Origin of the sequence: Paenibacillus sp. FSL L8-0638 (assembly GCF_038593075.1) — a bacterium.
Classification (GTDB): Bacteria; Bacillota; Bacilli; order Paenibacillales; family Paenibacillaceae; genus Paenibacillus; species Paenibacillus polymyxa_D.
Map to the genome: position 1 here is coordinate 3,058,701 of NZ_CP151960.1, position 57,671 is coordinate 3,116,371.

General features: G+C 44.0%; 57 protein-coding genes, 2 pseudogenes and 1 riboswitch (2 of these 60 cut by a window edge). Of the genes and pseudogenes, 12 read left to right on the forward strand and 47 right to left on the reverse strand.

From position 1 onward, the window contains the following. From MKY35_RS13235 to MKY35_RS13245, 3 genes are all read right to left on the reverse strand, one after another. Positions 1–85 carry the 5' portion of an aldose 1-epimerase gene (locus MKY35_RS13235; protein WP_165146551.1) on the reverse strand. Its footprint begins 935 nt before the window's first position, so the window shows 85 of its 1,020 coding nt (coding positions 1–85); its start codon is at positions 83–85; the stop codon falls past the left edge of the window. A gap of 137 nt (positions 86–222) precedes the next feature. Then, the gene (locus tag MKY35_RS13240; protein WP_039273163.1) at positions 223–1,026 is read right to left on the reverse strand and encodes an MBL fold metallo-hydrolase; all 804 of its coding nucleotides are present in this window, start codon (positions 1,024–1,026) and stop codon (positions 223–225) included. A 126-nt stretch (positions 1,027–1,152) separates the two neighbouring features. Next, positions 1,153–1,449: a hypothetical protein gene (locus MKY35_RS13245; RefSeq protein ID WP_023988878.1), complete on the reverse strand. Its 297-nt coding sequence runs from the start codon at positions 1,447–1,449 to the stop codon at positions 1,153–1,155. Between the two features lie 162 nt (positions 1,450–1,611). Here MKY35_RS13245 and MKY35_RS13250 point away from each other — a divergent pair, with 162 nt between their 5' ends. Further along, a complete protein-coding gene (locus MKY35_RS13250; RefSeq protein WP_039273168.1) occupies positions 1,612–2,844 on the forward strand; it encodes an aminopeptidase in 1,233 nt (410 codons plus the stop codon). Positions 2,845–2,918: 74 nt separating this feature from the next. Here the strand turns inward: MKY35_RS13250 and MKY35_RS13255 are convergent, their stop codons facing one another. The 11 genes from MKY35_RS13255 to MKY35_RS13305 form a co-directional block, all read right to left on the reverse strand. Further along, positions 2,919–3,410, reverse strand: a complete 492-nt coding sequence (locus MKY35_RS13255; RefSeq protein ID WP_342443954.1) for a hypothetical protein — start codon at positions 3,408–3,410, stop codon at positions 2,919–2,921. A 154-nt stretch (positions 3,411–3,564) separates the two neighbouring features. Beyond that, entirely contained in the window at positions 3,565–4,683 is a 1,119-nt protein-coding gene (locus tag MKY35_RS13260; protein ID WP_342443955.1) for a glycerol dehydrogenase, read from the reverse strand. Between the two features lie 36 nt (positions 4,684–4,719). Next, positions 4,720–5,727 carry a biotin synthase BioB gene (bioB, locus tag MKY35_RS13265; RefSeq protein ID WP_342443956.1) on the reverse strand — a complete coding sequence of 336 codons (1,008 nt, stop codon included), beginning with the start codon at positions 5,725–5,727 and terminating at the stop codon, positions 4,720–4,722. 199 nt (positions 5,728–5,926) lie between these two features. Then, entirely contained in the window at positions 5,927–7,228 is a 1,302-nt protein-coding gene (locus MKY35_RS13270; RefSeq protein ID WP_196245373.1) for a hemolysin family protein, read from the reverse strand. 388 nt (positions 7,229–7,616) lie between these two features. Further along, a complete protein-coding gene (gene gerQ, locus MKY35_RS13275) occupies positions 7,617–8,072 on the reverse strand; it encodes a spore coat protein GerQ (protein WP_039273179.1) in 456 nt (151 codons plus the stop codon). Positions 8,073–8,124: 52 nt separating this feature from the next. Further along, positions 8,125–8,547 (reverse strand): cell wall hydrolase, encoded by a 423-nt coding sequence (locus MKY35_RS13280; RefSeq protein ID WP_342443957.1) that lies wholly within the window; start codon positions 8,545–8,547, stop codon positions 8,125–8,127. A 121-nt stretch (positions 8,548–8,668) separates the two neighbouring features. Continuing rightward, on the reverse strand, positions 8,669–9,418 hold the full coding sequence (locus MKY35_RS13285; RefSeq protein ID WP_342443958.1) for a glucose 1-dehydrogenase: 750 nt from the start codon (positions 9,416–9,418) through the stop codon (positions 8,669–8,671). 135 nt (positions 9,419–9,553) lie between these two features. Further along, positions 9,554–9,949 (reverse strand): DUF2500 domain-containing protein, encoded by a 396-nt coding sequence (locus MKY35_RS13290; RefSeq protein WP_013371386.1) that lies wholly within the window; start codon positions 9,947–9,949, stop codon positions 9,554–9,556. A 188-nt stretch (positions 9,950–10,137) separates the two neighbouring features. Continuing rightward, positions 10,138–10,320: a hypothetical protein gene (locus MKY35_RS13295; RefSeq protein WP_029517499.1), complete on the reverse strand. Its 183-nt coding sequence runs from the start codon at positions 10,318–10,320 to the stop codon at positions 10,138–10,140. 153 nt (positions 10,321–10,473) lie between these two features. After that, a complete protein-coding gene (locus tag MKY35_RS13300; protein WP_342443959.1) occupies positions 10,474–11,724 on the reverse strand; it encodes a YCF48-related protein in 1,251 nt (416 codons plus the stop codon). 162 nt (positions 11,725–11,886) lie between these two features. Further along, positions 11,887–13,278, reverse strand: coding sequence for an amino acid permease (locus MKY35_RS13305; protein WP_254347405.1), 1,392 nt, complete (start codon positions 13,276–13,278; stop codon positions 11,887–11,889). A gap of 232 nt (positions 13,279–13,510) precedes the next feature. Between MKY35_RS13305 and MKY35_RS13310 the strand changes: the two genes are divergently transcribed. Then, complete coding sequence (locus MKY35_RS13310; protein WP_341070894.1) at positions 13,511–14,440, forward strand: L-lactate dehydrogenase; 930 nt, start codon at positions 13,511–13,513, stop codon at positions 14,438–14,440. 118 nt (positions 14,441–14,558) lie between these two features. Here the strand turns inward: MKY35_RS13310 and MKY35_RS13315 are convergent, their stop codons facing one another. Then, positions 14,559–15,662, reverse strand: coding sequence for a DUF3900 domain-containing protein (locus MKY35_RS13315; protein WP_342443960.1), 1,104 nt, complete (start codon positions 15,660–15,662; stop codon positions 14,559–14,561). 390 nt (positions 15,663–16,052) lie between these two features. Between MKY35_RS13315 and MKY35_RS13320 the strand changes: the two genes are divergently transcribed. Then, a complete protein-coding gene (locus MKY35_RS13320; protein ID WP_342443961.1) occupies positions 16,053–17,270 on the forward strand; it encodes an MFS transporter in 1,218 nt (405 codons plus the stop codon). A gap of 83 nt (positions 17,271–17,353) precedes the next feature. Here MKY35_RS13320 and MKY35_RS13325 read toward each other — a convergent pair. After that, a pseudogene (locus MKY35_RS13325) lies at positions 17,354–17,572 on the reverse strand (ABC transporter ATP-binding protein); the annotation flags it as partial. Positions 17,573–18,185: 613 nt separating this feature from the next. On the opposite strand from MKY35_RS13325, the gene MKY35_RS13330 reads away from it, so the two are divergent. Beyond that, positions 18,186–20,147, forward strand: a complete 1,962-nt coding sequence (locus MKY35_RS13330) for a DNA mismatch repair protein MutS (RefSeq protein ID WP_342443962.1) — start codon at positions 18,186–18,188, stop codon at positions 20,145–20,147. A gap of 500 nt (positions 20,148–20,647) precedes the next feature. Further along, positions 20,648–21,094: a DinB family protein gene (locus MKY35_RS13335; protein WP_342443963.1), complete on the forward strand. Its 447-nt coding sequence runs from the start codon at positions 20,648–20,650 to the stop codon at positions 21,092–21,094. A 157-nt stretch (positions 21,095–21,251) separates the two neighbouring features. Here MKY35_RS13335 and MKY35_RS13340 read toward each other — a convergent pair whose 3' ends face one another. Together MKY35_RS13340 and MKY35_RS13345 are read right to left on the reverse strand one after the other, a co-directional pair. Further along, entirely contained in the window at positions 21,252–22,208 is a 957-nt protein-coding gene (locus MKY35_RS13340; protein WP_029517491.1) for a tyrosine-type recombinase/integrase, read from the reverse strand. A 297-nt stretch (positions 22,209–22,505) separates the two neighbouring features. Next, positions 22,506–22,637 (reverse strand): annotated as a pseudogene (locus MKY35_RS13345) (type I methionyl aminopeptidase); the annotation flags it as partial. Between the two features lie 288 nt (positions 22,638–22,925). On the opposite strand from MKY35_RS13345, the gene MKY35_RS13350 reads away from it, so the two are divergent. After that, on the forward strand, positions 22,926–23,093 hold the full coding sequence (locus tag MKY35_RS13350; protein ID WP_007432475.1) for a hypothetical protein: 168 nt from the start codon (positions 22,926–22,928) through the stop codon (positions 23,091–23,093). Positions 23,094–23,208: 115 nt separating this feature from the next. Here the strand turns inward: MKY35_RS13350 and MKY35_RS13355 are convergent, their stop codons facing one another. The 11 genes from MKY35_RS13355 to MKY35_RS13405 all read right to left on the reverse strand — a co-directional run bounded on the left by MKY35_RS13355 (position 23,209) and on the right by MKY35_RS13405 (position 35,316). Next, entirely contained in the window at positions 23,209–24,255 is a 1,047-nt protein-coding gene (locus MKY35_RS13355) for an iron ABC transporter permease (RefSeq protein WP_322252709.1), read from the reverse strand. Position 24,256: 1 nt separating this feature from the next. Continuing rightward, positions 24,257–25,321, reverse strand: a complete 1,065-nt coding sequence (locus MKY35_RS13360; RefSeq protein ID WP_342443964.1) for an iron ABC transporter permease — start codon at positions 25,319–25,321, stop codon at positions 24,257–24,259. Between the two features lie 224 nt (positions 25,322–25,545). Beyond that, positions 25,546–26,526 (reverse strand): ABC transporter substrate-binding protein, encoded by a 981-nt coding sequence (locus tag MKY35_RS13365; RefSeq protein ID WP_342443965.1) that lies wholly within the window; start codon positions 26,524–26,526, stop codon positions 25,546–25,548. 37 nt (positions 26,527–26,563) lie between these two features. Continuing rightward, complete coding sequence (locus MKY35_RS13370; RefSeq protein ID WP_342443966.1) at positions 26,564–28,279, reverse strand: ABC transporter ATP-binding protein; 1,716 nt, start codon at positions 28,277–28,279, stop codon at positions 26,564–26,566. Between the two features lie 37 nt (positions 28,280–28,316). Further along, positions 28,317–29,324, reverse strand: a complete 1,008-nt coding sequence (locus tag MKY35_RS13375) for an ABC transporter substrate-binding protein (protein ID WP_342443967.1) — start codon at positions 29,322–29,324, stop codon at positions 28,317–28,319. A 220-nt stretch (positions 29,325–29,544) separates the two neighbouring features. Continuing rightward, positions 29,545–30,465 carry a ribose ABC transporter substrate-binding protein RbsB gene (rbsB, locus tag MKY35_RS13380; RefSeq protein WP_342443968.1) on the reverse strand — a complete coding sequence of 307 codons (921 nt, stop codon included), beginning with the start codon at positions 30,463–30,465 and terminating at the stop codon, positions 29,545–29,547. Between the two features lie 33 nt (positions 30,466–30,498). Beyond that, positions 30,499–31,467 (reverse strand): ribose ABC transporter permease, encoded by a 969-nt coding sequence (gene rbsC / locus MKY35_RS13385; RefSeq protein WP_013310465.1) that lies wholly within the window; start codon positions 31,465–31,467, stop codon positions 30,499–30,501. A 1-nt stretch (position 31,468) separates the two neighbouring features. Further along, positions 31,469–32,950 (reverse strand): sugar ABC transporter ATP-binding protein, encoded by a 1,482-nt coding sequence (locus tag MKY35_RS13390; protein ID WP_342426244.1) that lies wholly within the window; start codon positions 32,948–32,950, stop codon positions 31,469–31,471. 30 nt (positions 32,951–32,980) lie between these two features. Next, positions 32,981–33,415: a D-ribose pyranase gene (gene rbsD, locus MKY35_RS13395; protein ID WP_340955546.1), complete on the reverse strand. Its 435-nt coding sequence runs from the start codon at positions 33,413–33,415 to the stop codon at positions 32,981–32,983. Between the two features lies 1 nt (position 33,416). Beyond that, positions 33,417–34,295 (reverse strand): ribokinase, encoded by an 879-nt coding sequence (gene rbsK / locus MKY35_RS13400; protein WP_069011915.1) that lies wholly within the window; start codon positions 34,293–34,295, stop codon positions 33,417–33,419. Continuing rightward, positions 34,288–35,316, reverse strand: coding sequence for a LacI family DNA-binding transcriptional regulator (locus MKY35_RS13405; RefSeq protein ID WP_342443969.1), 1,029 nt, complete (start codon positions 35,314–35,316; stop codon positions 34,288–34,290). The genes rbsK and MKY35_RS13405 overlap by 8 nt, the downstream gene beginning before the upstream one ends. 211 nt (positions 35,317–35,527) lie before the next feature. Between MKY35_RS13405 and MKY35_RS13410 the strand changes: the two genes are divergently transcribed. Beyond that, on the forward strand, positions 35,528–36,256 hold the full coding sequence (locus MKY35_RS13410; RefSeq protein ID WP_342443970.1) for a DsbA family oxidoreductase: 729 nt from the start codon (positions 35,528–35,530) through the stop codon (positions 36,254–36,256). A 94-nt stretch (positions 36,257–36,350) separates the two neighbouring features. On the opposite strand, the gene MKY35_RS13415 is transcribed toward MKY35_RS13410, so the two are convergent. Together MKY35_RS13415 and MKY35_RS13420 are read right to left on the reverse strand one after the other, a co-directional pair. Continuing rightward, a complete protein-coding gene (locus tag MKY35_RS13415) occupies positions 36,351–37,139 on the reverse strand; it encodes an SDR family oxidoreductase (protein ID WP_322252719.1) in 789 nt (262 codons plus the stop codon). A 201-nt stretch (positions 37,140–37,340) separates the two neighbouring features. Continuing rightward, positions 37,341–38,342: a copper amine oxidase N-terminal domain-containing protein gene (locus MKY35_RS13420; RefSeq protein ID WP_322252720.1), complete on the reverse strand. Its 1,002-nt coding sequence runs from the start codon at positions 38,340–38,342 to the stop codon at positions 37,341–37,343. Between the two features lie 251 nt (positions 38,343–38,593). Here MKY35_RS13420 and MKY35_RS13425 point away from each other — a divergent pair, with 251 nt between their 5' ends. Further along, complete coding sequence (locus MKY35_RS13425) at positions 38,594–39,511, forward strand: AEC family transporter (protein WP_322252722.1); 918 nt, start codon at positions 38,594–38,596, stop codon at positions 39,509–39,511. A 341-nt stretch (positions 39,512–39,852) separates the two neighbouring features. On the opposite strand, the gene MKY35_RS13430 is transcribed toward MKY35_RS13425, so the two are convergent. The 3 genes from MKY35_RS13430 to MKY35_RS13440 form a co-directional block, all read right to left on the reverse strand. After that, positions 39,853–42,924: a X2-like carbohydrate binding domain-containing protein gene (locus MKY35_RS13430; protein ID WP_342443971.1), complete on the reverse strand. Its 3,072-nt coding sequence runs from the start codon at positions 42,922–42,924 to the stop codon at positions 39,853–39,855. 447 nt (positions 42,925–43,371) lie between these two features. Beyond that, positions 43,372–44,544, reverse strand: a complete 1,173-nt coding sequence (locus tag MKY35_RS13435; protein ID WP_322252724.1) for a M20 family metallopeptidase — start codon at positions 44,542–44,544, stop codon at positions 43,372–43,374. Between the two features lie 169 nt (positions 44,545–44,713). After that, the gene (locus MKY35_RS13440) at positions 44,714–45,223 is read right to left on the reverse strand and encodes a GNAT family N-acetyltransferase (protein ID WP_029517475.1); all 510 of its coding nucleotides are present in this window, start codon (positions 45,221–45,223) and stop codon (positions 44,714–44,716) included. Between the two features lie 116 nt (positions 45,224–45,339). Here MKY35_RS13440 and xerS point away from each other — a divergent pair, with 116 nt between their 5' ends. Beyond that, positions 45,340–46,440 (forward strand): tyrosine recombinase XerS, encoded by a 1,101-nt coding sequence (gene xerS / locus MKY35_RS13445; RefSeq protein ID WP_322252725.1) that lies wholly within the window; start codon positions 45,340–45,342, stop codon positions 46,438–46,440. Between the two features lie 4 nt (positions 46,441–46,444). Here xerS and mobB read toward each other — a convergent pair whose 3' ends face one another. The 3 genes from mobB to MKY35_RS13460 form a co-directional block, all read right to left on the reverse strand. Further along, positions 46,445–46,993 carry a molybdopterin-guanine dinucleotide biosynthesis protein B gene (gene mobB, locus MKY35_RS13450; protein WP_039273233.1) on the reverse strand — a complete coding sequence of 183 codons (549 nt, stop codon included), beginning with the start codon at positions 46,991–46,993 and terminating at the stop codon, positions 46,445–46,447. Beyond that, a complete protein-coding gene (gene glp / locus MKY35_RS13455; protein ID WP_342443972.1) occupies positions 46,990–48,267 on the reverse strand; it encodes a gephyrin-like molybdotransferase Glp in 1,278 nt (425 codons plus the stop codon). The genes mobB and glp overlap by 4 nt, the downstream gene beginning before the upstream one ends. Before the next feature lie 195 nt (positions 48,268–48,462). Further along, complete coding sequence (locus MKY35_RS13460) at positions 48,463–48,702, reverse strand: helix-turn-helix transcriptional regulator (RefSeq protein WP_029517471.1); 240 nt, start codon at positions 48,700–48,702, stop codon at positions 48,463–48,465. Between the two features lie 88 nt (positions 48,703–48,790). On the opposite strand from MKY35_RS13460, the gene MKY35_RS13465 reads away from it, so the two are divergent. Continuing rightward, positions 48,791–49,006, forward strand: a complete 216-nt coding sequence (locus tag MKY35_RS13465) for a helix-turn-helix transcriptional regulator (RefSeq protein ID WP_016820733.1) — start codon at positions 48,791–48,793, stop codon at positions 49,004–49,006. Positions 49,007–49,275: 269 nt separating this feature from the next. Here MKY35_RS13465 and MKY35_RS13470 read toward each other — a convergent pair whose 3' ends face one another. From MKY35_RS13470 to MKY35_RS13485, 4 genes are read right to left on the reverse strand one after another with little or no spacing between them, the layout of a single operon-like run. Then, positions 49,276–50,010, reverse strand: a complete 735-nt coding sequence (locus tag MKY35_RS13470; RefSeq protein WP_039273238.1) for a hypothetical protein — start codon at positions 50,008–50,010, stop codon at positions 49,276–49,278. A 5-nt stretch (positions 50,011–50,015) separates the two neighbouring features. Continuing rightward, complete coding sequence (locus MKY35_RS13475; RefSeq protein ID WP_256026089.1) at positions 50,016–50,147, reverse strand: hypothetical protein; 132 nt, start codon at positions 50,145–50,147, stop codon at positions 50,016–50,018. Further along, positions 50,120–50,668: an accessory gene regulator B family protein gene (locus MKY35_RS13480; protein ID WP_342443973.1), complete on the reverse strand. Its 549-nt coding sequence runs from the start codon at positions 50,666–50,668 to the stop codon at positions 50,120–50,122. The genes MKY35_RS13475 and MKY35_RS13480 overlap by 28 nt, the downstream gene beginning before the upstream one ends. Continuing rightward, positions 50,619–51,332 (reverse strand): hypothetical protein, encoded by a 714-nt coding sequence (locus tag MKY35_RS13485; RefSeq protein ID WP_039273242.1) that lies wholly within the window; start codon positions 51,330–51,332, stop codon positions 50,619–50,621. Before MKY35_RS13485 ends, MKY35_RS13480 begins: the two co-directional genes overlap by 50 nt. A gap of 267 nt (positions 51,333–51,599) precedes the next feature. Here MKY35_RS13485 and MKY35_RS13490 point away from each other — a divergent pair, with 267 nt between their 5' ends. Next, positions 51,600–51,827 (forward strand): helix-turn-helix transcriptional regulator, encoded by a 228-nt coding sequence (locus tag MKY35_RS13490; RefSeq protein WP_013371426.1) that lies wholly within the window; start codon positions 51,600–51,602, stop codon positions 51,825–51,827. 139 nt (positions 51,828–51,966) lie between these two features. On the opposite strand, the gene MKY35_RS13495 is transcribed toward MKY35_RS13490, so the two are convergent. The 5 genes from MKY35_RS13495 to MKY35_RS13515 form a co-directional block, all read right to left on the reverse strand. Next, the gene (locus tag MKY35_RS13495; protein ID WP_209947438.1) at positions 51,967–52,722 is read right to left on the reverse strand and encodes a DUF4247 domain-containing protein; all 756 of its coding nucleotides are present in this window, start codon (positions 52,720–52,722) and stop codon (positions 51,967–51,969) included. A gap of 13 nt (positions 52,723–52,735) precedes the next feature. Beyond that, the gene (locus tag MKY35_RS13500; protein WP_029517465.1) at positions 52,736–53,242 is read right to left on the reverse strand and encodes a DUF4178 domain-containing protein; all 507 of its coding nucleotides are present in this window, start codon (positions 53,240–53,242) and stop codon (positions 52,736–52,738) included. Positions 53,243–53,266: 24 nt separating this feature from the next. After that, positions 53,267–53,674, reverse strand: coding sequence for a DUF350 domain-containing protein (locus MKY35_RS13505; protein WP_013310484.1), 408 nt, complete (start codon positions 53,672–53,674; stop codon positions 53,267–53,269). Between the two features lie 132 nt (positions 53,675–53,806). After that, a complete protein-coding gene (locus tag MKY35_RS13510) occupies positions 53,807–54,475 on the reverse strand; it encodes a PspA/IM30 family protein (RefSeq protein ID WP_010348252.1) in 669 nt (222 codons plus the stop codon). An 88-nt stretch (positions 54,476–54,563) separates the two neighbouring features. Next, positions 54,564–55,586, reverse strand: a complete 1,023-nt coding sequence (locus tag MKY35_RS13515; RefSeq protein ID WP_039273262.1) for an NADH:flavin oxidoreductase/NADH oxidase — start codon at positions 55,584–55,586, stop codon at positions 54,564–54,566. Positions 55,587–55,891: 305 nt separating this feature from the next. Between MKY35_RS13515 and MKY35_RS13520 the strand changes: the two genes are divergently transcribed. After that, a complete protein-coding gene (locus tag MKY35_RS13520; protein WP_342443974.1) occupies positions 55,892–56,698 on the forward strand; it encodes a polysaccharide deacetylase family protein in 807 nt (268 codons plus the stop codon). Between the two features lie 193 nt (positions 56,699–56,891). Here the strand turns inward: MKY35_RS13520 and MKY35_RS13525 are convergent, their stop codons facing one another. Then, positions 56,892–57,560, reverse strand: a complete 669-nt coding sequence (locus MKY35_RS13525) for a 3D domain-containing protein (RefSeq protein ID WP_342443975.1) — start codon at positions 57,558–57,560, stop codon at positions 56,892–56,894. A gap of 5 nt (positions 57,561–57,565) precedes the next feature. Then, positions 57,566–57,671, reverse strand: a riboswitch (cyclic di-AMP (ydaO/yuaA leader) (it continues 63 nt past the right edge of the window).

Consider the following 57,671-nt stretch of genomic DNA (forward strand, 5'->3'; position numbering starts at 1 on the left):
CAACCGCTTCATATCGTCCAAATTTAAGACGAATCGCCGGTATTCCATAATAAAGATCACCAATTGCAGCATGTTGTTGTGTCATCAAAAAATCCTCCTTGATGAAATGACGATGTTTAATGAAAGCGTTTAGCTTTTGGCTTGACTATACCATGCTGAGCAAAAAAATTCCACGTCCACAAAAAAAACGATGCCCCGCAAGGCATCGTCCTTCACACATGACTACACATAACGCCCTTGTTTGGGTACAGCCATGTGCTCAAAATCTCCTGCCAGTCGCTCTAGCTGATCTGTCAGCTCAGCACCATGCATGTAATGACCATGTCCTGTAACTGCAATCTCAGGCTTTAACTTGGCCAGCATTTCCACCGAGCGCTGCGCAGCTTGCCAATCTGTTGTAAAATACGCAGGAGGCCCGTGTATTTCTTTTTCCTGTAAAATAACGGCCAGTGCCGATTCCTGTTTCACCGTAATAAAAGCGTCACCGGCCACCATTAACCTTCTTCGCTCATGAAAAAGCGATACATGACCAGGCGTATGTCCTGGCGTATGCAGCCACTTCCAACCAGGGGCACCAGGGACACTGCCATCTTGGGGCAGGGAGGTGATGCGATCATCGAGATCTATAGCATCACTGGGGTATAAGAAGGAAATGCCCGACATTAAACCTCCCCCTACACTAGGGTCAGGTTTTTGATAATCCTTCATTCCCGTTAAATAAGGTAATTCCAAAGGATGTGCATAAACAGGTGTACCCCAATGCTGTACCAACTCAATAACCGAACCTACATGATCAAAATGACCATGTGTAAGCACAATAGCGATCGGAGGGCCAGTGAACCGTTCCTCTGCCAGGCGTATAATCGAGTCCGTAAATCCTGTCATCCCCGTATCCACCAGCACCCAGGAACGGCTTCCTGGCTCCCCAATAAAACACATATTTACAAATAGCGTCCGTAAGCTCAGGAGATCGGGAGCAGCCTCTTCATTTGCCGTCATTCCTTCGGTGAACAGATGATTTGCCAAAGCTTCACCCTCCTATTCACATGGAATTTACTGTTAATATCGACCTTTAGGCTTCCCCCATGTCAGCAGATTATGCGGACACTGCTAAATATAATCCGCTTGTCACGAAAATAGACCATGTTTACATTACTCGGGTAATTTGCTCCATGCCGTATCTAGCAAATAGTCGAATAAATCATCGTTCTCTTCAATCCAGCTATCCATTTGCAGCATCTCTTCCTCCACCCGTGGCTCTCCCGCAAAATGGAGACTGTAATCCCATTCCTTTCCCCTTTTACTGTGGAATGTGATTTCATATACAGAACTCTGCCCGTCTACTCCAAATACCACTTGGCCCAAATAAGCACCATTCTCATCTCTTGTCATTTGTGCCTGTTGAATATGTACTTCTTTCACTTCCTGAGGTGAATTTTGCTCTGTCATTCATCTATCCGCCCTTTCATTTTCACTAAATAGTACCAAAACTAATTTGTGAACCTTTTCGTTACATTGTACAATATATAAGCTATGTGTGGAATTTGCAAAAAAACTGTGCAAGTTACCCAAGCCTTATTTAAGGCTTTTCGTGAAATGGAGGAAAGTTACATGTCAGATTTTCAACAAAAATTGCAAAAATATGCCGAGTTAGCCGTTCGGGTCGGCGCCAATGTCCATCCTGGACAGACACTCATCGTTCATGCACCAATTTTGTCCGCCGAACTCGTGAGACTTATCGTCAAATCAGCGTATACTGCCGGAGCCAAGCTGGTTACAGTAAAATGGAGTGATGAGACCATTACTCGATTACAGTATGAACTAGCTCCTGATGAAACTTTTAATATTGCTCCCAAATGGTACGCAGCCGAAATGACTGAAGAGGTCGAAAATGGCGCAGCTGTACTGCATGTCATTGCAGAAAATCCGGATTTGCTTCAGGGGATTCCGTCCAGCCGAATTACTGCTGCTCAGCGCGTGCGGTCACATGAATTACGTCAATACCGCGAATATCAAATGGCCGACAAATTCAGTTGGTCTCTGATTGCTTATCCTTCTGCAGAATGGGCTGCAAAAGTATTCCCTGATCTGCCAGCTTCCGAGCAAATGGATAAACTGTGGGATGCCATTTTCAGCACCGTGCGTGTGGATCTGGATAACCCCGTGGAGGCATGGAAAGAGCATTTGAAAACCCTTTCCAGTAAATCTGATATTTTAAATGCCAAACGCTATAAAAAGCTGCATTATCTGGCTCCAGGCACAGATCTCACCATCGAATTGGCAAAAGATCATCTGTGGGTAGCGGCTGAAAGCGTCAACCAACAGGGACATACTTTTGTAGCCAATATGCCTACTGAGGAAGTGTTTACAGCTCCGCTTAAAACGGGAGTGAACGGTAAGGTCAGCAGCACCAAGCCACTTAGCTACAGCGGAAATATCATCGACAACTTTTCACTGACTTTTGAAAATGGACGTATTGTCGATGTACAGGCAGAAACCGGTTTGGAAACTCTTCAGCATCTCGTAGAAATGGATGAAGGTTCACACTACCTGGGTGAGGTTGCTCTTGTACCTCACAAGTCACCTATCTCTGATAAAAATATTTTATTCTATAATACGTTGTTTGATGAAAATGCCTCTAACCACTTGGCCATCGGTAATGCTTATGCATTTAACCTTAAAGGCGGCAAGGATATGACTCAAGAGCAGTTGGCTGCCAACGGCCTGAATTCCAGTCTGACTCACGTCGACTTTATGATCGGTTCAGGTGAAATGGACATCAACGGCGTTACTGAGGACGGTACTGAGGAACCTATCTTCCGTAAAGGAAATTGGGCGATCTAACACGGCAAAAAGGCTCTCACCGCTTCATGCGTGAGAGCCTTCTTGCTTCGTCCTTTAGGATATGTTACCTATATTCACAGTGTATTAATCCAATAGTTCGCTGCAAGTCCAAAAACGATTTGTACTATGCTGATGATGAAAAAGACAATAAAGCAGCTTACGACTCTTCGATTAATGGTTTGATGTAAGGATAAAGATGATTTCACATAGAACATACTACCTAATATCCCTAAACACAGACCAAAGACGCCTGCAAATAACCACCCTATAACCAAGCTGACCACGACAAAAGCCCAACTCCAGCCCGGAACTTTACTCACAGGAACATAAGGTTGATTGGACCCAAGATATATACCGTCCACAGCTAAATCTGCTTTGTTGCCAATGACTACAACATTCAGAGCTTTCTCCTTTAATTTTATTGGAAAATCAATCAAGTTTAAAAATGCGTTCTGGCTTTTCACCTTCTGCTTGCTACCATTCACAATGACCTTTCCACCGTTAAAGCCACGCTTATACTCAATAGTATATTGAGTACCTTGATCTTCTACATTCCATTTTGCCATCGCTAAACTCCTCTCAAATTTTAGGGGAGCCATAAATATACTCCCGGCATTTCCTGATTATGTACCATAAAAATCATAACATAAGTTGCAAGTTAAATAATGGAAAAAAGGCCGCTGATCAGCGGCCTTTGAATCTACTTTATTTCGTATGGAGTTAGTTTCTATGTCCAATTTTGGCCTTATAGGCAAGTGAATACTGGTCAGCCGCTAAAATTGCATCAAGCACATCATCCGCTGTGACAGCAAATGGTAGATTGTGAGCTGTTTCGCCTTCTTTGGTAGCAGCCTGAGCTACCCGGTACAAATCCTCTCGGGAAGCTTCCTGTAACTTAATGTCTTCCAGTGTGACAGGCAGATCGAGTTTTAGATAAAAGTCAATATACCGCTCCACCTCGGACAAAAGTCTTTTTTCCAAGGCAAGCTGGACTAAGGTGCCAAAAGCTACCTTCTGACCATGTGTCAGGTGATGAATATCTCCTTCCAGAACGGTAAAACCATTGTGAATCGCATGTGCGCCTGCCAAACCGCCGCTTTCAAAGCCCAAACCGCTTAGCAACGTATTCGCCTCCACTACCGCTTCAAGCGCAGGTGTGACGACTTTGCGTTTCACGGATTCGTAAGCCTGCAGTCCGTAATCGAAAAGAACTTCCTCACACTTGGACGCAATGGCTTCTGCCGCCAAGGTTGGCAAACCACCAGCCATTGTCGTTGAGCGAGCTTCAATGACCGCACGGGCTTCAATCCACGTCGCCATGGCATCTGCAATACCTGAGGAGAGGAATAGGGGCGGTGCTTGAGATATGACTTTTGTGTCCACCAGGATCAGGCTCGGATTTTTACTGAAAAAGGAATACGTATCAAATGCACCTTCGTCGGTGTACAAAACGGATAGTGCACTAGTAGGAGCATCTGTAGAAGCAGTCGTTGGAATAATCACAACTGAGGAACCGAGAAGTTCATTTACAGCTTTAGCGGTATCCAGCGTTTTACCGCCACCTACACCAATGACAATGTCGACCTGGGCGCTTCGTCCCTGATCCACAATACGGTTGACTTCATTTTTGGAGGCTTCCCCTTGAAATTCAATTTTAACTGCTGTAATATCAGCCAGTTCCAGACTTTTTACCACGCGGTCGGCTGCAATCTCCCAAACCAGCTTGTCCGCAATAACCAAGGCAGTATGGCCTAATGGCTTAACATACTCACCTGTTTTATCAATCACATTTTTCCCTTGTACATATTTACCTGGACTAATAAATACTTTTTCGCTCATTGTTTAACTCTCCCTTCCAAGTTTGTACAATTTCTATTATACGGCTGAAAAGGCACACATCTCAATTTCAAAACCAAGATCTTCAATCATTTGATGATCAAATGTGACCTCTTGGCCTTCTGTCGTTAAATAATCTCCAACAAAAATTGAATTCGCTGCATACAGGCATAACGGTTGTAATGAGCGTAAATTCAACTCTCGTCCACCTGCAACGCGTATTTCTTTGGATGGACAGATGAATCGGAACAGTGCCAGCACTTTCAAAGCTTGGATAGGTGATATTCGCTTTGCTCCCTCCAATGGGGTTCCGGGGACTGGATTCAAGAAGTTAACCGGAATAGAGTCAGCATCCAACTCCCGTAAGGCATAAGCCATTTGAACGATTTCCTCATTCGTTTCCCCCATCCCGATAATAACGCCAGAGCATGGAGACATTCCGTGAGATTGTGCCATTTTCACAGTTTCGACGCGTTGATCGTATGTATGTGTGGTTGTAATCGAGGGATAGTTGGCCTTACTTGTATTTAAATTATGATTGTATCGATGTACCCCAGCCTCTGCCAACCGCCGTGCCTGATCTCCCTTGAGAATCCCTAAGCAAGCGCAAATTTTGAGTGGCATTGTGTGATTAATTTCTTGTACAGCCTCAATCACCTGATCCAGCTCCCGATCTGTTGGGCCCTTGCCCGAAGCTACGATACAATACGTCCCTGCTCTCCGTGCTACTGCTTCCCTAGCTCCAGCCAACAGTGATTCCTTGTCCAACATACTGTACTTGTTCACAGGCGCCGTGGATACGATAGATTGTGAGCAATAACCGCAATCCTCTGGGCACAGGCCACTTTTGGCGTTCATGATCATGTTGAGCTTTACTTTTTTTTCGTAAAAATGGTGTCGTACTCGAAATGCAGCTTGCATAATCGGTAATAACTCCTCATCGTCAGCTTCCAGTACCGCTATACCTTCTTCCAGCGTAACATGGCTACCATGTATCGCTTTTTCAGCCAACGAGCCCCATTCTATAACCTTGTTTTGTAAATTCATACTTCTTGCCTCCCAAAATTTAATGATCATGTAAATGGATAAGATTTTCAGCGTAGAGGAAATTCCTCATTGTCAACCGAAAAGAGTATAATTAGGTTGACAATAACACGAACATCATATCAATTCATGTCCTTTCTGTAAAGAAGACAAATTAAAAAGCGACCCCACATCGTTCAAGGTCGCTTCCAAATTTATTCCGTTATGAGACTCCTGCTTCTTCCACGACGAAAGGCTGTTTTATCAGCCTAATACGTGAAATCCGCTTGTTTTCAACCTCTTCTACCGTGAACATACATCCCTCAAACACTACAGACTGGCCAGGCTGTGGGGGAATAACCTCGACATGTGAGTATAGCCAACCCCCTACCGTATCATAATCCTCATGATCAAGATCCAGTCCAAAGCGGTCGTTCACTTCATCAATTAATAACATGCCGTCAATGGAAAATTCCTCGTCATTAATCTGCTCACAACTCGGACGTTCCTGATCGAACTCATCCTGAATTTCACCAACGATTTCTTCCATAATATCTTCCAGTGTCACCATACCCGATGTACCGCCATATTCATCGATCAAAATTGCGATTTGCGTCTTGCTGCGCTGCATGCGTTTGAGCAGATCACTAATTTGCGTAGATTCCGGGACAGCAAGAATCGGTCGAATCATCGTACGGGTATCCAGTGTGTTCGCCCGTAGAAGGTCCTTAATATGGATAAAGCCGATAATATGGTCCTTATCTTCGGCGCAGATTGGATAACGGGTTCTCATGCTTTCCGTCGCAATCGCGAGATTTTCTTCTGTCGACTCATTACTGTATAAGCAGATCATCTCAGTTCGCGGAATCATGATTTCCCTGGCGGTCGTGTCGGTAAAATCAAATATATTATCAACAAGCGCCAATTCCGTATTATCAATTAGTCCGCTCTTATTGCTTTCTTTCATCAGAATGCGTATTTCATCTCCGGTATGCGCGGAATCGTCATTCTCGGATACCGGCTCCAGACGGAATAAACGCAGCAGGCTGTTCGCCATTCCATTTAACGCCCATATGAATGGATACATCAACTTGTAAAACCAAGTCATCAGCATGGCTGAATACAGCGTAATGGTCTCAGATTTACGAATAGCTATCGTTTTGGGCGCCAATTCACCCAACACAATATGCAGAATCGTAATAACAATAAATGCAATAACCACGGCAGTACCGTGCACATATACCGCTCCTAATCCAGCGGCTGTAAATACAGGTTCGATCAAATGTGCGATGGCCGGCTCTCCGATCCATCCTAGTCCCAACGATGCTAGTGTAATACCCAACTGGCAGGCAGACAAATAAGCGTCCAAGTTGTGTAACATATTGGCGGCGTATACGGCCTTTTTATTGCCCGCCTCCACCAAAGTCTCAATACGGCTGCCTCTGACCTTCACCATGGCAAATTCCGCAGATACAAAAAAGCCATTCAATAGTACTAATGCAAAAACAATAAATAAGTTAAACATACTCGGTAAAGGGTCACTCAATATGCTCCCCATCAGCCGTCATTACGGCAGACAGGCGCACCTCCTTCGGATAGTTTCATCATAGACAGAACGATAACACATCATAAGCAGCGTCAACTTCCCAACACATTCACTCCTTCCGGCTTCCAAAGCCATATTCCGCATAAATGATTAGATTATTCATCAGCTTATATTTAATTATATAACTATACTCTATACAGTCAAACCACAAGCAATGTCAGAAAAAACAGCTCCACTATCATTTAGGTCGTAAAGCTCTCGTTTTCGCCGCTTACCTCCAAGAAAGCTACTATATTTGAGAAAGATTATAAACAAAATACATCCCCTGCCGTCTGGCAGAGGATGTAGACTCATATATATGAAGGCATCAGCGAACCGGGGATGCACCCGGATTCCCGATGACGCCGGGATATTGGTATAACAATGGCTCATCAAAAGTAGCATAGTCCAGGTTCACCATCAGCAAAATCGTCCGCTTGCCCGTAGCCGGATCACTGATAATAATGTGGTCACGACCCGCTGCTTCCAGAATACCTTTGAATATTTTCGCATTCCATTCCCGGTTATTTTCATACGTCATATAAAAGGTACCTGTTTTGCCCAAGTTCAAGCGCAAAATGTTTTCAATATATGATTGCTCAAATTGTGGAGTCTGGCTCTGTACCACCATACCAGTCGGTGTCATCGCACTACCGCTATTAACCTGAGGGGGGAAGGTGCTGATGGGTTGCATAGTTCCGACCGGATTCATCCCTCTGGGCCATTCGGGATACCCGCCACCAGCAGGATAAGAAACAGGACGATAAGCTTGCTGTGAAATCATGTAAATTCCTCCTAAAATGGTTTTAAATTATTCAAACTCATGTTGAAGCGTTCTAATAGACGGCAGGGCAATCCTGTACAGTCGGGCTAAAAAAGCAATGGGCTTTAAAACGTCCGGTATTAGTCTGGTTATACCAGGTGCCCGGACAGTTTCCTGCCGGTCTGAAAAACCATAATGCATTGGACGCCGGGCGTATTTTTTCCCCATTAATGACACGCCGGGCAAGACGAATGTCACGGTCACGGGCTCTTTGATAAAAGTACCCCTTTTGGGTAGCTTCAAACCCGCCCGGACTCTGAAACACCATATCGTTCATAAGACGAATCCCCCGAAAATCCAGACAATTGCCCAAAATCCTATTTACTCCGACATTGCCAACCATGAGCATCCCCTGCTCTCCTTCTCCTTCGGCCTCTGCCCGCATCAATCGGGCGAGTGTCCTTACATCCTCTGAGTTGGTCTTGATTACAGCCAACGCGTCCCCTCCTCGCTTCTCCATCACATACCCTATCATATGGTACAAATGCCCAATGGGTGACAGTCCAGAAAAACAAAAAAAATAGCCCCAAGTTTGGGACTACTCATTTAGGCTTTTACTACGGCTCGTAAATCATTTTACGCGTCATGCCACCATCTATTACCAGATTCGTACCAGTTACAAAATCATTGCCGGGTTGTGTCAAATACAGACAGGCCCGTGCGATGTCCTTAGGGATTCCTACTCGCCCAGACGGATGCTGTTGATGGTCTTCTGTACGCAATTGCTCATAATCCCCGGTTTCAATCCACCCTGGACTGATGCAATTGACCTGAATCCCGTCCTTTCCTAGCGATATAGCCATCGCGTGTGTAAGGGCCGAAATGGCTCCTTTGGATGCCGCGTAGGCTTCTGTATCCGGCTCTGACATGAAAGCTCGTGTAGAGGTCATATTGACCACAGAGCCACCTTCTGCGTTTCGTTTCATCACCTTAGCTGCTTCCCTAGTGGCAATAAAACAGCTGCGTACGTTAGTATTCAAAATGTCATCCCATTCTGCTAGCGTTAACTCATATGGAGATTTCCATTTGGATACGCCTGCGTTGTTAATTAGCGTATGAATCGTGCCGTATTCTTCTACCGTGGCACGGATTAGCGCCACAATATCTTCTTCCTTCCGTACATCGCAAGGAATAAAAATGGCCTGATAGCCCTCGTTCCGGGCTGCTGCAGCGGCTGCGGCACCCTCTTCCTCATTGTAGTCCGCAAATACAACATGGGCACCCTGAGCAGCGTAGGCAAAAGCGACCTCTTTCCCGATGCCATGCGCCGCTCCTGTTACAATAACAACTTGTCCCTCAAATGACACGAATCATTCCCCCTCTGAATTACTCTGTTCTAGTATATATGTACCAAAATGTGCAGAACAAGAAACATCTACAGCCCCCTACCCTGGTTTCTTACAGAAGGCTGTAAATGAATCCAAATATAATTAGACTGAATTCTACATTTTAACCTGTTCCAAGCTATAGCGATTAAGACGCTGAAACCCGATATACCTTGTACCCTGAAAAGTAAGGCGTCCCTCATCCCCTTCAGCGCATTGACCATATTCTTCCCCAGATACCTTAAACTCCATCCGGTCGCCACTTTCCACTTCGAAGGTTACGTAATAGAAAGTATAGGTGCGAGTCCCTTGTTCCTCCTGCCGCCTCTGTTGGAGATGTGTCCTTCTGGCCGTAATTCGGGAACCGACCGTCAGTACAGGCTGCCTTTTATTCCGACTCCATTCCATGACTTCCCTGCCTGCAGACAACACGACAATACCCAACACGACAACGAAAAATACGGGCAGTACCGTGCCCAGCCAATCGAACATCCATAATGATTCAAAACCCATGCACCGCACTCCTCTCCGCCAGGCATTCCACAGGGAAACGACCGGGCATCCTGACCTGACCTAAGCTTTCCATAACAGTATATGTATGTTCCTGCCCAAATTTGATAGCAACCCTCAAGAACGCCAAGAGCCCCCACGGAATAATCCGGGAGGCTCAAGATATGGCGATATCAGAATGATTCATTGATTTACACATGTACAAGCTGGAGATAACGTTGTGTTTCATCCAGAGCTTCATGATCTTCGTCTTCAGCGTAACGCTCTGCACACTGCTTGCAGTCCTCTTCAGTCGTGCAACCATAGGCATCCTGGCAAGTATAACAAAATTGTAGGTAGTATTGGGTTAACATATGATCCTGATTCGCTCTCATGATTATCACTCCTATCGTTGTTTACAGGTTTAGTATAACAGCGGCTTATTCGTTAGTTTGTGATTTTTTTCACATATAGTCGTATAAAATTTAAATTTTTTAAAAATAAAACGCCCTGAGAAAAATACCCCAGGGCAATCACCATTATAGCGATTATAAAATTCTCCAGTTCGCACCGCCGTCCGTCGTTTTCAGCAGCAGTGACTTCTTGTCATCAAGGCGTTCCAGAAGCAGCCAACCCACCGAAGAAGAGGCGAAACGGAGCTTGACCGATCGTGGGTAGTCTTTTAGCTTCGAAGGTAGCACTTTGTTGCCTGTGAGACTTGTCCACGTCTTCCCCCCATCCAATGTACGGCTCAATCCGGTTTCGGTAATGATCCACCCTTCCTTTTCGTTTAGAAACGTACGGCCAGGGATAATAGAATTAATGTTGCTACTCAGACCCAAAGACACATCGCTCCATTGGGCCCCTGTATCATTTGTAAACAGTCCATTATATTTTGTGCCGTTAACCCCAGAGCAAAGAACCGGAATCCAATACGAGGAACTGCTCCCTTTCAGAGACTGCTGAGCTTCTGCTTTGGCCTGAGGGCAGCCCTGCATTCTGTTAGCTACCGGAGTCCAGGTTTTCCCTTGGTTCGAAGTCTTGTATAACTTAACACTACTATCCAGATTAATCGCTACAAAACCCTGATTGTTGGAAGAAAAGCTCATCCCGGCCAGACTGCCCCGATCGGGTAAACCAGAGCCTGATTTGTTGGATGTCATACCAGAACTTTGCGCAACTTTATTCCACGTGGCTCCCCCATCAGTGGTGTGATACAACAGTTTTTGTTGATCCTGCTCATTCAGTTTTACATATGCCATGATCCAGCCTGTAGTTGGATTTACATATTGGATCGAGCTCACATGATCCCCGCTTGGAAGTGCTGAAACATCCCAGCTCTGTCCTCCATCTGCTGTTCTCAGAATGACGGTTGCTGTTTTGTCCAAATTTTGGCGGACAACCCAACCGTGACGCGAATCAGTGAAACTGATGTCCTTTCCATATTCAAGTTTGTCTTGAAATTGGACGTTTTCGGAGGGAGAAATATTATTCCATGTCGTTCCGCCATCATGAGTATCATAAAGTCGGAGCTCATTATGGGTAACTCCCCAAACTAACCCTTTATTATTATCAATCAAATGAAAATCCGCTATTCGCGTCTGAACTACATATTTGGCGTTGGGATCGCCCATCTTTGGAGTCACTGGTGGATTAATAGTAATCGTCTGACCCTGATCATCAGGTTCCTCAATCGGAGGCTTTGTTAACGTTTCTGGGGCTTCAGCAGAACAGGCAGTCAGCAGAATACCTATCAGCAGTAGTACTCCCCCCAAGAGCGCACGCCAGCGCAGTTTCATATAAAAATCCTCCCTCGATGGCATGCTGTAATCACGTGCCAAAAGCTTATCTGAAACAGAATTATACCATAAACGCCTCTATGTGACACATTTCGCGTAATGACAAAAAAAACCGGCCCCTTCACGAAAGTGCAGGATGCCGGCTTTTTATACTAAAATTTATTAGGATTTACGGTTCAACAAACTTTTGTGGTATCCATAGAAGAAATAGATCAGCAATCCAAGCAGGAGCCACACAATGAATCCAATCCAGGTGCTAATATGAAGCTGAAGCATCAGACCGATGCAAACCAAAGCACTTAAAAGCGGGAGCAACGGAACCCACGGCACAGTAAAGCCTCTTTTCAAATCAGGGCGTTTCTTGCGCAGAACGATAACCCCTACCGATACCACAGCAAAAGCGAACAGGGTTCCAATACTCGTCAAATTGGTCAGTGCATGTAACGGGAACAATCCACTAGCCAATGCGATAATACTACCTACCAGCCAAGTGCTTCGAATCGGTGTTTGAGTTTTGGCATTTATTTTAGATAAAAATACGGGTAAAAGACCATCACGTGACATGGAGAAAATCAACCGCGTTTGACCAAACAACAGCACCAGTAAAACGGTGGTCATCCCCGCAATCGCACCGACTGAAATCAATCCGGCTACGAAATCCTGATGAATAAAGCGGAGAGCAAACGCAACAGGATCACTTACCCCCAACTGCGTATAAGGTACCATTCCCGTTAGCACAACTGAAACGGCAATGTACAATACCGTGCAGATCGCAAGAGAAGAAATAATGCCGATGGGCATATTCCGCTGCGGATTGCGAACCTCTTCGGCTGCAGTTGAGATGGCATCGAAACCCAGATAAGCAAAAAATACGATTGCCGCAGCACTCAAAACACCAGAAAATCCATAAGGCAAAAATGGTGTCCAGTTGTCAGGCTTAACATAAAAGATACCGATTGCAATAAATAGCAATACAACTCCGACTTTAACACAAACCATTATTAAATTGAATCGAACCGTCTCCTTGGCTCCGAGACTCAGTAACAGTGTGATGAGCATAATGATGCACACGGCTGGTAGATCAATAATGGTTCCCTTGGTCGAATCGAAGGCTGCGGTTAAAGCCAGCGGTAAATGTACATCAAATCCAGCCAGCAAGCCTTGAAAGTATGCAGACCATCCACTACTCACAGAGGCGGCCGCAACTCCATATTCCAGAATCAGGTCCCAACCCAGTACCCAGGCCAAAATTTCTCCAAATACAATATAACTATACGCATAAGCGCTCCCAGCTGCGGGAACTGTAGATGATAGCTCCGCATAACATAAGGCTGCTAGTACGCAGGCAATACCTGCAATAACAAAGGAGAGCATCAATCCAGGACCTGCATTTTCTGCTGCTGCCTTGCCAGTAATAACAAAAATCCCGGTACCGATAATACATCCTACACCTAGCATGGTGAGATCAAAGGCACCCATTGTTCTCTTTAAGTGACCTGTAGATCCGCTTTCCTCATGCGGGAGCAGTCCTGTTTTTTTTCGAAATAAGTCCATATGCCGAATCCTCTTTCCATAATTTCATGCGTCAATATCGGTGCTGCAACGCTTTAGTGCGTGTTCTTATCATTCGATTAATTATTAGCGAGCTCGCCTTTGAAGTCAAGGAAAAATGTCATATTTCTTTGCGGTGGGTTAGTATATAGGGTACACTGAGTTGGAAAGATAAATTTTTAAGTAATATCCCAAAATGAAAAGGTATACAACCCGAGAAGGAGATGAGGATTTTATGAGCTTAAAACCTTACAAACGAAGTAGAGTGGCTATTGTCGGCATGGGAGCGGTTGGCACAACAACCGGCTACACCCTGCTGCTGCGCCAACGCATGCAAGAACTTGTCTTTATTGATGTCAACGTCAAAAAGGCGAAGGGGGAAATGCTCGATATGAATCATGGGCTTCCTTTTCTCGGCGGTGTCAAAGTATGGGCGGGTGATTATGAAGACTGCCGTAATGCAGATATCATCATTGTTGCAGCGGGAGCTTCACAAAAGCCGGGAGAAACACGTATTGATCTTCTCAAGCGTAATGCCGAAATTTTTGAAAGTATTATTGATAATATTGTCAAGGTCAATACACACGGCATTTTGCTGATCGCAACCAATCCAGTGGACATTCTCTCCTACATCTCTTGGAAACGCAGTGGTTGGCCTTCAAGTAGAGTCATTGGATCAGGAACGTTGCTGGACAGCGCACGCTTCCGCTATTTGATCGGGAAGCAAAAGGGCATCGATCCACGAAGCATCCATGCTCATATTATTGGAGAACACGGTGACTCCGAGTTACCTGTATGGAGCACAGCCAACGTTGCTGGAACTCCGCTTGAACTGGGTGAAGAAACGAAAAATGAAATTTTTGAAAATACCAAGAATGCTGCCTATGAAATTATAGATGCTAAAGGCGCAACTTCTTATGCTATCGGGCTGGCTCTCGACCGAATTGTAGCCGCCATTCTCGGAGACGAGGGGTCGGTACTTAATGTGTCCACCTTGCTGGAAAATTATAACGGAGTATCTGACGTATATTTAGGTGTTCCAAGTATCGTAGATCACAATGGGGTACGTGAAATTTTGGATCTTCCGCTCAATGACGAGGAACGTGCAAAGTTGCTTCAATCTGCGGACAAGCTGAAAGATCAAATTAGCAAAGTTCATGTGTAGATCGGGAACATAAAAGCTAAACAAAACTGGCCTCCACAGCGGTAATATCCGTTGAGAGGCCAGTTTTTTAGTCGTTATAATGTAAAAGTTCAGTTTGTCGTCCTGCTATGCATTCGAATTACCAAGGTGGCGTATCGCCATCCACATCCTCATTTTCATGCTGGCGTTTCTCTTTTAGCCGCTCAGCCACCGTTTCAAACGATTCAGGTTGAAGCAGCTCAATCGGTGAAAATCCCTTTTCAAACGTAAATGCGTCACCTTCAACAATAAGTGCATATCGATCATGAAGTTTCGTGATATGCAGCTTGGCGCCAAAGTCGGACAGTAGCCCACGCACGGCCGTATCATCTAGTTTAAAACGAACTTCAATCTCTGGTTTCAGCTCGACAATATGCTGTGCAGCCTCTACGACTTGAAGGGGTTCCCATTTCCCTTGCAGATCCCGCTTTTCGCTCGCCGCCCACAATTCCAGATCGCGCTCTTCCTGCTGTCTTTCCTCATTAGATGCATCCGGCCATTTGGTTTCTACGTAATTCTGAACGAAGCCCATGACATGCTCATTGACGATTTCCGGCATGGATTGCTCATAGGTCACGAATTTCAAAAAATCTTCAAAATACCGGGCATGCGAAGACTGGTGAATTTTAAGCTCCCACTCATCGTTCATCCCCTCCTCAAGCATGTAAGGATACATGATGGATTTCATATTACGGGCAGAAATAGCCATTTCGACCTCACTCACCAGACTGCTTTCAGTAATTCTGGCAATTTTAGGTTCGAAATCACACTTAAGCACAAAAATAAACGGGTCATCCGAGTGTGTATTCAAGGTAGCCTGTACAATGATCAGCGCTCCGCCGCGTACTGCGCTCGTATCCAGATACATCCGCACCAGATCGTCACAAGCATTTTTAAAATCTTCCTTATCCTCTGCTGCTCGCAGTCGGGCGAACATATTAAAATTCGGATTACTGCTCAATTCATGCTCCGGTTCGACGATAAAGCGGCCGATTTTGGTCGGTGCCTGCTCTGTGCTGGGATTTTTTTCAACCTTCCGCTTGCTAATACGAGTAAATTCCCCGTCCAGAAATTTTTTAACATCGCTTTCGTCATAATCGTAGTCGTCCATCGTAGCGTAATGCTTATAGGACTTACCACCCTGTCCTTCTTTTCCATCTACCTGAATTACAAAAAAAGATAAAAAATCCACTTGAAAGTTCATTTACGTTCCATTCGCTCCTTTTCAGGCATGTACGCGTAATTATATCACTATGATTTTAAAAGGTACATCGGATTCAGCCGCCTATTGTTAAGATAAACATTTTTAATTTACATAATATTTATTATGTAAATTTATCATTTGATTAGATTTCATTCCTAATTCACAAGTTTAAAGTGAGTACTTTTACTATCATTCTAATTCACTCCTTAACGATCATTGACCTCTTTATTTTCTATGCTCTACTTTCTTCAGGATTCAAAAAAATATTTGACTAAATAGTAGTTAATTTATTATATTATCTATTATTACATAGACAAAAATATTTTTTGTTTATTTAAAATGATATCTTGAAGTGCATGCGCCCTAAAAACAGGAAAGGAGAGTTTGTAGTTGTTTAATAATCCATTTATAAGGACCATTATCGCCTCCAATGCGCTGCTAAATTTGGGCATTTGGGTGCGCAACTTTGCCATACTGTTGTATGTAACAGATTTGACTCATAATGATCCCGTATACGTGTCGCTCATTTCAGTTGCTGAATTCATGCCTATTTTTCTGTTCGCTATCATTGGAGGAACATTCGCGGACCGTTGGCGGCCCAAACGGACCATGATTAGTTGCGATTTGCTGTCCGCTGCCTCTATTTTTATTGTCTTGTTGGCATTATGGTACGGGTCATGGCAGGTGCTTTTGCTGTCCACTTTCTTTTCGGCCATTCTATCTCAATTTTCTCAGCCGTCTGCGATGAAGATATTTAAGCAGCATGTAGCACCAGAACAGCTTCAGGGAGTGATGGCCCTTTTTCAATCTCTCATGGCATTATTTATGGTTATCGGCCCCGTTATCGGTACATTTATTTATCAACACTTTGGAATTTTCATTTCAATGTCTATAACCGGAATATTGTTTCTCATCTCGGCGCTTGTCCTGACTCGTATTCCACAAGATGAACAAGCACTTGAGATAGATGATCAACCCCCTCATTTCATTCAAGAGCTTAAAGAAGGAATACGTTATGTATGGAATAACCGCACACTTCGCACGCTTGGGGGAACATTCACCGTAATTGGGCTAGCGGTCGGACTTATTCAACCATTAATGGTTTTTATCGCCATCGAGAACCTTGGACAAAACAAGGAATTCCTGCAATGGCCGTTAATGGCGAACGGAGCGGCTATGCTGGTGGGAGGCGGTCTGATTATGGGGGTTGCCAAAAAAGTACAGCCGCAATTACTGCTGGTGTCCGGACTTTTGGTCAGCACACTGACAACCTTTGGAGTCGGATGGTCGCACAATATTGTGCTGACCATGGCACTACAAGTTTTTAGCGGCCTATTTTATCCTTGCATTCATATCGGTATCAACACAATGATGATGAAAAACGCCGAAGCTGCTTTTATCGGCCGCGTCGGTGGTGCCCTCTCTCCCCTGTTCTCCGGGATGATGGTCGTCGGTATGAGTATTGGCGGAACACTCAAACACGAATCCTCCCTGAACACCGTATATACCGTGAGCGCCGGCTTGTTTTTGGTCGGAGCGACGCTGTTGTTACCATTGCTTCGTGACAGGCGGCCTGTACAAGCTGTCATAGCCGATGATTCTGAATAGCAGCACAAGAAACCGCCCCTGGAGAGGTGATATGCCATCCTCCGGGGCGGTTTCTTAATGTTTGTATCATAATTTCAGACGGATTATGACTCTCTTCCTTCATGCTGTCTTTTCCACAATCGTGCATCCAGGCCGTTATCATCCAACAGCTCATCATGTTGTCCCTGCCCTACGACCATTCCTTTGTCCAATACTACAATACGGTCCGCGTTTCGTATCGTTTTGAGGCGATGAGCAATAGCAATGACCGTTCCACCTTGGACAAGGCGGTTAATAGCCTGTTGAATATCCTTCTCATTATCATTTAATAGATAACAAAACTTTATTAGATATCGAGTTTACATAATATATGTTATGTTAATATAATGATCACCATTGTAGCGTATTAAAGAAGTAGGACTTGACTTCAACGCCTGTCCAATCGTATAGTATGGTTATATCTTCAATTAAGGGAGAGATTTTGATGTCGGTGAACGTTCTTAACTAAGCAATTGCATATTCAGGGAGTATCATCAGGCGCTTGTACCCTTCGGGGACAGGTTTGTTTGTTGCCGTGTTGTTACCCTGATATTAGTTAAGAACATGCGGATATCATAAATCGCCTTCGGGATTATCTTCATCTAGGCTCTATTCCGTGCTGTGTTCAGCGCGGTTTTTTTGTTTTCAGATTTTGTAACTTCCCTTTAAACGTCTTCCTTTCACGATCCCAATAGCTTAGCAAAGAACTATTGCGTGAATGAATTGGAAACACGGAACTCGGAACTACAAAAGCTGAATAACAGGCTTATTTGAAGATAAATTCCCTCTTTCCTTAAGGGCGGAGAATGAACGTTTTGTTCATTCTCCGCCCTTTTTTATTTTAACAGCAAGGTTTTCTAAATCCTTACACCACACAACCAAAGGAGAGATTTATTCATGAACGAAACTACAATGCTGCGTTTGGAATATGATCAAATTAAAACAAGAGTTTCTGAATGTGCTTTTTCTTACCTAGGTAAGCGTCACGCTGCTACTATGCGGCCAATTACTGATATCCGTACCATTAAGATTCGTCTTGACGAAACGAACGAAGCGTTACAGATCATTCGCCACGGAGCAAGCGTTCCTGTTCCTTCGTTGGAAGGTATGGAGCACATTCTTCAACTGCTCGGAACCGGGTATATGTTCAGCGAGCGTGATTTTTCTCATATGGCTCAATTCATTCGAAGCTGTATTCAACTGATAAAATATATGCATTCCAAGGCGGACGCTGCTCCAACCGTCAGCGCTTATGCATCTTCCATGTATAGCATGGAGCCACTTTTATCCGAAATCGAAAGATGTATTCATTCGGGACGTGTGACGGATATGGCCAGTAAAGAACTAGCTAAAATTCGCAAAAAAATTGCGGTTACTGAAGAACGTATCAAGAGAAAACTTGACTCTCTCACCAGCCGTCACCGATCCATTATGCAAGAAAATATGATTAGTCAGCGCAATGGCCGTTACGTGCTTCCAATCAAAAAAGAATTCCGTAAACAAGTGAAAGGTAATGTACTGGATGAATCAGGAAGTGGTCAAACGGTTTACGTTGAACCTGCCGAGATTACGAATCTGCAATTCGATCAGAGCGCGTACATGGCAGAAGAATCAAAAGAAGAAATGAAAGTGCTGGGAGACCTGACGGCAATGGCTGAGTCATACAACCGGGAACTAAGCATCAATACAGAGACAGTAGGTGTATTGGATTTTTTATTGGCAAAAGCCAAATACGCCATGACTCTGGATGCTATCCCTGTCGAACTTAACCTTAACGGGATTATAGACATCCAAGGTGCACGTCACCCGTTGATGTCCAATACCATGGTGCCGCTTGACTTCTCAATTGGTGAAGGATATTCCTCACTCATCATCACCGGACCGAACACAGGCGGAAAAACGATGGCCCTCAAAAGCGTCGGTCTTTTAACACTAATGGTGCAATCGGGGCTACTGGTACCTGTTTTGCATGGCAGCCGAATGGCTGTATTCGAGGAAATTGTGGTAGACATCGGGGATGGACAAAGCATTGAACATGCTTTGAGCACCTTTTCTGCACACATCCGCAACATGATTAGCATATTAGAGACAACAGGCAACTCTACTCTGATCCTGATTGATGAAATGGCATCCGGCACCGATCCGGGAGAAGGAGTAGGTCTCTCTATCGCGTTGCTAGAAGAATTCCATCGTCGTCGGGCGACAGTAGTGGCTACAACTCACTTTAGCGAAATCAAGCATTTTGCTGAAAATACACCGGGGTTTCAGAATGCTCGTATGGAGTTTGATACCGAAACGCTACAGCCTTTGTACCGACTTCGCATTGGAGAGGCCGGAGAAAGCTACGCATATGCAATTGCCCTGAAGCTGGGCATGTGGACACGTATTATCGAGCGTTCCGAGGCCATTTCTGCGGGCAGAGCATCTCAAAATACACAGGAATCGTTTGTTATTCCCCCTTGTGTTGATGATGAAATGTCTGATGATGCAAATAAGCCTCTTCCTAAAAAAGCGGCTTTTGACGATACAGTCACAAAACGGAGGAAACAAGAACTTCCTCTCAAAACCAAGCCATTTGCCCTTGGTGATAGTGTTTATGTAGGCTACCTGGATCGAACTGGAATTGTATACAAAACCGAGGATGAACGGGGGAATGTCGGGATTTTGATCCAAGGACAGAAACTGAGCATTAACAGAAAGAGGCTCGTCCTTCACATCGCTGCTACTGAACTGTATCCTGACGACTATGATCTGGATATTGTTTTAGAAACCAAGGAAAACCGCAAAAAACGGAAACTGCTGAGACGCAAGCATGTCGAAGGAGTGATGATCGAATCTCCCCCAGAAAATGAAATATAGACGCACGGGTATATTCTCAACTGAAAAATAAGCTATTTTTATATTGTCAGTGAAACTTGAATCTGCAAGCGGACACTTAACAAGAGCGATCCACTTGCAGATTCTACCACAACGAAAAACATAATGTATATTATGTAAACTAAATGGTTTCCCTCTTATTTGTATTACTCAATCCGGCACTCATCGAATAATCACTTTTGTTATCATTCTAACGTTAGGATACAAAGGCATCTTATGCTTAGATTTGTAGGATTCTAAAAATTGATAGGGATGCTCTTCTTTCATCAGAACGTCCTCATTTAAATTAACTACCGTAGTACACACTACATCTGTCCCTGGTTTTTCATTAATACGTATAATCAATTTCTTTAAATAAATTTGTATTAGCTTTCGTCAAGGCAATATCATACTAACCTTTAATTCACCATTTCTTTCCAGCTTATTTTGAATTATTCTAATGCTAATCATAAGACGATCATTAAAATAAGGAGGCTAATCTATTGAAGAATGCTGTTGAAGAACTGGCGAGAATCATCGAGGATTATGAAAAAGAATTTTTTTCGATCACAGAACATGAATTTAATGCCAAACCGTTCTCGGAGAAATGGTCCAAAAAAGAAATACTAGGACATCTATGCGACTCCGCTTCTAATAATCATCGAAGATTTATCATGATTAAGCATTCAACATCCCCTATCAAAATTGAATCGTATGCGCAAAATGAATGGCTAGCAGCTAATCAGTATCAGGAAGTGTTCTCTTACGTGGATGTCATACATTTATGGAAACTATTGAATAAGCAAATCATAAATGTGTTAAACTCATGTACATCATTCGATTCTAAGAAAAGATTTCAAAAAGATGACCACTCCACCGAAACATTACAATGGCTAGTTGACGATTATATTCGGCATTTGCGGCATCATTTGGAGCAAATCAATCAATAACAAGACTAACGCTATGAAAAAGAATACTACGTTCACGATCATAATGACCTAAGCCGTTGATGTGATTTTCAAGTCAGGATGTAATTCTGCCCATTAGGTTTACATAATTATTATTATGTAAACCTATTTTCATTTAATCTCAACTTTCATGCTGTACTTACAATCCTGATATTGGTATCTGAATATCCAGCTTATCCATTGCTTTTTCTTTTTCCCGATCAGTGACATGTGTGTATACTGTGGTTGTCTGAATGGATGAATGCCCCAGCAGCTCCTGTACGGTACGCAGATCTGCTCCCTTACGTAATAGCATTGTCGCAAATGTATGTCTCAGCTTATGGCTGGAATAAGCCTCCCGGCGTTCTATACTCTTATCTTGCTGGAATCTTTCGAACGTTTCTGTAGCGATCTGTTGAATGGTGCGCACTGCCAGACGGCGACCTTTTTGGGATACAAACATCGCATCCTCTTTACCTCTCCACGGCGTCAATCTTTCCTCCAACGCATGCTCTACAAAATCACACACGGCTTCCGGTACCGGGAGAGTACGCCACTTACGTCCTTTACCGAACACATCCAAGGTACGTCTTTCTCGGCTGTAATCCGAGACATTCAATGAGTGAACCTCCCCCACCCGCAATCCCATGTAGACCATCAGCAGAAAAATTGCCATATTACGATTTGCATATTTCCCCTCCACCGCGAGCAAAAACGGATGAATATCCTTTTCATCCAGATAGACGGGCATACGATTCTTTTCAGTCTTTGCTTTTTTAATTCCCGCTGCCGGATTTGTGCTGCATAACTCAAATTCCTGTAGCGCTTTAAAAAAACTGTTCACCGCTGCATGCTTCCGGTTCCGCGTACTATCTCCGGCGCCTCCTTCCCGCGCTTTAGACAAATACGACATAACATGAATCTTCTTCACCTGATCGAGTGGTTTATCACGCAACGTGCGTAAAAACTGCTTCACATCCCCTATATAATTTTTTTGCGTATGTATCGTATATCCAGCATCCTTCATCCAGATCAAAAAAGCTTCCAGCTCCTCGGTATATATTTCATCAATTTCTTCTGTTGTATCGAGCTCCACATGTCGCAACTCTTTTTTCATCCCGCTCGCCTCCAATTCAGTTCATATCCCGAAATACACTGTAAAACGACCATTTTCATCTGATTTTTATCGACAATTCAATCGACATCTTACGCAGGAGAGATTCCAAAAGTCGTTTTAAACCTAAACAGCGTATAATATAAATTATACGCTGTTTTTCAAACGCTTTTCAAGGGCAAATAGAGCGTTTTTCCTCTTGTTTAGCAACCGAGCGAAAGCTTTAGCATTAGAACCGCATAAATGCGGTTCATATTCGTTATAATTTTGTTCGCCAGTAACTAGAAAGGCACTACTACTTTATAGCAGTGTCAGAATTTGAGGACCATCCTCTGTAATCGCAACTGTATGTTCATATTGAACACAAATCGAATGATCTATTATTCGAGCTGTCCAACCGTCATGTTCCACACAAGAACCCCAACTCCCCATGATAGCCTTTAAATCAGAAAACATGAGACAGTCAAATTATATACATTAAGTTAATTGCCCCTAATCCCTTGTTATCGCCAGCATCAGGAAGTATATCTAAGAACTCATGGGGTGAGTCGCTGTCGACACGGCATGGATGATGAGAAAAAGTAATTTGCAGTCTCGCTCCGTTTTCCCTTGATCATTCAGCACGATATACTTAAAGAAGTCGAAAGGAAACCTTATATTCGGCCTATGCTCATTTCAAAATGTAGGTTTATTCATGACAAAGGGAGTGTTCATTTATTTATGAGTACCGAAATGCTGGAACGTCGAAGTGAAATTTTAAAACGAAACATCCATCAATTGCTGGTTCAGGAAAATCAACACGGCGTGACACGTCAGGAAAATTACACGTTGCATAAAATGATCAGAGAGCTGCATCAAACCTCTCATGCCTTGAATACTTCCCGTTGAGATGAAAGACTGCTAAATCAAATGAACAAATAACCTTCAGCCCCACTTTTTAGTGGTGTTGAAGGTTATTTGTTGTATGTAGCCTTTAATTGACAGGTGATACTCTTTCGTGATGTTACCCTTTGGAGCGACTCAGCAGATATAAGAAGTATGGCGCACCAAGGATGGCTACAATCAAACCTGTTGGAATTTCTTTCTGTAAAGGTAAGGATCGTGTGATCGTGTCCGCTACAAGTACCAGGAGTGCTCCGACTAAAGCACAGGTTACCAGCAACATTTTATGCTTCGGGCCCACCAGCTTTCTCGCCAAATGTGGAGCCACCAAACCGACAAAGCCGATACCGCCACTAACCGAAACACTAGAACTGGCCAATCCAACCGCAGCAGCCAGAAGGAGAATACGTTCCTTTTCGATAGGTGTACCCAACCCCGATGCGGTCTGATCCCCCAGATTAAGCACATTCATCACATTTGCTTTGTAGTATGCAAAAGGAAGCAATACAATCAGCCAAGGCAACAGAGCCATTACGAATTTCCAGTTTGAGCCCCAGATACTTCCTGCTAACCAATTAGCTACAAACGTGTAGCTTTCAGGTGTCAGCTTAAGAGTCATAATGATCATCGCAGCACTGATACCCGCCGCTACACCAATCCCGCTCAGCAGTAGCCTTGTTGGCGAAATTCCTTCGCCTTTCTTATAAGAAAGCGCGTAGATCAGAATGGCAGCTGCTCCTGATCCAATCAGCGCAAGAGCGGGAAGTAAAAACAATGAATTCGTAGTTTGCATTGATGGAAAAAGCAATACAAACAGCATGACCATCAGCCCGGCGCCCGCATTAATCCCCAGAATACCAGGGTCCGCTAGACCGTTACGCGAAACTCCCTGCATGATGCAGCCAGAAACAGCGAGGCCTGCACCGATTAGAAGGGAAATAACCATTCGTGGCAATCGGAATTCAAATAGGATTAATTCCTGCTGTGGAGTCCCTTGCCCAAACAAAGTTCTAAATAGCTCCATTGGCGAAAGCCGGATGGTTCCCGTATTTGCACTTATGGTGAACGCAGCAATGAGCAATATGAGCAGAATGACAACAACCATCCAATCATGGATTTTTTTACGATGACTAGCTTTGGCAATAGCCCCATTCGTAACGTTATTCATTTTACAGTGCCCTCCTTTCCTTACGTGCCAGATAAAGGAAGAACGGAGCCCCAATTAAGGCAATAAGTACACCCACTGGTGTCTCCTCAGGCGCATTAATCATACGGGCTGCCAGGTCGGCAAACACAATGAGTAAAGCTCCCATAATGGCCGAGCACGGAATAATCCAGCGATAATCGACGCCAACCAGCTTGCGGGTTATATGGGGAATAATCAATCCCACAAAACCTATAGAGCCAACCAATGACACCGCTGCACCCGCCAGAATCAGAACAAGAATCATTCCAACTACCTTTACCACCCCAGTTCGCTGACCAAGACTCAATGCAATTTCGTCTCCCAGACTAAGCAGCGTAATGGAGCGCGACAACATGAGAGCGCCGATAAAAGCTGCCACAACCCAAGGCAAAACTATACCGAGCTGAACCCACTTGGTTCCACTAAGCCCTCCGGCATACCAAAAAGCCAAATCCTGTCCAACATTAAAGTACAAACTGATCGCATCTCCTAAGGCAGACAGCAATGCCGTGACAGCTGCACCCGCTAATACAAGACGAACTGGCGTAAGACCTGATTTGGATATAGAACTTGTACCATATACCATCACAACAGCCAGAGCTGCACCAACGAAAGAATACAACATTAATTGTAAAAAAGAAGAACCCGGAAAAAGTGCAAAGCAAATCGCCATCGCCAAGCTGGCTCCCGAGTTCAGTCCAAGCAAGCCCGAGTCAGCAAGTGGATTTCGAGTCATTCCTTGCATAATTGCACCTGCAACGGCAAAGCAAACACCGATTAAAACCCCACCCAGAATTCGAGGTAGACGGATTTCCCAAATAATTTGATGGTTTTGCAACTCGGGTTTAAAATGAAAAACAGCGTTCCATACCTCTTCTAGCCTAATAGAGGCTGCACCAAAAGATAGGGATAGCGCGATACCGAACGCTAAAATTCCAAGCCCAACTGTCAGGATAAGCGTAGCCGCCCAAGGTCGCGAGTGGAATTGAGTCGGCGACTGGTTATGTTTACTTTGAGCGGGGCCATCTGATGATTCTGATAATTTCATAACTATTGTTCACCCTTACTGTTGAATAGTATGTAGCTATCACGAACTGTGTTGAAGATGATGTTGATAATGAGAATTATTATCACGCAATCTTTACTATTGTAAATTAATGTGGCAATAGCTTCAATAGCAAATTTCGAGGAGTGCCTAATGCTCTACCCTATTGTGAAAAAATAAAGCCCTTCGGCATAAATACCAAAGGGCTGCGAACAACACCGAAACGACTACTTCTGTGCGGCGTTCTCTTTATTCCGCTGGACGATCATATCTGCGATTTCCTCAGCTTGTCCTACAATGGCAATCGGGTCGAAGTACCAATATCGATCCTCCTGAAGCTCAAAAACCTTACCTTGCCGGACCGCATTCAGTGATTTCCATATGCTGTCTCCTTTGTAACCTCTCAAATCCTTGTTAACCGTCAGAAAGATATAAGAGCCTGCATATTGATTAATGACTTCTTTTGACACCGACTTCCATTGAGTCTCACCTAATAATTCTTTTTGGACAAGCGGCGGAGGTATCAAATTGAGTCCTCTGTATACGGCCTGTCCTCCTCTGCCAAAATTATCACCATATACATAGTATTCTTTATCCGAAGCTTCCATTACGGTGAACGTATCCTCAGGCTGAATAATACCCTTTAGCTTGTCACGTGCAGCCTGCATCCGCTGATCGTATTGGGCAAGCCATGTTTTGGCTTCCTGTTCTTTTCCAAGTAGCTCACCAAAAGCTGTCAGTTCCTCATGCACATTTTTATACGTTCCATAAGGAATGACGATGGTCGGAGCAATTTTACTATATTTCTCATATTCAGAAGCATCTTTGGAACCAATCAGAATCATATCCGGCTGTAGAGCCAATACTTTTTCAATGGATACACTACCGCGATCTCCAATGCTTGCAATGCCCTGCACAAGCTCCTTCGAAAACGGATTATCCAGATAATATTTAACACTTCCCACAGGTTTAATTCCTAGTGCTAATAAATCATTCTGGTACATATCTACTACAATCCGCTGAGGGTGAACCGGAATCTTAATATCTCCATGAATCGTTTTGACTGTTTTCATTTCCTCTGACTTTTGTTCACTAGAAGTTTGATTCTGCTTTTCATCCGGTTGCTTCACGTTTCCACTACAGGCGGTAAGAACTAAAATGACTGACAGAAGCATCATCACAATCCACATTTTCTTTGTCAAGCCCAATCTTCCTCTCTCTATTTACGATGTCATATCGGCCTATTTACGTTCCATATTGAGCTTGGTGCAGGCGACTATATGCTCCTTTTACTGCCAATAACTCTTCATGTCTGCCTTGCTCGGCAATTCCTTGATCTGCAACTACGATAATGCGGTCAGCATTTTTGATTGTTGCCAGACGATGGGCGATAACGAGTGTCGTGCGACCTTGGGAAAGCTCTGTCAGCGCCTGCTGAATCGCGGCTTCTGTCTCTGTATCCAATGCTGATGTCGCTTCATCTAAAATGAGAATAGGCGGATTTTTAAGGAACATCCGGGCAATAGACAAACGTTGCTTTTGACCACCGGAGAGCTTTACACCTCGCTCACCGATCATTGTATCCAGACCATCCGGATATGAGCGAACAAGGTCTTCAATCTGAGCTCGACGAGCAGCATCCCAGATTTCTTCTTCCGAAGCATCAAGCTTACCGTAAGCGATATTTTCACGAATCGTTCCATCAAAGAGGAATACATCTTGCTGTACGATACCAATCATGGATCGCAGCGAATCCAGCTTCATTTCACGGATATCCATCCCATCAATGGTAATGCTACCTTCCTCGACATCATAGAAGCGAGGCAACAAACTGCAAAGTGTCGTTTTACCTGCTCCTGAAGGACCTACAAGTGCTACGGTTTCACCTGCATGGATAGATAGGTCTACTTTGCGTAATACCTTATCTTTGTTTTCGTAACCAAACGTTACACCTGCAAATTGAATATCTCCATTAAGATGGCTAACCGCCTTGGCCCCAGGCAGATTTTCTACATCCGATTCACTTTCCAGCAAATCCAGGTACCGTCGGAAGCCGGCAATCCCTTTCGGATACGTTTCGATGACAGAATTAATTTGTTTAATTGGCCCCAGGAATACATTAGACAGCATCACAAATGCGATAAATTCCCCGTAGGTCATCTGCCCTTCGATAACAAACCATGTTCCACACACAAGCACAAACAATGAAACCAGCTTCATTAGTATAAAACTAATCGAGGAATTCCAGGCCATAATCCGGTACGCGATCAGCTTCGTTTTACGAAAACGTCCATTATTCTCAGCAAAACGTTCCATTTCATGTGCTTCGTTGGAGAACGCTTGAACAACGCGAATCCCGCTGACATTATTTTCAATGCGAGCGTTATAATCCGCAATATCAGAAAACATACGATGGAAAGCAGCAGACATTTTACGGCTGAAATAAAGAGACAAGTAAATCATGAGGGGTACAATGATGAAAGTCAGTACAGCCAGCTTCCAGTTAATGCTGAGCATGATACCAAAGGCTCCCCCCAGTGTCATCAACGCGATGAACAAATCTTCGGGTCCGTGGTGGGCAATTTCCCCAATATCCATCAGGTCGTTGGTCATACGGGAAACGAGATGCCCTGTTTTGTTATTGTCAAAAAAGCGAAAAGATTGCTTTTGTACCCGATCAAACAGCTTTTTACGCATGTCCGATTCGATGTTAATACCCAGCTTGTGCCCCCAATAGGTAACTACGTAATTCAGCGCAGCACTGACGACATAAATCCCGAGTAGAGCTAGACAGGCATATAAAATCCATTTCCAGTTCCCGCTGGGGAGCAAATCATCGACCACCCGATTAACTGCAAGCGGAAAAGCCAGCTCCAGCAATGCAGCTAGCAAGGCACAAGAGAAATCAATAATGAACAAAGTCCGGTAAGGACGGTAGTATTCAAAAAATCGTCTAAGCATAGTCATGACTTCTCCTTTCTAATTTCAATTGAACTGATCACTTCGGATCAACGGAAAACATTTTAACGGCCTCATCCAGAGATTGGTCAACGGCTAGCGGTGAGTACGTAAACCACGGATCCGCTTTGATGAAATACACTTTGTGGTTCTTGACAGCCGGAAGATTTCTCCACAGTGCACTTTGTTCAATTTGCTTAAGCATTCCGTCCTTGCTCGCTTCATCATAAACCAGCATAATAATTCGGTCTCCTGATAGTTCAGGCAGCTTTTCCATTGAAATAACATCATAAACATAATTAAATCTCGGGTCCTTCGCCAGCTTCTGGCGTATGTACTCAGGAGGATTCAATTCCAGTGAACGGTAAATAACATGTCCTACATTCCGCGCTCCGTATACTCTTAACACATTCTTCTCGTAGGCCATATAAATCGTAACCGTTTCATCTTTTTTGAATTTTCCAACCAGCTTCTTTCGACCTTCCTCAGCCTTTTTGTTGAAACTAGCGATCCACTGCTCGGCTTCCTTGTCCTTACCCAGCACGGCTGCGACATTCCGCAGTTGCTCAAATACGTCGCCATCTCCAAACGAAACGACCACGGTTGGAGCAATTTTCTCCAGCTGCTCCTTCACTTCTGGCGTGGTATATTCTGTTGTGATGATCAGGTCCGGTTGTAACTCCAGCACCTTTTCTACATTTGTCGGGTTCCCAATATCCGCAACTCCGTCAATCTTACCTTTTAAATAGTCGCCTTCCAACAAATGGGAAGCAGCACCTGCAGGCTTAACTCCCAAGGCCAGCATAGCATCCAAATATTGTGTCGTGACAACTCGCTGTGGATTTGCAGGGATACTGATCTTATTACCAGTAGCATCAGTATATTCGCGCATGACAACCGTTTTGGATTGTCCGGAAGGATCATTAGTGCTGGTCTTGTCGTTTGTCTGGTTGTTGCTAGCTGCGTTTCCACATGCACTCAATACAACCATCAAAAGAACCACAAGACAAAGCGTGGATTCCCATTTTAATCTGTACCTTTGTTGCACAATATACGTCCTCCTTAGATATATACAATTCATAATATGATAGTGATTCTCATTATCATATAATTGTTATTCTATCTTTTACCGTCTCTTCTTACAATACAAAAATAAAAAACTTCCATTTATGTGTATGTATCGTCATCGTAGAATAGCCAAAAAAAAGAACTGATGCGCATTACAGCATCAGTCCGAATAGCTTAATATGTTGGGTCAAGCGCCCTTTTTATTTCGATTGATCCACTAACTCCAGCTTAGCGGGAATGGATGTTTTCACGGTTTTACCTTGAAGTACATCCTTGGCTGCCTGCACCGCCAATTGACCAATAAGCTCGGGTTGCTGAGCTACGGTGGCTGTCAGTTTCCCTTCCTTAATTGATTTAAGCGCATCCTCGTTACCGTCAAAACCGATGACTGGAATGTTCTTACCTGAGCTTTGGATTGCTTCGATCGCACCCAACGCCATTTCATCATTGTGGGCAAATACTGCCTGAACGTCCGGGTTGCCTTGCAGCAGATTTTCCATCACGTTCAAACCTTTGGTCCGATCAAAATCGGCCGATTGTTTAGCTATGACTTTCAGATCCTTATCTGCTACTTCATGAAATCCTTTTCCGCGTTCACGGGTAGCTGATGCTCCTGGGACACCTTCCAGCTCAATCACCTTGGCACCTTTTCCAACTTGATCAATCACATATCTGGCAGCCATTCGTCCTCCCTCTACGTTGTCTGAAGCGACGAGTGCTTTTACATCGCCTTTGTCAGCAGAACGATCCAGTGTAATCACCGGGATGTTCAATGCATTCGCTGATTGTACCACTGTGGAGATGGCCGACGAATCTGTCGGATTTATAAGTAACGCGTTTACTCCCTGTTGAATCAGATCATCCACGTCATTACTTTGTTTCGCCGAATCATTTTGTGCATCCACAACAATAACCTGCATTCCTTGTTTTTTGGCCTCTGTCACAACTCCGTCTTTGAGAGAAACGAAGAATGGATTATTCAGTGTTGAGATCGACAAGCCGATTTTGATGTCCTTCAGGTTCGCGGCCGCTTTAGGTTTCGCCCATTCGGGCGGTTCCAAGGAACACCCTGTTATGAGCAGGAGCAGCAAGGCAGTCATGATTAATGTAAGCTTTTTCATATTTTGTGTCTCCTTCTACGCAGATTAGGTGTATTATGCGGATTTTTTTCGGTCAATCAGTACAGCAATAGCGATGACTATCCCTTTTACTACCATTTGATAAAAAGAATTAACCCCCAGCAAGTTCAAGCCATTGTTTAGTGTACCGATGATAAGCACACCAATTAATGTACCTACGATTCGTCCGCGTCCTCCCGAGAGGCTTGTTCCACCTAATACGACAGCTGCAATGGCGTCCAATTCATAAGAAGTACCTGCTGTCGGTTGCGCCGAGTTCAAACGTGAAGTCAAGATAGCTCCCGCCAACGCGGAAAGCATTCCAGCCAGAGAATAAATCCAGATTTTTACACGTGGTACTTTAATACCTGATACAATCGAAGCCTTCTCATTACCACCAATGGCATACGTTTTGCGTCCGAATGGTGTTTTATGCAAAATGATCCACAGGACAGCAAAGGTAATGAGCATCGTAATCGCTGGAACCGGAATACCGAACTGATAGCCACGTCCGAACAATTGAAATACCAGACTGTCTCCGAGTCCTGTAATAGGGTTACCGTTGGTATAAACGAGTGTCAATCCTCTGAAAATAGTCATGGTTGCTAGTGTAGCGATAAACGGAGCCATTTTACCTTTCGTAATCATCAAGCCGTTGACCATCCCCATCACGCCACCCAATGCACAACCGATGATAATCGCCAAAATAGGATCGAACCCGGCCAGCATCATATTTGCGACAAACGCACTGGATAGTGCTAATATGGAGCCGACTGACAAATCAATTCCGCCTGTGAGAATAACGAAGGTCATACCGAACGCAATCAACGCATTAATGGATACCTGGCGCAATAAATTCAAAATATTAAGCGGTTCCAAAAAGCTGGGATTTAAGACCGATACAATGATTACCAAAATAATGAGCCCCAACAATGGGCCAAGCTTCTGTGTGATTTGTGACATTTGAAAGCCTTTGCTGCTTTTTGATTCATTCATAGTTGTCATATTACTGTCCTCCTGTAGCTAGCGTCATAATATTTTCTTGTGTGGCTTCTTCCCTGCTCAGCTCTCCGCTGATCTTTCCCTCGTGCACCACGACAATACGATCGCTCATGCCGAGTACCTCAGGGAGTTCCGAGGATACCATGATAATCGCGACTCCACGTTCGGTCAGCTCGTTCATCAACTGGTAGATTTCCCGCTTGGCTCCCACGTCCACACCTCTCGTCGGTTCGTCAAGAATGAGTACATTTGGCCCAATACCTACCCATTTGGCAATAACCACCTTTTGCTGATTACCACCTGACAAACTGCGAACCGTTGTTTCGCCCGATTGGGTTTTAATTTGTAAGCGCTTAATTAAAGTGTTAACAAAATCCAACTCTTTTTTACCTGAAATAAATCCTTTTGAGGTAAAGCTGAAGAGATTTGGCAGCACCATGTTTTCACGGATGGAAAAATCCAGCACCAAGCCCTCATCTTTCCGGTCTTCTGTAATGAAACCAATCCCTAGTTTCACCGCATCATCCGGCTTACGAATAGACACCTTTTTTCCACGCACATGAATCTCACCACGATCCAAAGCATCCAGTCCAAATAACGCACGCATGATCTCGGTCCGTCCCGAGCCCATCAAGCCTGAAAAACCTACAATTTCCCCAGATCGTACAGTGAAGTTCACATTTTCAAATAACCCTTTATGCGAAGCATTTTTGACCTCCAACACCACTTCTCCCAAAGCAGGCGTTCTTACCGGGTAGCGTTCAGTCAGCTCTCTACCCACCATTTTCCGTACAACCTCATCAAAATTCGTATCGGGAATCGCCTGAGTATCGACCGTTTTCCCGTCACGCATGATGGTAATCCGATCACAGATCGCGAATATTTCCTCCATCCGATGTGAAATATACACAATCGAAACACCATCTTTTTTCAAGGAAGTAATAACCTCGAACAGCTTCTGAATTTCCCGTTCAGTTAAGGCGGCTGTCGGCTCATCCATCACGATAACTTTAGCATCTGTCATGAGTGCTTTGGCAATTTCAATCATCTGCTGTTGACCCACTGAACACTCGCCTGCTTCACCGTTCAATGGAAGGTTTACCGAAAGCTTGCTGAATTGTTCATTTGCTAGCGCTTTCATTTTGGAGCTATCTAGTAAGCCCCACTTGGAGGTCATTTCCTTGCCGATAAACAGATTTTCCAGCACAGTCATCTCCGGCCACACATTCAGTTCCTGATGAATAAAAGCAATTCCTTTTTGCTCCGCTTCTTTGGGGTCAGCAAAATAGGTTTCCTGGCCGTCAATGATGATCGTTCCCTCATCTCGCCGATGCAGTCCGATTAGAATATTCATCAGCGTTGATTTGCCTGCACCATTTTCACCCATGAGGGCATGTACTTCTCCTTCACGAAGATCAAAGTGAACACCACTCAGTACCTGATTGGTTCCAAAGGCTTTGTGAATTCCTTTCATTTGAATCTGCATGCTGTACCCTCCTTTTTATTCAACATTGATTTATCCAAAATGAACTCCTGCCTGCAAAATACAATTGGCATACGGTTTAGCCTCTCCTGTACGAATGATCGCCTTTGCATAACGGGTCAACTCTTTGAATTGTTCATGAGAGCAAAACTCAATGACGGCAACTTGCTTACTAATCTGTGGCTGTTCTAATTGCTCCCCTGCAAAGTTGTGCATAATATACTGTAATGCTTGTTCATTTTCTTGTTTGATTTCTTCGGCCAGCGTTACTTTTTCGATCACCATATCTGCTGCAATGACATCAACGACGTCCTGAAAGGATGGAACACCCAGTTTAAGGGCCAAATCAATTTTGGTAACGCCTTCAGGAACAGGTAAGCCAGCATCAGCCACGACAATATAGTCAGTGTGGCCGAGATCCGACAGTATTTTGGATATATGACTGTTTAGGATTCCATGTTTCTTCATATTATATTTGCTCCTCCACTTCACGACGGGTTGGCATTCCACCTTGGGCTCCAAATTTGGTAACGGATAATGACGCAGCACGATTAGCAAATTTCACACTGTCTGCCAGCGAATTTCCTTCAGCTAAAGCCACTGCAAAAGCAGCGTTAAACGTATCTCCTGCACCTGTCGTATCAATAGCTTCTACTTTATAAGTAGGAACCACGACTTCCTGTTCTCCGTCGAAGAACCGTACACCGTTGCTGCCCTCAGTCACAAACAGCTTGTTGGGATATTTGCGCAGCGCTTCTTGAAGACTTAAATCCTTAAACATAATGGCAGCTTCATGCTCATTAGGCGTAATGTAGGTCGCATTCGCAATTACGCTTTCCTCCACTTCACGAGCCGGGGCTGGATTCAGCAACAAGGGTATCTGGTATTTCGCACAAATCTCGCTTACGTAAACAACCGTTTCTGTTGGTATTTCCTGTTGAATTAGCACAATATCCGAGCTTCGGATGACGTCAAGCGCTTCTTCCACATAGGCGGGTGTCACTTCATTATTCGCTGCTTTTACCACGACAATACTGTTATCGCCTTCAGCTAGTATAATATGCGCTGTACCGCTTTCCATATGTGTAACCGGTTTCACATAATCAGTATGAACATGATTTTCTTCAAAATTACGTAAAATCTGCTTCCCAAAATGATCATCCCCTACTCGTCCAATCATCGTAACGTCGGCTCCGAGTCGTGCTGCGGCTACTGCCTGATTGGCTCCTTTACCTCCAGGTACGGTTGTGAAGCTTTCACCCAATACCGTTTCACCAGCACCGGGACGTTTGGACGAAGTAACTACGAGATCCATAGAACTGCTTCCGATAATCGAAATTTTAGCCATCATTATCCACCCTTCTCGTTGTATCCCGTTCTATAAATTTGACGGGCAATTGTATGCTTGAATAGGTAAGTACTTTCGAATGAAGATTAGGTACACTTGACTTCGTTACTTGCGAATGCTCAATCAACTGAATGAGTAGTCCTGCTGCTTCCCAGCCCATTTCATAAGCAGGCTGTCGAATCGTTGACAAAGGCGGGAATAACAAACTACTTAGTGGTATATCATCAAACCCGATAATTTGAACATCATCCGGGATTTTCTTTCCTAATCTATGTGCCTCATGCATCACCGCTGTAGCCACGATATCATTACTTGCGATAACTCCGTCCGTATCGGGATACTTGCTAAACAGCTCTTTGGCCCACGACTCGGCCTCCTTGAACGAAAAGGACGTTGTCTCGACCACATGGTAAGCAATTCCGGATTGCTGAAGCTTTTCAACCGCCCCGCGAAAACGGTCTTGTGCTGGACGAATATGTGCAGGGCCCTGCATGACTGTAATTTGTTTGCTGCCGCGTGCAACCATTTCTTGAGCAGCCAAGCAACCGCCATGGGCTCCATCTGCATATACGGAGAGGCTGTCACTGGAAGTTCGATCGAGAAAAACGACCGGGATCTTCAGTTTGGCGTAACAATCGGCATCGGGATCATTGGTAGAAGAAATAACACCAACGACATTATTTTGAACAAAAGTATCCATGTAATCCAATTCTTTTTGACGATCTTCATCACTATTACCGAAAATAATCCGAAAATCATTTTCCTGCATTCGATCCTCCACCCCACGAGCTAACAAGGGAAAGTAAGGGTTCGTAATATCCGGCAGCAAGAGACCTATTAATCTAGATTTCTTTTTATACAAAGAACGTGCAACTTCATTAGGCTTGTAATTTAACTGCTTCACAGCAGCCTCAACCTTTCGCCGTGTATCCTCATGTACATATCCAGTTTCATTGATAACTCTGGAAACGGTTGCTACGGAAACCCCTGCAAAGCTGGCGACTTCTTTAATTGTTGTCATAGTGTAGGTTCAACTCCAATGTGTAACCGGTTACACATATAAAATATCACAGCATTAATTTTTTGACAAGCATTAATTATTTGCACGTTGGATGCTTTAGCTTTATAATTCTTTTTGTAACTAATGGAGTTTCACCTTTAAACACATACTAAAGTGGGGAGCACTACTCCCGGTTACTTAATAAAATACGTATACATGGAGGCTTTTCCTGATGAATATCGAAGTTTGGTCTGACTATATGTGTCCATTTTGTTATATTGGCAAGCGCCGTTTGGAGCAAGTATTACAGCAATTCCCACATCGCGATGAGGTGCAATTGACATTCAAGAGTTTCGAGTTGAACCCGAGTGCTGTGAGAGATAGTGGTAAAACGATCAATGAAGAACTATCAGCTAAATATGGCGTCAGTCTGCAAGAGGCTCAGGCTATGAATGATCGAATGAACGAAAACGCACGCTCTGCGGGTCTTAATTACAATATTCATGCCATGGTGCCAACAAACTCTCTTGATGCTCACCGCTTAACACTATGGGCTCAAACACAAGGCAAAATGCTGGAGCTGAGCGAGCGCTTATTCCATGCTGTTTTCATCGAAGGCAAGCATACAGGGGATCATGAAGTGCTGGCAGCGCTGGCTACTGAAGTTGGTCTAGATCAAAAGGAAGCGGCTGCTATATTAGCCAGTGACCGTTTTACCGACGAAGTTAGAGCTGATGAAGCCGAAGGCGCTGAGTTGGGTGTTCAGGGTGTACCATTCTTTGTATTTGATCGAAAATTTGCCGTTTCTGGTGCCCAGCCGGAGGAAGTATTTCATGACGCACTTCAAAAAGCATGGGATGAACGCTCACCTTTCACTATGATAAGCGGCAGCTCGTCCAAACAGGATGCAGGTGGTGTATGTACGGATGAGGGTTGTGAACTTCCAGGCCGCGAGAGCTGAACAGTCCTTGAATGAACATTTCCAACTCCCTAAATAAATTTTAAAAAAGCGTGCCAGCCCTCTATTAAACCTGAGGCTGGCACGCTTCTTTATTTTATAACGATTTAATCATTCCGCCATCCACAAGGATGGTGCTCCCTGTCAAATAGGATGAAGCTGAAGACGCCAGAAAAGCGACAACTTTACCGAACTCTTCAGGCTCTCCATACCGCCCCAATGGAATGCCCTCTTCTGCTTGTTTTCGAACCTGATCCGTCGTTTGCTGGGTTTTCTCAGCTCGATGCTCGTCCAAGCTACGCACGCGATCGGTTGCAATTCTCCCCGGTGCTACAGTATGTACCAGAATATTATGAGGAGCCAATTCCAGAGACAATGTTTTCGCCAATCCAGCGACTCCAGTACGTAGCGTATTTGAAATGATTAGTCCCGGAATTGGCTGCTTAACTGAGGAAGAAGCAATATTTAATATCCTACCGCTTTGTTGTTTTTTCATATAGGGTAACACCTCACGGATCAACCGGATATGACTAAGTAAATTTTGTTCAAAGGCCTGCATCCACACTTCATCAGTAAAATCATCAAAGGTACCGGCAGGAGGCCCACCCGCATTGTTAACCAAAATATCAACGGTGCCAAACAAATCGACTGTACGACGGATGGCCTGGGAGATATCTTCTGGTTTTGTTACATCGCAAACTACATATTCAACGCGGCCACTCGCTGTTTCCAGTAATTCCGCCTGCGTCCGCTGAAGCTCTGCTTCGTTCCGTCCTGAAATGATGACATTCGCACCCTCGCGTGCCAGCTCCCGTGCGCTTGCCTTGCCGAGTCCTTTACTGGAACCTGCAACAAAGGCTGCTTTTTCCGTTAATCCTAAATCCATCTATAACACTCCCTTTTGTCAGTGTTCTCTATTTAATTGTACACATGACCAGCACATAATGCGAATAGCCTGGTAGTGTCATGGAGGCTATCTATCTTCTCACCATTAAAAAGAATACGAAATCATTCATGCAAGGTAAAACGAAAAGGCCTGACATTTAGTCAGGGCCCTTTTTGTTTACAAAATATTTGTTACAGCACGTTATGATGTTGATGCAGGTGTTGTTGGCTGCTCGTATACAACAATGGACTGGCTCTCAGGCTCCCATTTAACATTTGTCCCCAAGGCCTCTCCGATTACCCTTACAGGTACCATTGTCGTCCCATCCACTATGGATGCTGGCTGCTCGATAGAATACGGCTGACCGTTAATATATGCTTTCGGACTGTTAACAAATAATTTGACGGACACGCCGTTACGGGTGACAGTAACAGCCTTTTCTTTCGGATCCCAGGAAACCTTTGCATCCAAAGCTTCGGAAGCTGTTCTAAACGGAACAAGTGTGGTCCCATTGCGGTTAATCGGTTTGGCATCGTATTCTTCACCATTCACGAACAGCTTCATACCCGACGGCCGTCCGGCCTTCTTCGAGAATTCACCCAGCTTTTTGTAGCTGTCAAGATCGGACACATTAGCCAGTACCGCCTCCTTCTGCATGTAAACGGCATCTGTCACATTTCCGTTTTCAGCCAGTAGCTCAGCTGCCTCAGTCAGTGCTTTACCAGAATTCCGGATCAATTCAAGTTCAGCAACCTGCTCCGAAGTCAAACGGTCCGGGTATTTCGTAAGCAGCAGATTCGCAATAACCGCTCCTGCCGGCTTATCCTTCGTATTTTCTACCGCGTGAAGCAGACCCTTGTAACCGTTGCGTCCCTTGTGACCATTATGGTCTTTGGACTCTCCGTATGTATCATCCGTTACTGCAACAGGTTCAGTTTTTCTGATTTCTGCGTGTTTTTCTTTTTTACTGTTTTCATCCTTTTTACCGGATGCTTTGTCCTTTTGTTTTTCGGACTGATCATTGTCTGAGTCATGGGGATTGATTAGCTCTTCCCCGCTCTTTTCATTCCCGTCTTTAACAGACGTCTTTGCTTCCTGTTTGTTCTCCTGATCATTTCCGCGTCCCTGCTTGGCTTCAGCGGTTCCCGCTGCCAATCCCAAGACCAGTATACACGCTAGTAAAGCTGTCCAAGTGTTTCTCATGATGCGATTCCTCCTTATAGTAAAGACCGGGCTCAAATGTCCCTAGATGTATTAACGGCTTCTCTAAGCTGATTTTTTATCTTTTTTTATTTAATGTGTGAGACACCACTATAGCTGCAGTCCAGATTACCAAAACCACTATAAAATTTTATTATACGCCTAACCTATTTACACAGTATAATGAGAAAATGCCCATGCATTTATAAGAAACAGCCTTTACATTCGCATAATAGAAAGAAGATGAAACAGACATGTTCGGCACCATTCTTTTGGACGTTGTTTTACCTATTTTTGTACTTATCGGTTTTGGTTGTATCATGCAATATTATTTTCGACTGGATTTGTATACCTTAGCTAAAATCAATTTTTACTATATCACCCCCGCAGTTGTGTTTACGGGTCTATATCACTCGGAAATTTCTTTAATGCTCATGGGTGAGGTTTCACTTTTTTATGCCTTGTACATAGCTATTCTGTACGTAATCAGCACTACCGTCGCCAGATCGTTGAAATACAGCCCCGGAATGCGTGGAGCATTTACAAACAGTGTTATGCTAGATAATTCAGGAAATTATGGTCTACCAATCAATCAGTTGGTGTTCAAAGGTGATCCGCTAGCCATTTCCGTTCAGGCTCTGATTATGACCTTTCAAAGCTTTGTTACATTTACATACGGTACTTTTGTTGTACAGAACGGTAAGGCTAACACTCGAAAAATTTTAATTAATTTTTTGAAAATGCCTGTACCTTATGCACTTGCACTAGGTTTGCTCCTAAATCTGTTGCATAGTCCGTTGCCTAATTTACTGGCTGAACCTTTGAAATATATTAGTCAGTCGATGGTTGCCGTGGCTCTACTTACTTTGGGAGCACAAATTGTGCAATATCCCTTTCGTTTGCGCCGGACAGCCGTATACATCAGTATGGTACTACGCCTGATTGCAGGTCCACTGGTCGGTTTTATGCTCGTCTTGCTACTGGGTCTTAAAGGGATTCCCGCTCAAGCCTTACTCATTGCATCGGGTATGCCTACCGGAGTTAATACAAGTATTTTGGCGGAAGAATATAAAAATGAACCCGATTTTGCCGCACAAACAGTATTACTTTCGACGATTATGAATGTCATTACGATGACACTGTTAATTTCAGTATCCCGGCATCTTGTTTGAGGTGTATGATAATATAAAAAATGGATTAGAGACGCTTTTTGTCTAAGGACAGGAGCGTTTCTTTTTCGAAATAAAAGAACGTATGTTCTCGTTAATGTTTCATTTTTTTACTTAAAGTGGTGTGTTTGTTTTGTGGAGATTGTATGCGAGCAAGAGTTTTTTCTATTATGAATTTTTCATATAGTGAAATAATTATATTATTTAATTTGAATCTCTATTAGTTGCTGTTTTCAACTTGTCGTTGCTTTTTCCTAAAAAAAGAATGCGGGACAATAAGATCGTCAAAAATAAAGCCAGCTCACTCATTAGAGTGGCTGACTTAGGATTATCCTTATTAAGGTTTAGGGCTCAATTCCCCATTGCTTGCTTCCAGACAGATAAGCGGTTATTTTAGCAGAATCTTGTAAACTGTTTGCTGTAGGATTAAATGAATAATCATCGGTCTGTGTGTAACTGCTCCAGTCCTCTTTGGATATCCGGGTTTGCAAATCCACACTTTGACCAGGCTCTAAAGAACCCGCAGCCGATTTAAACCCAATTTCTGCATAAGAGTCTGCCCCTGGCTTCGCATTGGATAATGTTTTGAAGCTAGCAATCACATTCCCTGTACCGACGCTCGACCAATCCGTGAAGAAATTTTGTGTTTTCTCCCCGTTAATGGTGTAATAATAACGCAATGTCACATCTGCTAGGGAAATGGATGAGGTTCCCGTATTGGTTATTTTAAATTTGGAACTGATTGTATTACTTGTGGTGGATACATTCCCATTGAAGGTTTGCACCTTCAGAACGCCCTCGCCTGTTCCCGGCTCACTTGGCGTATCCCCTTTCACCGTAATCGTAAACAACGCATCATTGCCTGTACTAAAATGGAAGTTTAGTGCTGTCTCTCCTTTAGGAAGTTTAGATAAATACTTGTTGGTAAGAACGACTGTTTCCTCACTAAGCGTATAATCTTCACCTTTGTTCAACACCACACTCCCCTGCTTGATCGCTTCTAGCGTATTGCCGTTAAGTGTTAGCTTGACAGTAATATCCGTATTGCTATTATTCACTCCATAGGTTGCAGTCGTTGGTGTAATACTTGCTTGCCCGGTAGATGGCTGATCACCACCCACACGATCTGCCACCAGAATGCCGCGGCCATTCGTTCCCAGATAAGCACGTCCATAAACCCGTGGGTCCCCAATAATTTTGGTCACTCGAGCATATTGATGTTTGTCATCATTAATGCGCGCCCAGTTTGCACCAGCATCGTCCGATCGGTAAAATCCACGTGTACCATCCATTTTACCAACGATAAATACCGCTGCATTCGTGCGGTTCGGCGCTGCCTTACCAAAGCCTACAAAATCCGCTTCCTGCACATTAGAGAGCTTGGTGAACGTAGCGCCGGAATCCTTGGAATGCCATAAACCATATGGCCCCCCATCCTCGGAGCCTCCGGCGAACCACACATCTCCTTCTGCTCCTCGTACAGCATCAATATCAGCATTGCCTGCTGTCGGTAAGCCAGTTACCGCTGAAGGCGTAAAGGATACGCCACCATTGGTGCTCACATATATTTTCCCGGAGGCAAATGCGTAATATTTATTAGGGTTCACTCGGTCAGAGACGATCTTTGCATTCGCTGGAATCCCTGTGCTTGCTGTCCATGAGTTGCCACCAGTTTTGGAGTAAAACACACCTTTGTCTGATGTACTCCACAGCAAGCCATTACCATCAGCCGCTACGGCGATACTGCCTCCTCCTGCTGTACCTGAAGGCTCGCTATTTGCTTTATACCAGTTGGCTCCGCCATCATTGGAAAAACCGATGGATTTGGCATTTGGATCTTTTTTGTAATCTGCTTTACCTACCCGGGCCATAAAGGAAGGGTTCAGTTCGGCATAATCAATGCTTTCGCTGCTTGTAAAGGTCGGATTATCCAGCATTTTAGCTGGAGCCTTGAATAAATCGTCATGTCTGAATCCAGAGACATCACCTACTGCGCTCACCAAAGGCGCACCGGTTGGAGGGCTCACCAGGTCCAAAATCGCCGTTTCCTCTACCCCTTTAGCGGCTACTGAAATATCCAGCTTTCCGCCTTTATCCCAATTGGTTAGATTTTTAGAGCCATAAATCGTAGCTCCGGTGCCGTACAACATATGGTCTGAATTAAATGGATCTATCTCCAGATCACCGATCATCCACCCCAGCTTGGGCGATACTTCCGGTGGAGCCGGGTTGGCATTGAAAGTCAGCCAAGGCGCACCGCTTATATCCAGATTATATTTCAGCTTGCGAGACGGATAACCATCAAATTCCCAAATAGGACTCCAGGTTGCCCCACTGTCAGTGCTGCGATAAATCGTTTCATCTGGCCACCATGCATTCAACGTAGCAACCATAAGTGTACCTGGCTTCTGGGCATCCACCGTCAGTCCACCATATCCAAAATGATTGTCCGCGCTACTGCTGCCTATGGGGCTAATGTTAGTCCACTGCCCGCTGGCTGTATTCAATTTCCACAGTTCACCCTTTGATCCATCATATGGACCTGCTCCATCGCTATAAGAAATATACAGATTGCCGTCCGGTGATAACACACCGTGATGTGGCAAATAGCCCGTAGGCTGTCCCGCTATAGCAGACCAGGTTGTCCCGCCATCTGTACTGCGATAGACACTTTGCTTTTTATCTGCTACACCTACATAGATCGTCTGCGTTGCTTTACTGGAAGAGCCTGTTTTTTTGTCAAAAGTGATCCAGGCTAAACCGACAATATCGCTGGTATATTCATTGGAAGGGTCCTGTACATACGTCCCTGGATTGGGGAAACTGCTCACCTTGCTCCAAGTTACTCCGAAATCAGAGCTTTTCCATAGTCCATTACCACTTCGAGCTCCAAAGAACAAAATATTATTCCTATTTGGATCAATCGTCAGACGTTCCCCCATCGAGCGCCCCGGCATATTGCCCCCCACCTTAAAAGGAAGCTTGGTCGTCTGCCACGTATTGCCCCTGTCGATGGAACGCATAATTTGCCCGTTTTGTTTATCCCATGAATTAGTATACGTACCTGTAGCTATATATACACGATTTGGATCAACAGGATCAGTCGCTAGTGCATCGACACCATTTTTGTTCCAATCCTCCCAGCCCACAGAATCCGTCAGCGGAATCCAGCTCTCATTGGCAGCATTCCAGCGGTAAGCCCCTCCAATATCTGTACGTGCATAGATCAGGTCTTTTTCCGTTTCATTAAAAATAATGCCAGGTACAAAACCACCACCTCCACCCGTAACGACACTTTTCCAACTGTATTCGTCACTTGGAGCAGCATGGGCCGGCGCTATCATTCCTGTCCAGGAAGCACCCGCTACCACAAGCGCCAAACAAGCAATTTTCAACCTGTTTTTTGCCTTAGTCAATGAATTCAACCTCCTTCTTCATAATCATTTGAATATACAAATTCGTTCCTATCGTTATCGTTGCTTCTCACAATTCTGACAAATGTTCTCTTAGGCTCCCCCCCATTCATCCCAATAAATATGGTGCAACACTCGCTTTGTTAGCGCTTACATTGTTGTCTTGCTCAATAGATTCGTCATCTTTTTCTCATTTCCTTGTGCGAAAAATCAAGATCATGCGATATTATCTCCTGCTCCGCAGCTTATAGTATGAGGTTTAGACTTTCTTCAGAGTTAACACCTTTTATTTATTTCTATTATGAATTTTTCATATAGTGAATTAATCACTTCATTTTCATTCTTTATAGGTGTCAAAATACTTGAATTTACAACAAAAAACCGCGCTATGCGCGGTTCAAGCTTCCGTTACTTCCGTTAATACTGGCTTTAGTCATAAACATATGTATATTATTGCAAGTATTCAAGCGCCAGAGCTAAAAAAATATGCCCTGAGACGAGCAATGCCCGCTCATCAAAATCAAAGTGAGGATGGTGATGAGCAAAATGCGTTCGTTCATCCTCATTACGGGCACCTACATGAATGAAGGCTCCTGGTCGTTGCTCCAAATAATAAGCAAAATCCTCTGCTCCCATGACTGGCTTCAAATCCAAAAAAGCGTCTGCTCCATACAGTCTGCCGATGAGCTCGCGTACACGCTCCGTTTCGGCTTCGGCATTCACCAAAGAAGGATAGCCATTCAAATAGTCCATTTCGTATCCGGCATGATAAGCCTCAGTCAACCCCTTGACGATACTGCGAATTTCATTCTCGACTTCCTTACGCACTTCTTTATTAAACGTACGTACAGTCCCTTCAATTTTGGCCTTATCTGCAATCACATTAAAGGCAGTTCCAGCTTGAAACACCCCAATCGTTAACACTGCTGATTCAATAGGGTCCACCCTACGACTAACCACCTGCTGCAACCCGTTCACAATTTGACTGCCGATAACAATAGAGTCCACCGTCTGATGCGGTCGTGCGCCATGCCCACCTTTACCGTTGATCTGGATCGTAAACGCATCGACAGCCGCCATCGCGGGCCCACTCTTTAATCCAATTTTACCAAAAGGAATTTCAGATGCGAGGTGAATACCATACACCGCCTCTACCCCATCCAGACAACCATCCTCAATCATAAACTTGGCTCCGCCAGGCGGTTTTTCTTCTGCATGTTGAAAAATAAACACAAGCTTTCCCTTCAGCGTCCCACGGTTATGGCTCAATACGCGTGCCACTCCAAGTAAAGCAGCCGTGTGACCATCATGCCCGCAGGCATGCATAACACCCGGAACGGTCGATTTATAAGGCACTTCCTTTTCATCCTGAATAGGAAGTGCATCAAAATCAGCACGAAATGCAATCGTTCTACCTGGCTGACCGCCTTCTAAAAACCCGAGCACACCGTTTCCACCCACATTCGTTCTTACCTCAATACCAAAAGAGCGCAATTGATCGGCGATAAAAGCAGATGTATTCGTTTCTTCAAAAGAAAGCTCGGGATGCTGATGTAGATGTCTTCTCCACGCAATCAGCTCTTGTTCACCATCTTTTAATTCCTGAACCCATTTTTCTAGCATAATACCCTCTTTTCCTATTGAATTTATATGCTTCTATCCTTATCTTACCATGAACAGCCTGTAGAATGTAGCTCTCTTATCATAGAAGACTTGAATTTACAACAAAAAAGAGCCGATAGGATACTCTCCCCAACTCTTTTTCATTACTAACTTATCTATTTAGAATTTTTCAGGTATTGAAAAACTGACTAATGTTTCCTCTTACGGGATGTGTCTGTTCCCTGTACTCACCTTTCGTATAGCTTCCAATCACCTTACGCCAAAAGGATTGTGCCGGCCTATTCGTACTCATCTGGGTCACCTTCCAACGTCCGTTAAAACGTCCAAACAGCTCATGAGCCGCCCAAGTCCCAACCCCATTATGCCGATAAGGACGAAGTACAAAGAACTCAGCCATGTAGTAGTCAGCTTCTCGATTGCTGGACATTCGGTCAACGAGTGCAAAGCCCACAGGAACATCCTGTCTCCAAATCAGAAAAGGCAACTTCTGTTCGCCGCTCGTCCAATATTGATACAAGTCTGGATAAGCCGGGAATGTCCCCTTCTCAGTGACATCAATTCGAAGATAGGCTGTAAAATCGTACAAATAAAATTGCATGAGCTGTACAATAATGTCCTTTTGCGACTCCGGTACACTCTTAATAGACAGCTTCAGTTCCGATTTGATATTATACCCCATACTTTCACCTCTCTTGGCGGTTCAATCCATTCTTTAACTTCGAATTACATCCCATCCAGTGCTGTTCAAAATATGCTAAAATACATATATATTATGACCGGACGAGGTGGAACCCAATGAATATACAAAAGATCATCGACCGGCGCAAACTAGATGAAAAAATGCCGGGATTACCATGGTACGTGCAGCAATTTATGGATTATAAGCTGCCCGACCTGTCCCCTTCCACACTACTAGAATATGTGCGGGATTACGAAGCTTTCTTTTCATGGCTTCGCTCGGAAGGCTTGTCTGCCGGAGAAACGAATGCCCAAGTTACACTTGAAGAGTTGGAGACACTTCACATGGACAGTATTACAGGCTTTCGATTATTTCTGTCTACTAAGCTCGAAGGCTCCAACTCCCGTATAACCATTTCACGTAAGCTATCGTCTCTGCGTTCGCTTTTTCATTATTTAAGTCAGATCGCTGAAGATGAAAATTTTTATCCATTGCTCAAACGCAACATTATGGCCAAGGTCGAAATCAAGCGTATACATAAACCCAAGGATACGGCGGCCAAGCTTAAAGGTAAAATACTGGAAGAGGAAGAATTGCTTGAATTCATCGGTTATATTTATGAAGGCTATGGTCAGGATTTGGCCGATAATAAGCAGGCGCTATACTCCTATGAACTAAATAAGGAACGGGATGCCTGCATCGCCAGCCTCATTTTGAACTCAGGCCTGCGCGTATCTGAAATCGTCAATCTGAATCTGGATGATTTAGACATAAACAATAAATTATTATATGTGTATCGCAAAGGCAATAACGACGAAACCTTTAAAACGCCGGTTTATTTCCGCGAGCAATCCAAAGATGATCTCGTACTTTATTTGTCCCTGAGACATACCCGTTACCGCGCTCCAAAAAAAGAAAAGGCTCTCTTTGTCACACGTCCTAACGGGAGTACAGAAGGCAAACGGATGACCAAAAGAGCGATTCAGGCAATGATCATCAAGTACGCCAAGCGTTTCGGTAAGCCTTACCTTACCGTGCATAAGCTTCGTCATTCCTTTGCTACTGATTATTATTTACAAAATGATATTTACAAAACAAAGGAACAACTGGGACACGCTTCGACAGAAACAACAGAAGTGTATGCCCACCTGACTGACAAAACCATGTCCCAGGCGATCGAACGGCGGGTAGAGACTCTAACCGACCCAGCCGATTGATGTCTCACCCCTGCTTGTTCCTCATTCCTTCTATCTGCTTTTGAATCTGTTCGAGTAGCCAGCGGCCTGCGGGTCCGTTGGCCTCAGCAGGAAATATTTGTATCATTTCATCTGAGTAGTGACGTTGAGCCCAATCCATTTGATGCTCCCAAACCGCTACCCCCTGTACATTTGTCAGCTTAACGGTAAGCTGAGCATCCGATTGTTCCTTCACCATGACCAGCTTTGGATAATCCTCCTGCTTGAAGCCTTCCAGCAACACACAATCATAGGCCTGAAAATGCCGTATCAGACTGGTGACAGGCTGACTATTCTCCTCTAAAATAGCTGTTCTTCCAGCCGAAACAATAGCTACGCCTTCAGCACCCGCCTGTCGGTGCTTGTACGTATCAGTACCCTCATGATCCATTTCAAATTCATGTCCATCATGCTTGATCACTGCTACGCGTAGACCTGACTTCTGCACATAACGAATTAACCCTCCGAGAAAGGTCGTTTTCCCCGTATTTTTGAATCCGACGATTTGACATACAAATGGATGTTTCGTATTCACGTTACCTGTCCACCTTGTAATACCAGTACTCGCACCTCTTCACCTTTGCGTAATCCTTCTGTTGTAGGAGGAATCACGATCAGACAGTCGCTGTCCTTAATGGTCACCATGACACTAGATTCATCTGCTCGCGCAGGAATCGCGTATACTTGCCCACCACGTATCTCCAAAGAGCTGCGTACAAAGCGTGTATAGTTGTTTACCTTCGTATAATCTGCGCCTAACTTCGCCGTCCAGGTTTGTAAATATGGATGTGCCGAAGATAACATCATTTGGATCGTCGGCCGTACAAACAGCTCACAGCCTACAAAGCACGCACCGGGGTTGCCTGAAAGCGCAAATAACATCTTGCCGTCAATCACTGCGGCTGTGGTCACACTTCCTGGACGCATCGTAACTTTGTTGAACAGCATATTCACATCTTCCTGTCGTACCAGGTCACCCATAATATCAAAATCCCCCACCGATACTCCTCCACTCGTGACCACGATATCATAGGCAGCTATGGCTTCACGTACAGAGGTACGGGCAAGACTCAAATCATCATGAATGGCTTGTAAAATGAACGGCTCTCCTCCTGCCTCTCTGATTTGAGAAGCCAGCATATATGTATTACTGTTTCGAATTTTCCCCGGTTGTAACGGCTCATCCACTGCGAGCAATTCTGACCCTGTGGAAAAGACAGCCACCCTTGGCTTCCTGTAAACAGGCACCCGATGTACACCAAAAGTAGCCAGTACTGAGACATGCCCCGCTCCCACGCAAGTTCCCTTACTGAGCAAAAGCTGACCTTCCTTAATCTCATGACCAATTTGTGTCACATTTTTGCCAACTTCCATACGCTTCTTCAAGCCAACATATGTCTGTCCATTTTCCTCACGCAGCTGTGTCGCCTCCAGCATAACCACCGTGTCCGCTCCTTCAGGTAGTTGTGCTCCTGTCATGATGCGGGCTGCCATTCCCGTCTCCACCCGCTTGTCCGATACAGTGCCACAAGGAATTTCATCAATCACGTGTAGCCAGATTTCCTGACCGGTCGAACAGACTTCAGTGTCCGAGGCTTGGATCGCATAGCCGTCCATACCAGAACGACGAAAGCGGGGATACGGATGTGGCGCAGTCAAATCCATCGCCAGATAGCGGCCATGTGCTTGCTCGAGCCCTACGTCCTCCCTTTCACCCTGTTTAACATGACTAGCTATCCTGCTTTGTGCCTCTTCCACCTGAACTGCTTTACGCTGGAATTTTTCTGCGTTTAATGATGTATGATTCATATTTTCACTCCGTTCTTCTTAAATGCCCTCTTTCTGTTATAACGCTAAAACCGTTATCTGGCAAATCCAAACGGTATTTATTGAATTGCTCCAAGTCTTTATCCGCCAAAAAACAGCCTGGATATCATATCGCGGCTGTTTTTGGTAGATTTCAGTTTTTAATTTTGCGTATCATCCGGTCATTTCTCTATTTTATTAGTTTATATTAATTTTTCCGAAATAGATTGAATCTATTGAAACCTCATATAACGAGGACATTTGCTGTGCTCGAGCTATTGTTAAATCGGATGAATCTTCCTCTATATGTTTTAATTCATTCATTGACATACCAAGTATATTGCAAGCTATTAACTCACTATATCCTGAAGCGAGTCGTGCCATCTTTATTGTATAAAAGCTAGTGCAAGTTACATTTTCATTTTTATCTGCAACCATCCAATCAACTCCACAATATAATTGATAAAAAAGTAATTTACCTGTATACTCTGAACGAAACACTTTTCCCCTGTTAGGAGCAAGTAAGGTGCAAAAACTTACTCGGGGGAAATGCCTTTTGAAAGAGGAACTCAAATCTCATGGACGCACTCAATCATGGCTCGCCCGACGAACTGGATATTCGCGGCAACAAATATCCAACTGGATCGCGGGACGTGACAAAATGTCATTCGAGGCGGCAGTCCTCATTTCTAGGATATTGGAGTGTAAAGCTGAGGACTTATATGAGTGGGAACTTGCCTGACAAACAGGCATTTCCTTCGGGGCATTTGTACATGCCGGCATTTACAATATATATCCCGCTTTCACCCTCCTTTTCTTATATGTAGATTGTTTTCACCTTTATTTAAAAGATTGTTATTTTTTTCATAATCAATTTTATCACATGGAAAATGATTAAAAACGGGAAATATGTCGAATTAAATCGAACTCGTCCGGCTTATCCTAGTCTAACTGATTATTGACTTATTCATTTAAATCTGGTAACAAAAATGACCCCTGAATTTTCATGGGTCATTTCCACAGTTTTTTAAGCGCTTTAAGTTTATTATGAGACATCGAGCAAGTGAAGTCAGATCCTTCGAATCGTACCAGCCCTCCAAATGCGTTAGACTCAATTTCACAAACCAAGTCGAGATTTATCAGGGTATCTTTATAAGCTGGATATAGATACGGAAAAGCTTCCCTGCAAGCCTGTGCGGTTAGCCCGATTGTATAAGAACGATCTCCAGAGTTGAAACGCGGGACATAATAATTTTTTTTAGGTTCCCACATATCCACACTATGCATATTCATTACCTTAAAAAAACCGCTTACTGCTGCCTTACCCACTACCTTAATTTCCGATCCGAAAATATAACGAATTTCTCTATCGGCATTCATTGCATCTGCATATATTTGTTTCCACCGAGATAAATTTGCTGAATTTATACTTTCCTTAATATCATGATTTTTAAAAACAACCTGCCCCCCTCCATAATCTCCCGTAATGATCTTGTCCACTTGTGTGATGTTAACCAAATTAGATCCGTCCAAATTGCAAAAAGTGGGTAAGCCTACGGAACATTCATGGAGGGTGGTGGGAACTGTAAATCTTCCATGAGAAGTATGAAAAAGCGGAATGTGATAATTGCTTTTAGGCTTCCACAATTCAATCGCAACTAGGTGATTCTCACAAAAAAAAGAGCAATCTCCAAGTGAATTGTCATCAAGCAATGGAGTGGCTAGGATTCGCTTTCCCTCTTCCATTAAATTCAGTTCTTTTCTGTTTTCTTCAGCTCAGCTGGTACAGGTTTAGCGCCAAAAATTGTTTTTTCTTTTTTCGTAGACTCGTTAGCGTATTTACCAAGGCTTATACTTAAAGCTCTCGCCAATTTCTTATCCATTTTCGCTCACCTCCTTTCCATAAAGGAAGAATACTGAATGCTTGTATAATTAAAGCTAAACATATTATGTGAGATTGTATAAAAAAATTTAATATGCAAACCAAAATACATATCGTTTTATAATATTTGTGATGTTTGGTCTTATTAATATAGATAAAATGATTGGGAGCATATAGTACAAACACTAATAATGAACTAGCGTTAATTATCAAAATCGTTGCTAAACTTAAAGAGACGAGAGGTATAGTTACACATATGGCCGTTGTAAAGAAGACACAAAGTGTAAGGTTGCTGAAGTGTACCCCTCCTGAAAATCTCCTTACAAACATGATCGTAGCCAGAGCTAGTAATGCCCCCCAAAAATGTCCTGTTATCCATCCTATAACTGCGACCATGAGCACTGCTGAAATTTCGGTAATTTTTATACCAATCGCATACTCCATCACTTCAACACTTGTGGGTCCATCAGGATCAGCTTTCTTTATTTCTGATGCGATGTGCCTCGATAGCGTTTCTAGCATCCTCGTAATCTCCTTTCTCTGATAAGAAGTACGATATTCCAAAAGTTAGTAATGAGATGGAAAGTAATCCTATCGTATTGGAGTTATAGAGCATATACAAAGTAACAAAAATAGTGACAAATGATATTAGGGACCCTATAATGAACATTTTATTTAGAGATGCTAGGTAATTTTCACCTTTCAAAAAATCATGTGGGGGTTGAATGATAAATGAGAATCCAAAGTTATATTTCCCCATCACAAAAGAAATAAAGTACGCAGTAAGGATGGAAGACAACTGTATAACGTATATAGAAGAGCCAGCTGTATCACTTATAACACCTGGTTGTGCTACTCCGAAAAAGTTTGCAAATATATATACAAATAGCTGTAGGTTAATGTAAGCTGTAAGACCGGCACCAGCAGAAAAAGCCGCAAGATATGTTTTGATCCCTAAACCAAATCTTAAAAAGAGAACCATTAACAAATACTGAAGCGGAAAATCTAATTTAGGCATGCCTATTACTTCTCTCATGAGAAAGGAAAACAAAGTTATGCCAATTGCATAGAGAAGTATTTTTCTTCGATTTTCCCACACGGGGAGCATATAAATCTTCAAGACCAAAGTAACTGCCGCTAAAGCATCGAAAAAACCAAGTAAAATATATAAAAAAGCAGATAACACAGTTACACCATCCTCCTATTTCGCCTGATGTAATTGTATATTTTACTAATAGATGTGGCAATGAAATAATCTAGTAAATTGGATTTTTTTGTATAAACATGCGGTGAAATTTTCTTCCCCTGGCTTTCTTCTTCAAACTCGACACCCATTTACACTAACAAAAAAAGTCACCCCCAAGTGAGCGACGTTGCTTTTGCTAATGTATTATGTTGGTTTTTTTTCGATATCAAGGTTATAATCTACTTAATTTGGGGTGGAGGGATTATAGTGGCTTTAAGTGACAATTTTAAAAAATTACGTATAAAATATCATTTGACTCAACAAGAGCTTGCTGAGATCGCTGGGGTTACCAATAAAGCAATTTCAGCTTGGGAGAGCGGACTTTCTGAACCACGGATGGGTGCTATAGAAAAGATAGCTCGTCATCTCCATATCAAAAAAAGCAACATTATTGAAGACGATGGTATTGAACACATAAGCTCTGATCAAGTGTAGGTCAAAGTAGACGGCAATAAAATCGAAGCAATGGAGCACCGTTCAATTCACTTTAGGTTATATCAAACTACAAAAAAGGAACTGTGCAACAGCTCCACAGTTCCGCAAACAACTTTAGAAGAAAATAAAGTTTTACCCACTATCGTCGACTTCGTCGGCTGATTTTACCTGAACCGCTACGTGTTTTGGGCTTACTATAAGATTTACGCGGCGAATCAAATATGCTGGAACCGCCGCTGTCGCTCCGGTCACGTGAAATCGAGCCTCTGCTCGGTGAACTGCTGGACCCTCTGTCGAACAAACTTCCGCTTGACCCAACGCTAGAATCCGAGTTCTTCCCTCTACGGGTAACCGAACCTTTCCGCTCCACCGTAATCGGCGGAATCGCCTTTTTCTCCTGCACTGTAGGAGCACGATATTGGCCCTGAGAAGGTCGGTATACATCTCTGCTGGAGTAGCCCCGATAGGAGCCTGAACCACGTAAGGAATCAAACAGAGCATCCAGCACAGTTGCGGTTAAGTATCCTTTTAGAAAGCTTGAACTGTAATTTTGTTCTACATACTTTTTACTGTCAATCTCAATGAGTGTATCTTCCTTCTTAGCTGGATCTTGCTGCAAATGGTACCACTCATCGCTATATACCAGAAACATCCGCTCATTGCTCTGCGGTGACATTTGTTCCGGTGTACGCTGTTCTTTCAATTCCTCCGCTACTTCCGGGACTGTCTTGCCAGCTGCCCGGTATACATACGAGGTTGAATTTCCGCTACCACTAACCGATTCCAGCGGATACGTATCCTTTACACTTGGCGAGCCGCAGCCGCTTAACACGGATACGAACAAGCTCAGCGCCACAAAGACCTTTAATGCATACTGCCAGGTGCGTTTGCTCATGTGTAACCCTCTCCTAGCTTGCCCGAATAACCTTGACGTCTCCGGTAATCACTTCTTCTCCTTCATAAAGCATAAAGCGACCGTCCTGCCACTCTACCCGCAACAAATGGTAATTATCAGACTGGTACTGCCAAACATGCTGCTCTCCACCCTGTCGGAAAGGAGCACGGCCCATGACGGTAACTTGCCCAGAATATTGCTCCTCCAAATGATACGTTGTATCATCCAGCTCTAAAATGGTCGGCACTTCCTCAGGGTTGTCAAGTCTGCCGTCGATGGCCTGATATAGTCCGAATTGCAGTGTTTCCCGTTCCTCTATATGAAGATAACTGATTTGATTACCATCCTGAAGCGTCAAAACAACGGCATTCCGGGCACGATTATGTACACGACCTACCACTTCATAGGTGACAAGCGAAACTTCACAGATATCACCTGGATTTAAGTGAAGCATGCTTTTCTCTGCTTTTGGCGGCTCCGGCTTAGCAAATAGATTTGAAATTCGTTTCCAAACACCCATGGTTATATTCCTGCCTTTCTTAGCCTAGAAGCATGCTGTAATGATCAAGGCGCCAACCAGATGCAGCGCTCCTGAAAACAGGCCGAAACCAATTTTACCTTCCTGTGTACCTTTATCCAGATCAAACTGGGCCCAGTACCGCAACAGCAGACGTACAATAACTTCCAAAACAAGCAGGATGACAAAAGCGATCACAGAATACACAAGCGCTTCGAGCAAATTATTAGCTGTAGCGATAGAGCCTGACAAAATATAGCCTTGTGCAACCAGCTTCATAATCATTCGTACCGTTACGGCCATATTTCCAGCTTTCACTTCGGCAAAATCCTTATACTTCGTGAATAAAGAGTCGACATACATTAATGCGAAGATCAAAATAGCTCCCGCACCAGTCCATACAAGCATTGCTTTCATCGTTTCTAAAAAATGCATTTCATACCATCCTCCACATCTTCTTGACCTTCATATAATGTTCTTACACCTGCGAGCAGGGAAAAGCGAAGGAGAAAACGTTTCTCCTTCGCTTCCTGAGCAATCAAACTTGGCGGCACTGCTTAAATGTTCTTATTTATTTTCGTATTGCTTCAACAAAGCGGCAAGCTCATCGTCCACGGCGCTTTTCTTATCCAGCTCTTTGAACTCCTCATCCAACGATTTTTCCTTAGAAGACATTTCGTTGCTCGCTTCGGCACGTGCTTCTGCTTGCAGCATTTTTTCCTCCATACGCTTCAATCCGGCAGTTGCCGTATCAGAGCTAAAACCGTTCATAGCTTTGTTAATTTCAGTTTGCGCTTTAGCTGCGTTATAACGGGCAACCAGTGTCTCGCGCTTGTTTTTCATTTCTGTCAGCTGTCTGCGCATTTCATCCAGCTTGCCACGCAGGTTATCGGCTGCAGCTTTGTTCTGTTCGTAACCAGCTTTGAACTCGTTCATTTTTTGTTCAGCAGATTTCTTTTCTTCCAGCGCGCGACGGGCCAGATCTACATTTTGTGCTTTTGCAGCGGTATGTGCCTGTTCTTCGCGTTTCTTTACCAAAGCAGCCTGTTCTTCGTATTGCTGTTTGAATCTCTTTTCAATAGCAATTTGAGCGGCTACCGCTTTCTCTGCATCTTCCAGGTCCTCTTGCATATCACGAATGTATTGGTCCGTCATTTTAACTGGATCTTCTGCCTTGTCAATAATGGCGTTAATGTTGGACATCGTAAGATCTCTTAATCGTTTGAAAATAGACATGTGAAGTTCCTCCTAGAGTTGAATGCTTAAATTTTAAGCTCTGTACACATGTTTACGCAAGCTTTGCAAAGAGGGTTTCAAAAATTATCTAAAAGCCGCGCAAGTAAGGCTCTGGGATGTCGGCCTGTACTTTTAGCTCCCGCGATGCATGCAACGCCCAATAGGGATCACGCAGCATGGCGCGGCCTATTGCTACCAGATCAGCTTCTTTTTGCTGAACAACCCGACGGGCGTCCTCATAATCATCCAGTAATCCAACAGCAATTACAGGTACATTCAGCTTTTCACGGACGGTATGAGCTAAATCCACCTGATAGCCAGCACGCGCAGACGGCCCTCCGCCAGAACCAATTGGACCCTCGCCACCAGAAGAGATATGGAAAATGTCCACACCTGCATCACGATATCGTTCCCCTACACCTGTTATGTATTCCACATTATATCCATCCTCGACGTATTCTTTGGCAGATATCCGCATAAGCACAGGCATATCAGCAGGAAGAACCTCTTTAACAGCATGTATGACCTCAACACCGAACAGTGACAGATCCTGGCCATATTCATCTTCTCTCGTATTTGTTAAAGGCGAATGAAATTGATGGATCAGATAGCCGTGAGCGCCATGTATCTCAACCGTATCAAAACCGGCTTCCACCGCGCGGCGCGCGCCTTCTTTGTATGCCTGAACCAGTTCCCTGACTTCTGCTGTCTTTAAGGCGTGCGGCTTTTTAAGGCGTTCGCTAAAAGGAATCGAAGAAGGACCCACAGGTTGCTCAGCATCTTCGGCCTTGCGTCCAGCGTGGCCTAGTTGAATGCCAATTTTGGCACCATACTTGTGAACTTCCTCTACAATCTTACGATATGCAGGAATATGTTCGTCACTCCAAATACCTAAATCACGATCCGTAATACGTCCATCAGGATGAACCGCTGTCATTTCCACAATAATAAGTCCAGTACCTCCTACTGCTCGGCTCACATAATGGACATGATGCCAATCCGTCGGATTTCCATCCTCGGCCTCCACACTGAATTGGCACATCGGGGGCATAACAATCCGATTTTTTAAAGAAAGCCCCTTTAATTGATAAGGAGTAAACAAGTCGGTCACTTTTATCCTTCCTTCCTTCAATTCCATGTCTGTATAATTATGAATTGCAACCCCATTATACACCAGCTGTCACGGGATACCGAATCCGTTGTAAGTCTAAAACTTGCGAAAATGCTCTTGTTTTCGGTCATGTTTAAGAGAATATGTACGTTTAGCTCCATCATCTTCATTGATAATCATTTCATCGCGAACTTCTTTCCAGACGTTTATGAGCCTAACTTTGTAACCAGCATATTTTTAATAGGACAGGTACATAATAGTCGAGAGCACCACTAGGTACCACTGCACGAAAAGGGGGGATACATATGCCGTACAGGGGAGTGTTGCCATGCTTGGCACTGTTACTAGCATTTTCAAGTTTACCCGTTCACGCGGATGCGCCTCCCAATATCGGAACGCCCCATCCCAAAGAAGCAGCTGTTGCTTCTTCTGTACATCTGAGTACAGATCGAGCTACTCCTACATTAGCAATGTTGCGTAAAAAACATGCGGACATTTTTAAAATGTGCGGCCCACACACCCGCCAAATTGCCTTAACCTTTGATGATGTGCCCGATTCTAGGTATACGCCGCAGGTTTTGGACGTATTACACGCCAACGGCATCAAAGCCACCTTTTTCATCGTCGGTCACCGTGCGGAAAAGCATCCGGGGATTATACGTCGTATTATCCGTGAAGGCCATGCTATAGGAAACCATTCCTATACTCATCCGGATTTTAGGAAGGCTACACCAGAACGCTTTCGCAACCAGATTACAAAAACAGAACGTATTTTACAAGCCAGCGCAGGTTTTCGCCCCAAGTTGATTCGTCCACCCTACGGTGAAATTACAGAGCCTCAAATAAAGTGGGCACGTCGTCATGGCTACATGATTGTCAACTGGAATGTAGACTCTCTCGACTGGAAGGGACTAAGTAAAACACAAATTCAGCGAAATGTGATTCCAGCTACAGGGCCTGGCTCTATTATTTTAATGCACGCTGGTGGAGGTCAAAGTTCCAACTTGCAAGGCACTGTCCAAGCTTTGCCGGGTCTAATTCACTCTCTAAAAGCTAAGGGCTACAAATTTGTGACAGTCCCCCGGCTACTCCACACATCGGAACGAAAATAACAGTATGTTTATAATTGAGGTCCAAGCTAAAGCAACGTAAAAAGGCTGTCTTACCAGCAGAAGTATTCTGCTCGTCAAGACAGCCTTTTTACGGATAGGACCTGATAAGAGTCCGACCTAGATATATACGGATATAGGCGTTATGTTTACATAATATATATTATGTTTAATTAAACTGTATATACGTACAATGCTATTTATCAATAACGTACAGCTTCACATTTTGAAATCCAAAGTCGTTCACAAATGATTTGTTGCCTGGAATAAAGATATCAATCCGCTTTCCTGTAATGGCGCTGCCCTGATCGCGAGCGACAGCTACAAAAGAATGATCCGGCAAACCTGGATGGGAGTAGCCTGTAACCAGTACTTTCGTGCCCATCGGAATGACGTTAGGATCTACCGCAATTGTACCTAGTTTAAGCGGATTGCCGTAGTAGTCCACTGCGCCCCATTTACCATTCTCATCGGCTGCGGCAGAATACGCTGAAGCCTTAACGTCAACTATTTTGCTATAGTTGAATGTTTTACCCCAAGCTTCAATCGTTGGCGCCTCATTCGCTGCTGCTTTCTCCGTAAGAAGCTGCGGCTTCGATTCCGAAGCTGCCTTTACACTTTTTTCGCCAGGCACCTTAATTTGCAGACCTGCATATATATTGTTGGAGGCAATGTTTGGGTTGGCCTTTGTTAGCTCGTCTACCGATACTCCATAACGTTGAGCAAGCAAAAAGAAGGTATCGCCCTCTTTGGCAGTGTGAAGCGAGGCAGCATCCGCTATTCCAGCTGTCTGTGCCAGCCCTGCAATAGCTGCGGCAAGCACCGCAATTTTCATCGTTTTACCAATATGTTTTAAATGTTTCAAAATATGTACCTCCTCTGTTATGCCTGCGAAGTTAGCTGTCGGATTCGGACTCAGGAGAAGCCCTATGCATGTGCAATTCACCCCTAGGCATATTCCTCATCGTCTTATGAC

Excerpts from the sequence above, each read along its gene's own strand:
- MKY35_RS13245 (WP_023988878.1), bottom strand. The coding sequence starts at position 1,449 with ATGACAGAGCAAAATTCACCTCAGGAAGTGAAAGAAGTACATATTCAA.
- MKY35_RS13250 (WP_039273168.1), top strand. The coding sequence starts at position 1,612 with ATGTCAGATTTTCAACAAAAATTGCAAAAATATGCCGAGTTAGCCGTT.
- MKY35_RS13255 (WP_342443954.1), bottom strand. The coding sequence starts at position 3,410 with ATGGCAAAATGGAATGTAGAAGATCAAGGTACTCAATATACTATTGAG.
- MKY35_RS13260 (WP_342443955.1), bottom strand. The coding sequence starts at position 4,683 with ATGAGCGAAAAAGTATTTATTAGTCCAGGTAAATATGTACAAGGGAAA.
- bioB (WP_342443956.1), bottom strand. The coding sequence starts at position 5,727 with ATGAATTTACAAAACAAGGTTATAGAATGGGGCTCGTTGGCTGAAAAA.
- MKY35_RS13270 (WP_196245373.1), bottom strand. The coding sequence starts at position 7,228 with ATGTTTAACTTATTTATTGTTTTTGCATTAGTACTATTGAATGGCTTT.
- gerQ (WP_039273179.1), bottom strand. The coding sequence starts at position 8,072 with ATGATTTCACAGCAAGCTTATCGTCCTGTTTCTTATCCTGCTGGTGGC.
- MKY35_RS13290 (WP_013371386.1), bottom strand. The coding sequence starts at position 9,949 with ATGGGTTTTGAATCATTATGGATGTTCGATTGGCTGGGCACGGTACTG.
- MKY35_RS13295 (WP_029517499.1), bottom strand. The coding sequence starts at position 10,320 with ATGAGAGCGAATCAGGATCATATGTTAACCCAATACTACCTACAATTT.
- MKY35_RS13300 (WP_342443959.1), bottom strand. The coding sequence starts at position 11,724 with ATGAAACTGCGCTGGCGTGCGCTCTTGGGGGGAGTACTACTGCTGATA.
- MKY35_RS13305 (WP_254347405.1), bottom strand. The coding sequence starts at position 13,278 with ATGGACTTATTTCGAAAAAAAACAGGACTGCTCCCGCATGAGGAAAGC.
- MKY35_RS13310 (WP_341070894.1), top strand. The coding sequence starts at position 13,511 with ATGAGCTTAAAACCTTACAAACGAAGTAGAGTGGCTATTGTCGGCATG.
- MKY35_RS13315 (WP_342443960.1), bottom strand. The coding sequence starts at position 15,662 with ATGAACTTTCAAGTGGATTTTTTATCTTTTTTTGTAATTCAGGTAGAT.
- MKY35_RS13330 (WP_342443962.1), top strand. The coding sequence starts at position 18,186 with ATGAACGAAACTACAATGCTGCGTTTGGAATATGATCAAATTAAAACA.
- MKY35_RS13340 (WP_029517491.1), bottom strand. The coding sequence starts at position 22,208 with ATGAAAAAAGAGTTGCGACATGTGGAGCTCGATACAACAGAAGAAATT.
- MKY35_RS13350 (WP_007432475.1), top strand. The coding sequence starts at position 22,926 with ATGAGTACCGAAATGCTGGAACGTCGAAGTGAAATTTTAAAACGAAAC.
- MKY35_RS13355 (WP_322252709.1), bottom strand. The coding sequence starts at position 24,255 with ATGAATAACGTTACGAATGGGGCTATTGCCAAAGCTAGTCATCGTAAA.
- MKY35_RS13360 (WP_342443964.1), bottom strand. The coding sequence starts at position 25,321 with ATGAAATTATCAGAATCATCAGATGGCCCCGCTCAAAGTAAACATAAC.
- MKY35_RS13370 (WP_342443966.1), bottom strand. The coding sequence starts at position 28,279 with ATGCTTAGACGATTTTTTGAATACTACCGTCCTTACCGGACTTTGTTC.
- rbsB (WP_342443968.1), bottom strand. The coding sequence starts at position 30,465 with ATGAAAAAGCTTACATTAATCATGACTGCCTTGCTGCTCCTGCTCATA.
- rbsC (WP_013310465.1), bottom strand. The coding sequence starts at position 31,467 with ATGACAACTATGAATGAATCAAAAAGCAGCAAAGGCTTTCAAATGTCA.
- MKY35_RS13390 (WP_342426244.1), bottom strand. The coding sequence starts at position 32,950 with ATGCAGATTCAAATGAAAGGAATTCACAAAGCCTTTGGAACCAATCAG.
- rbsD (WP_340955546.1), bottom strand. The coding sequence starts at position 33,415 with ATGAAGAAACATGGAATCCTAAACAGTCATATATCCAAAATACTGTCG.
- rbsK (WP_069011915.1), bottom strand. The coding sequence starts at position 34,295 with ATGGCTAAAATTTCGATTATCGGAAGCAGTTCTATGGATCTCGTAGTT.
- MKY35_RS13405 (WP_342443969.1), bottom strand. The coding sequence starts at position 35,316 with ATGACAACAATTAAAGAAGTCGCCAGCTTTGCAGGGGTTTCCGTAGCA.
- MKY35_RS13410 (WP_342443970.1), top strand. The coding sequence starts at position 35,528 with ATGAATATCGAAGTTTGGTCTGACTATATGTGTCCATTTTGTTATATT.
- MKY35_RS13415 (WP_322252719.1), bottom strand. The coding sequence starts at position 37,139 with ATGGATTTAGGATTAACGGAAAAAGCAGCCTTTGTTGCAGGTTCCAGT.
- MKY35_RS13420 (WP_322252720.1), bottom strand. The coding sequence starts at position 38,342 with ATGAGAAACACTTGGACAGCTTTACTAGCGTGTATACTGGTCTTGGGA.
- MKY35_RS13425 (WP_322252722.1), top strand. The coding sequence starts at position 38,594 with ATGTTCGGCACCATTCTTTTGGACGTTGTTTTACCTATTTTTGTACTT.
- MKY35_RS13435 (WP_322252724.1), bottom strand. The coding sequence starts at position 44,544 with ATGCTAGAAAAATGGGTTCAGGAATTAAAAGATGGTGAACAAGAGCTG.
- MKY35_RS13440 (WP_029517475.1), bottom strand. The coding sequence starts at position 45,223 with ATGGGGTATAATATCAAATCGGAACTGAAGCTGTCTATTAAGAGTGTA.
- xerS (WP_322252725.1), top strand. The coding sequence starts at position 45,340 with ATGAATATACAAAAGATCATCGACCGGCGCAAACTAGATGAAAAAATG.
- glp (WP_342443972.1), bottom strand. The coding sequence starts at position 48,267 with ATGAATCATACATCATTAAACGCAGAAAAATTCCAGCGTAAAGCAGTT.
- MKY35_RS13460 (WP_029517471.1), bottom strand. The coding sequence starts at position 48,702 with ATGGTTGCAGATAAAAATGAAAATGTAACTTGCACTAGCTTTTATACA.
- MKY35_RS13470 (WP_039273238.1), bottom strand. The coding sequence starts at position 50,010 with ATGGAAGAGGGAAAGCGAATCCTAGCCACTCCATTGCTTGATGACAAT.
- MKY35_RS13475 (WP_256026089.1), bottom strand. The coding sequence starts at position 50,147 with ATGGATAAGAAATTGGCGAGAGCTTTAAGTATAAGCCTTGGTAAATAC.
- MKY35_RS13480 (WP_342443973.1), bottom strand. The coding sequence starts at position 50,668 with ATGCTAGAAACGCTATCGAGGCACATCGCATCAGAAATAAAGAAAGCT.
- MKY35_RS13495 (WP_209947438.1), bottom strand. The coding sequence starts at position 52,722 with ATGAGCAAACGCACCTGGCAGTATGCATTAAAGGTCTTTGTGGCGCTG.
- MKY35_RS13500 (WP_029517465.1), bottom strand. The coding sequence starts at position 53,242 with ATGGGTGTTTGGAAACGAATTTCAAATCTATTTGCTAAGCCGGAGCCG.
- MKY35_RS13505 (WP_013310484.1), bottom strand. The coding sequence starts at position 53,674 with ATGCATTTTTTAGAAACGATGAAAGCAATGCTTGTATGGACTGGTGCG.
- MKY35_RS13510 (WP_010348252.1), bottom strand. The coding sequence starts at position 54,475 with ATGTCTATTTTCAAACGATTAAGAGATCTTACGATGTCCAACATTAAC.
- MKY35_RS13520 (WP_342443974.1), top strand. The coding sequence starts at position 55,892 with ATGCCGTACAGGGGAGTGTTGCCATGCTTGGCACTGTTACTAGCATTT.